This is a genomic window from Pseudomonas sp. UTLPPB19802 (genome assembly GCF_059730225.1).
In genome coordinates this window covers 6,775,001-6,830,415 of the sequence record NZ_AP048545.1, presented here as the reverse complement: position 1 = coordinate 6,830,415, position 55,415 = coordinate 6,775,001, and the positions used below count along the sequence as shown (strand labels likewise).

50 protein-coding genes, 4 tRNA genes, 5 pseudogenes and 1 riboswitch (2 of these 60 running past the window's edge) are annotated in these 55,415 nt (G+C 61.1%); of the genes and pseudogenes, 36 read left to right on the top strand and 23 right to left on the bottom strand.

Annotated features, from left to right (window positions below):
- Both AC6I6U_RS30100 and AC6I6U_RS30095 read left to right on the top strand, forming a co-directional pair.
- A protein-coding gene (locus AC6I6U_RS30100; protein ID WP_497879572.1) for a gluconokinase crosses the window boundary here: on the top strand, window positions 1–285 show its 3' portion. Its footprint begins 246 nt before the window's first position; the window shows 285 of its 531 coding nt (coding positions 247–531); the start codon falls outside the window, past its left edge; its stop codon occupies window positions 283–285.
- A 99-nt stretch (window positions 286–384) separates the two neighbouring features.
- On the top strand, window positions 385–1,737 hold the full coding sequence (locus AC6I6U_RS30095) for a GntP family permease (protein ID WP_497879571.1): 1,353 nt from the start codon (window positions 385–387) through the stop codon (window positions 1,735–1,737).
- 51 nt (window positions 1,738–1,788) lie between these two features.
- Here AC6I6U_RS30095 and alaC read toward each other — a convergent pair whose 3' ends face one another.
- Window positions 1,789–3,006: an alanine transaminase gene (gene alaC / locus AC6I6U_RS30090; RefSeq protein WP_497879570.1), complete on the bottom strand. Its 1,218-nt coding sequence runs from the start codon at window positions 3,004–3,006 to the stop codon at window positions 1,789–1,791.
- Between the two features lie 162 nt (window positions 3,007–3,168).
- Between alaC and AC6I6U_RS30085 the strand changes: the two genes are divergently transcribed.
- Complete coding sequence (locus tag AC6I6U_RS30085; RefSeq protein ID WP_497879569.1) at window positions 3,169–3,654, top strand: GyrI-like domain-containing protein; 486 nt, start codon at window positions 3,169–3,171, stop codon at window positions 3,652–3,654.
- A 35-nt stretch (window positions 3,655–3,689) separates the two neighbouring features.
- Here the strand turns inward: AC6I6U_RS30085 and AC6I6U_RS30080 are convergent, their stop codons facing one another.
- Entirely contained in the window at window positions 3,690–4,907 is a 1,218-nt protein-coding gene (locus tag AC6I6U_RS30080; protein WP_497879568.1) for an NHL repeat-containing protein, read from the bottom strand.
- Between the two features lie 230 nt (window positions 4,908–5,137).
- Here AC6I6U_RS30080 and AC6I6U_RS30075 point away from each other — a divergent pair.
- Together AC6I6U_RS30075 and AC6I6U_RS30070 are read left to right on the top strand one after the other, a co-directional pair.
- Window positions 5,138–5,304, top strand: a pseudogene (locus AC6I6U_RS30075) (YciI family protein); the annotation flags it as partial.
- 65 nt (window positions 5,305–5,369) lie between these two features.
- Window positions 5,370–5,861, top strand: a complete 492-nt coding sequence (locus AC6I6U_RS30070; RefSeq protein WP_497879567.1) for an SRPBCC family protein — start codon at window positions 5,370–5,372, stop codon at window positions 5,859–5,861.
- Between the two features lie 113 nt (window positions 5,862–5,974).
- On the opposite strand, the gene AC6I6U_RS30065 is transcribed toward AC6I6U_RS30070, so the two are convergent.
- Window positions 5,975–6,829 (bottom strand): LysR family transcriptional regulator, encoded by an 855-nt coding sequence (locus tag AC6I6U_RS30065; RefSeq protein ID WP_497879566.1) that lies wholly within the window; start codon window positions 6,827–6,829, stop codon window positions 5,975–5,977.
- An 89-nt stretch (window positions 6,830–6,918) separates the two neighbouring features.
- On the opposite strand from AC6I6U_RS30065, the gene AC6I6U_RS30060 reads away from it, so the two are divergent.
- Window positions 6,919–7,350, top strand: coding sequence for a multidrug/biocide efflux PACE transporter (locus AC6I6U_RS30060; protein ID WP_497879565.1), 432 nt, complete (start codon window positions 6,919–6,921; stop codon window positions 7,348–7,350).
- A gap of 180 nt (window positions 7,351–7,530) precedes the next feature.
- Here AC6I6U_RS30060 and AC6I6U_RS30055 read toward each other — a convergent pair whose 3' ends face one another.
- The gene (locus AC6I6U_RS30055) at window positions 7,531–9,138 is read right to left on the bottom strand and encodes an inorganic phosphate transporter (RefSeq protein WP_497879564.1); all 1,608 of its coding nucleotides are present in this window, start codon (window positions 9,136–9,138) and stop codon (window positions 7,531–7,533) included.
- Between the two features lie 309 nt (window positions 9,139–9,447).
- Complete coding sequence (locus tag AC6I6U_RS30050; RefSeq protein ID WP_497879563.1) at window positions 9,448–10,470, bottom strand: transporter; 1,023 nt, start codon at window positions 10,468–10,470, stop codon at window positions 9,448–9,450.
- 278 nt (window positions 10,471–10,748) lie between these two features.
- Between AC6I6U_RS30050 and AC6I6U_RS30045 the strand changes: the two genes are divergently transcribed.
- On the top strand, window positions 10,749–12,371 hold the full coding sequence (locus AC6I6U_RS30045; protein WP_497879562.1) for a methyl-accepting chemotaxis protein: 1,623 nt from the start codon (window positions 10,749–10,751) through the stop codon (window positions 12,369–12,371).
- A 120-nt stretch (window positions 12,372–12,491) separates the two neighbouring features.
- Window positions 12,492–12,935 carry a hypothetical protein gene (locus AC6I6U_RS30040; RefSeq protein WP_497879561.1) on the top strand — a complete coding sequence of 148 codons (444 nt, stop codon included), beginning with the start codon at window positions 12,492–12,494 and terminating at the stop codon, window positions 12,933–12,935.
- A gap of 99 nt (window positions 12,936–13,034) precedes the next feature.
- On the opposite strand, the gene AC6I6U_RS30035 is transcribed toward AC6I6U_RS30040, so the two are convergent.
- The gene (locus AC6I6U_RS30035; RefSeq protein ID WP_497879560.1) at window positions 13,035–13,343 is read right to left on the bottom strand and encodes a PepSY domain-containing protein; all 309 of its coding nucleotides are present in this window, start codon (window positions 13,341–13,343) and stop codon (window positions 13,035–13,037) included.
- A 167-nt stretch (window positions 13,344–13,510) separates the two neighbouring features.
- Here AC6I6U_RS30035 and AC6I6U_RS30030 point away from each other — a divergent pair, with 167 nt between their 5' ends.
- Window positions 13,511–14,437 carry a sterol desaturase family protein gene (locus AC6I6U_RS30030; protein WP_497879559.1) on the top strand — a complete coding sequence of 309 codons (927 nt, stop codon included), beginning with the start codon at window positions 13,511–13,513 and terminating at the stop codon, window positions 14,435–14,437.
- Here AC6I6U_RS30030 and AC6I6U_RS30025 read toward each other — a convergent pair.
- Together AC6I6U_RS30025 and AC6I6U_RS30020 are read right to left on the bottom strand one after the other, a co-directional pair.
- Entirely contained in the window at window positions 14,388–15,068 is a 681-nt protein-coding gene (locus AC6I6U_RS30025) for a helix-turn-helix domain-containing protein (protein ID WP_497879558.1), read from the bottom strand. The two genes, AC6I6U_RS30030 and AC6I6U_RS30025, sit on opposite strands and share 50 nt — an antisense overlap.
- A complete protein-coding gene (locus AC6I6U_RS30020; RefSeq protein WP_497879557.1) occupies window positions 15,069–16,193 on the bottom strand; it encodes a glycerophosphodiester phosphodiesterase in 1,125 nt (374 codons plus the stop codon). It abuts the gene before it with no gap.
- Between the two features lie 224 nt (window positions 16,194–16,417).
- Between AC6I6U_RS30020 and AC6I6U_RS30015 the strand changes: the two genes are divergently transcribed.
- The gene (locus AC6I6U_RS30015; protein ID WP_497879556.1) at window positions 16,418–16,744 is read left to right on the top strand and encodes a DUF2025 family protein; all 327 of its coding nucleotides are present in this window, start codon (window positions 16,418–16,420) and stop codon (window positions 16,742–16,744) included.
- An 18-nt stretch (window positions 16,745–16,762) separates the two neighbouring features.
- Here AC6I6U_RS30015 and AC6I6U_RS30010 read toward each other — a convergent pair whose 3' ends face one another.
- The 6 genes and pseudogenes from AC6I6U_RS30010 to AC6I6U_RS29985 form a co-directional block, all read right to left on the bottom strand.
- Window positions 16,763–17,086 (bottom strand): antibiotic biosynthesis monooxygenase family protein, encoded by a 324-nt coding sequence (locus tag AC6I6U_RS30010; RefSeq protein WP_497879555.1) that lies wholly within the window; start codon window positions 17,084–17,086, stop codon window positions 16,763–16,765.
- Window positions 17,083–17,793 (bottom strand): CTP synthase C-terminal region-related (seleno)protein, encoded by a 711-nt coding sequence (locus tag AC6I6U_RS30005; RefSeq protein ID WP_497879554.1) that lies wholly within the window; start codon window positions 17,791–17,793, stop codon window positions 17,083–17,085. The genes AC6I6U_RS30010 and AC6I6U_RS30005 overlap by 4 nt, the downstream gene beginning before the upstream one ends.
- Before the next feature lie 125 nt (window positions 17,794–17,918).
- Window positions 17,919–18,353, bottom strand: a pseudogene (locus AC6I6U_RS30000) (methyl-accepting chemotaxis protein); the annotation flags it as partial.
- A 117-nt stretch (window positions 18,354–18,470) separates the two neighbouring features.
- Window positions 18,471–19,235: pseudogene (locus AC6I6U_RS29995) on the bottom strand (PAS domain-containing protein); the annotation flags it as partial.
- 175 nt (window positions 19,236–19,410) lie between these two features.
- Complete coding sequence (locus tag AC6I6U_RS29990; RefSeq protein WP_497883136.1) at window positions 19,411–20,493, bottom strand: diguanylate cyclase; 1,083 nt, start codon at window positions 20,491–20,493, stop codon at window positions 19,411–19,413.
- Between the two features lie 169 nt (window positions 20,494–20,662).
- Window positions 20,663–21,277 (bottom strand): TetR/AcrR family transcriptional regulator, encoded by a 615-nt coding sequence (locus AC6I6U_RS29985; RefSeq protein WP_497879553.1) that lies wholly within the window; start codon window positions 21,275–21,277, stop codon window positions 20,663–20,665.
- Between the two features lie 196 nt (window positions 21,278–21,473).
- Here AC6I6U_RS29985 and AC6I6U_RS29980 point away from each other — a divergent pair, with 196 nt between their 5' ends.
- Window positions 21,474–22,523: an MBL fold metallo-hydrolase gene (locus tag AC6I6U_RS29980; RefSeq protein ID WP_497879552.1), complete on the top strand. Its 1,050-nt coding sequence runs from the start codon at window positions 21,474–21,476 to the stop codon at window positions 22,521–22,523.
- A 34-nt stretch (window positions 22,524–22,557) separates the two neighbouring features.
- Here the strand turns inward: AC6I6U_RS29980 and AC6I6U_RS29975 are convergent, their stop codons facing one another.
- From AC6I6U_RS29975 to AC6I6U_RS29965, 3 genes are all read right to left on the bottom strand, one after another.
- Complete coding sequence (locus AC6I6U_RS29975; protein ID WP_497879551.1) at window positions 22,558–22,887, bottom strand: helix-turn-helix domain-containing protein; 330 nt, start codon at window positions 22,885–22,887, stop codon at window positions 22,558–22,560.
- 285 nt (window positions 22,888–23,172) lie between these two features.
- Window positions 23,173–24,420 (bottom strand): ribonucleotide-diphosphate reductase subunit beta, encoded by a 1,248-nt coding sequence (locus tag AC6I6U_RS29970; protein WP_497879550.1) that lies wholly within the window; start codon window positions 24,418–24,420, stop codon window positions 23,173–23,175.
- A 492-nt stretch (window positions 24,421–24,912) separates the two neighbouring features.
- Entirely contained in the window at window positions 24,913–25,176 is a 264-nt protein-coding gene (locus tag AC6I6U_RS29965) for a DUF2790 domain-containing protein (protein ID WP_497879549.1), read from the bottom strand.
- Window positions 25,177–25,578: 402 nt separating this feature from the next.
- On the opposite strand from AC6I6U_RS29965, the gene acs reads away from it, so the two are divergent.
- From acs to astE, 14 genes are all read left to right on the top strand, one after another.
- On the top strand, window positions 25,579–27,534 hold the full coding sequence (gene acs / locus AC6I6U_RS29960; protein ID WP_497879548.1) for an acetate--CoA ligase: 1,956 nt from the start codon (window positions 25,579–25,581) through the stop codon (window positions 27,532–27,534).
- Window positions 27,535–28,108: 574 nt separating this feature from the next.
- Window positions 28,109–28,885: an ABC transporter substrate-binding protein gene (locus tag AC6I6U_RS29955; protein ID WP_497879547.1), complete on the top strand. Its 777-nt coding sequence runs from the start codon at window positions 28,109–28,111 to the stop codon at window positions 28,883–28,885.
- 88 nt (window positions 28,886–28,973) lie between these two features.
- Complete coding sequence (locus AC6I6U_RS29950) at window positions 28,974–29,663, top strand: ABC transporter permease (protein ID WP_017902899.1); 690 nt, start codon at window positions 28,974–28,976, stop codon at window positions 29,661–29,663.
- Complete coding sequence (locus AC6I6U_RS29945) at window positions 29,660–30,358, top strand: ABC transporter permease (RefSeq protein WP_497879546.1); 699 nt, start codon at window positions 29,660–29,662, stop codon at window positions 30,356–30,358. Before AC6I6U_RS29950 ends, AC6I6U_RS29945 begins: the two co-directional genes overlap by 4 nt.
- Before the next feature lies 1 nt (window position 30,359).
- On the top strand, window positions 30,360–31,472 hold the full coding sequence (locus AC6I6U_RS29940; RefSeq protein ID WP_497879545.1) for a succinylglutamate desuccinylase/aspartoacylase family protein: 1,113 nt from the start codon (window positions 30,360–30,362) through the stop codon (window positions 31,470–31,472).
- 28 nt (window positions 31,473–31,500) lie between these two features.
- On the top strand, window positions 31,501–32,265 hold the full coding sequence (locus AC6I6U_RS29935; protein ID WP_497879544.1) for an ABC transporter ATP-binding protein: 765 nt from the start codon (window positions 31,501–31,503) through the stop codon (window positions 32,263–32,265).
- Window positions 32,266–32,389: 124 nt separating this feature from the next.
- Window positions 32,390–33,382, top strand: coding sequence for a transcriptional regulator ArgR (gene argR / locus AC6I6U_RS29930; RefSeq protein WP_497879543.1), 993 nt, complete (start codon window positions 32,390–32,392; stop codon window positions 33,380–33,382).
- A gap of 326 nt (window positions 33,383–33,708) precedes the next feature.
- Window positions 33,709–34,929 (top strand): aspartate aminotransferase family protein, encoded by a 1,221-nt coding sequence (locus tag AC6I6U_RS29925; protein WP_497879542.1) that lies wholly within the window; start codon window positions 33,709–33,711, stop codon window positions 34,927–34,929.
- 137 nt (window positions 34,930–35,066) lie between these two features.
- Window positions 35,067–36,083: an arginine/ornithine succinyltransferase subunit alpha gene (gene aruF / locus AC6I6U_RS29920; protein WP_497879541.1), complete on the top strand. Its 1,017-nt coding sequence runs from the start codon at window positions 35,067–35,069 to the stop codon at window positions 36,081–36,083.
- Window positions 36,084–36,155: 72 nt separating this feature from the next.
- Window positions 36,156–37,181 carry an arginine N-succinyltransferase gene (gene astA / locus AC6I6U_RS29915; RefSeq protein WP_497879540.1) on the top strand — a complete coding sequence of 342 codons (1,026 nt, stop codon included), beginning with the start codon at window positions 36,156–36,158 and terminating at the stop codon, window positions 37,179–37,181.
- The gene (astD, locus tag AC6I6U_RS29910) at window positions 37,178–38,644 is read left to right on the top strand and encodes a succinylglutamate-semialdehyde dehydrogenase (RefSeq protein ID WP_497883135.1); all 1,467 of its coding nucleotides are present in this window, start codon (window positions 37,178–37,180) and stop codon (window positions 38,642–38,644) included. The genes astA and astD overlap by 4 nt, the downstream gene beginning before the upstream one ends.
- Before the next feature lie 179 nt (window positions 38,645–38,823).
- Window positions 38,824–40,170, top strand: coding sequence for an N-succinylarginine dihydrolase (gene astB / locus AC6I6U_RS29905; RefSeq protein WP_497879539.1), 1,347 nt, complete (start codon window positions 38,824–38,826; stop codon window positions 40,168–40,170).
- 65 nt (window positions 40,171–40,235) lie between these two features.
- On the top strand, window positions 40,236–40,526 hold the full coding sequence (locus AC6I6U_RS29900) for a hypothetical protein (RefSeq protein ID WP_010445475.1): 291 nt from the start codon (window positions 40,236–40,238) through the stop codon (window positions 40,524–40,526).
- Window positions 40,527–40,543: 17 nt separating this feature from the next.
- Window positions 40,544–41,551: a succinylglutamate desuccinylase gene (astE, locus tag AC6I6U_RS29895; protein WP_497879538.1), complete on the top strand. Its 1,008-nt coding sequence runs from the start codon at window positions 40,544–40,546 to the stop codon at window positions 41,549–41,551.
- An 18-nt stretch (window positions 41,552–41,569) separates the two neighbouring features.
- Here astE and AC6I6U_RS29890 read toward each other — a convergent pair whose 3' ends face one another.
- Window positions 41,570–43,018 (bottom strand): M91 family zinc metallopeptidase, encoded by a 1,449-nt coding sequence (locus AC6I6U_RS29890; RefSeq protein WP_497879537.1) that lies wholly within the window; start codon window positions 43,016–43,018, stop codon window positions 41,570–41,572.
- 151 nt (window positions 43,019–43,169) lie between these two features.
- Window positions 43,170–43,661 carry a 6,7-dimethyl-8-ribityllumazine synthase gene (locus AC6I6U_RS29885; protein WP_497879536.1) on the bottom strand — a complete coding sequence of 164 codons (492 nt, stop codon included), beginning with the start codon at window positions 43,659–43,661 and terminating at the stop codon, window positions 43,170–43,172.
- Window positions 43,662–43,794: 133 nt separating this feature from the next.
- Window positions 43,795–43,964: riboswitch (FMN riboswitch) on the bottom strand.
- Window positions 43,965–44,229: 265 nt separating this feature from the next.
- Between AC6I6U_RS29885 and AC6I6U_RS29880 the strand changes: the two are divergent.
- The 7 genes and pseudogenes from AC6I6U_RS29880 to AC6I6U_RS29850 all read left to right on the top strand — a co-directional run.
- A pseudogene (locus AC6I6U_RS29880) lies at window positions 44,230–44,376 on the top strand (low-specificity L-threonine aldolase); the annotation flags it as partial.
- A 147-nt stretch (window positions 44,377–44,523) separates the two neighbouring features.
- Window positions 44,524–47,148: an alanine--tRNA ligase gene (gene alaS, locus AC6I6U_RS29875; RefSeq protein WP_497879535.1), complete on the top strand. Its 2,625-nt coding sequence runs from the start codon at window positions 44,524–44,526 to the stop codon at window positions 47,146–47,148.
- 257 nt (window positions 47,149–47,405) lie between these two features.
- Window positions 47,406–48,644, top strand: a complete 1,239-nt coding sequence (locus AC6I6U_RS29870; RefSeq protein WP_497879534.1) for an aspartate kinase — start codon at window positions 47,406–47,408, stop codon at window positions 48,642–48,644.
- Between the two features lie 191 nt (window positions 48,645–48,835).
- Complete coding sequence (gene csrA, locus AC6I6U_RS29865; RefSeq protein ID WP_002554426.1) at window positions 48,836–49,024, top strand: carbon storage regulator CsrA; 189 nt, start codon at window positions 48,836–48,838, stop codon at window positions 49,022–49,024.
- 62 nt (window positions 49,025–49,086) lie between these two features.
- Window positions 49,087–49,177: transfer RNA gene (locus tag AC6I6U_RS29860), tRNA-Ser, on the top strand.
- 107 nt (window positions 49,178–49,284) lie between these two features.
- A tRNA-Arg gene (locus AC6I6U_RS29855) sits at window positions 49,285–49,361 on the top strand.
- 72 nt (window positions 49,362–49,433) lie between these two features.
- A tRNA-Arg gene (locus AC6I6U_RS29850) sits at window positions 49,434–49,510 on the top strand.
- Window positions 49,511–49,550: 40 nt separating this feature from the next.
- Here the strand turns inward: AC6I6U_RS29850 and bamE are convergent.
- Both bamE and AC6I6U_RS29840 read right to left on the bottom strand, forming a co-directional pair.
- On the bottom strand, window positions 49,551–49,781 hold the full coding sequence (gene bamE, locus AC6I6U_RS29845) for an outer membrane protein assembly factor BamE domain-containing protein (protein WP_497883165.1): 231 nt from the start codon (window positions 49,779–49,781) through the stop codon (window positions 49,551–49,553).
- Window positions 49,782–49,835: 54 nt separating this feature from the next.
- Window positions 49,836–50,030 (bottom strand): annotated as a pseudogene (locus AC6I6U_RS29840) (DUF4124 domain-containing protein); the annotation flags it as partial.
- Between the two features lie 317 nt (window positions 50,031–50,347).
- On the opposite strand from AC6I6U_RS29840, the gene mgtE reads away from it, so the two are divergent.
- Window positions 50,348–51,790: a magnesium transporter gene (mgtE, locus tag AC6I6U_RS29835; protein ID WP_497879533.1), complete on the top strand. Its 1,443-nt coding sequence runs from the start codon at window positions 50,348–50,350 to the stop codon at window positions 51,788–51,790.
- Window positions 51,791–51,916: 126 nt separating this feature from the next.
- Here mgtE and AC6I6U_RS29830 read toward each other — a convergent pair whose 3' ends face one another.
- A complete protein-coding gene (locus AC6I6U_RS29830; RefSeq protein WP_010452248.1) occupies window positions 51,917–52,243 on the bottom strand; it encodes an Arc family DNA-binding protein in 327 nt (108 codons plus the stop codon).
- A 597-nt stretch (window positions 52,244–52,840) separates the two neighbouring features.
- On the opposite strand from AC6I6U_RS29830, the gene AC6I6U_RS29825 reads away from it, so the two are divergent.
- Window positions 52,841–52,917, top strand: a tRNA-Arg gene (locus AC6I6U_RS29825).
- Window positions 52,918–52,919: 2 nt separating this feature from the next.
- Here the strand turns inward: AC6I6U_RS29825 and AC6I6U_RS29820 are convergent.
- Window positions 52,920–53,495: a hypothetical protein gene (locus tag AC6I6U_RS29820; protein ID WP_497879532.1), complete on the bottom strand. Its 576-nt coding sequence runs from the start codon at window positions 53,493–53,495 to the stop codon at window positions 52,920–52,922.
- An 88-nt stretch (window positions 53,496–53,583) separates the two neighbouring features.
- Between AC6I6U_RS29820 and AC6I6U_RS29815 the strand changes: the two genes are divergently transcribed.
- Both AC6I6U_RS29815 and AC6I6U_RS29810 read left to right on the top strand, forming a co-directional pair.
- Window positions 53,584–54,504: an AraC family transcriptional regulator gene (locus tag AC6I6U_RS29815; protein ID WP_497879531.1), complete on the top strand. Its 921-nt coding sequence runs from the start codon at window positions 53,584–53,586 to the stop codon at window positions 54,502–54,504.
- A 64-nt stretch (window positions 54,505–54,568) separates the two neighbouring features.
- A protein-coding gene (locus AC6I6U_RS29810) for a methyltransferase regulatory domain-containing protein (protein WP_497879530.1) crosses the window boundary here: on the top strand, window positions 54,569–55,415 show its 5' portion. It continues 698 nt past the right edge of the window; only the first 847 of its 1,545 coding nucleotides appear in the window; the start codon lies at window positions 54,569–54,571; its stop codon lies off the right edge, out of view.

Sequence of the window (55,415 nt, the reverse complement as noted above, 5' to 3'; positions counted from 1 at the left end):
ACCTGTTCGGCGCTGAAACTGCGCTATCGCGAACGCCTGCGCAGCGCCGTGCCAGGCCTGGGTTTCATCTTCCTCGAACTGACCCCGACGGTTGCCGCCGAGCGGGTCAACCATCGTCCCGGCCATTTCATGCCCGGCACCCTGATCGACAGCCAGTTCGCCGCCCTCGAATCGCCGGTGGGCGAGCCACGGACCCTGGCGCTCGATGCGACCCGTGAGGTCGAGCAACTGGCGCAGTCGGCCAATCGCTGGTGGCGGGACAACGGCCTGGAACGAATCGCCTGATCCCAGGCCAAAAAAGTATCGAGCGGAAAAGATAGCGCTGTCCCCAAGGCTATTGAACATTCACGAATAACGATAAGAACAACAACCAGGAGACGCCTCATGTTTGGACTGTCCCACGAGACCTACCTGCTGCTGGATGCGGTGGTCACCATCATCGGGCTGATCGTGCTGATCACCCGTTTCAAGATCCACCCCTTCATTGCCCTGATCATTGCCTCGGCCTTCCTCGGCCTGACCTCGGGCATGCCCGCGGACAAGATCATCAAGGCCTTCCAGGACGGCTTCGGCGGGGTGCTGGGGTTCGTCGGCATCATCCTGGCGCTGGGGACCATGCTCGGCAAGATGATGTCCGATTCGGGCGGCGCCGATCAGATTGCCCAGACCCTGATTCGCGCCTTCGGCAAGGAGCGGGTGCAGTGGGCGATGATGTGCGCGGCGTTCCTGGTGGGGATTCCGCTGTTCTTCGAGATCGGCTTCGTGCTGCTGATCCCTCTGGTGTTCATCGTCGCCCGGCGGACCGGCGTGTCGCTGATCAAGATCGGCATCCCGCTGCTGGCCGGCCTGTCCGCGGTGCATGGCCTGGTGCCGCCGCATCCGGGGCCGCTGCTGGCGATCGGCGTGTACAACGCCGACATCGGCAAGACCATTTTCTACGGGCTGATCGTCGCCCTGCCGACCGCGATCGTCGCCGGTCCGATCTTCGGTACCTTCATCGCCCGGCACATTCCCGGCAATCCGTCGCAGGAACTGGTTGACCAACTGGCCCGCGAGCCTGACGCCAGCACGCTGCCCAGCTTCAGCGTGACCCTGGTCACCGTGCTGTTGCCCGTGTTCCTGATGCTGCTCAAGACCTTTGCCGACATCGCCCTGCCGGACGGACATTTCTTCCGCATCTGGATGGACATGATCGGCCACCCGATCAGTGCCTTGCTGCTGGCCCTGCTGTTGGCGCTGTATACCTTCGGCAAGCGCCAGGGCATGGACTCCAAGCGTGTCCTCAAACTGTTGGACGCGAGCCTGGCGCCGACCGCAGCGATCATCCTGATCATCGGTGCCGGCGGTGGCTTCAAGCAGATGCTGGTGACCAGCGGCGTGGGCGACGTGATCGGCCATATCGCGGTGAATGCGCAGATCTCGCCGATCCTGCTGGCGTGGCTGGTGGCGGCGGTGATTCGCGTGGCGACGGGTTCGGCGACGGTGGCGACCATTACCGGTGCCGGGATCGTGATGCCGGTGGTGGATCTGATCCCGGGCGTCAACCGTGAGTTGTTGGTGCTGGCGACGGGGGCGGGCTCGTTGATCCTGTCTCACGTCAACGATGCGGGGTTCTGGCTGGTCAAGCAGTACTTCAACATGACCGTGACCGAAACCTTCAAGACCTGGACGGCGATGGAGACCATCCTGTCGGTGGTGGGCCTGGTGTTTATCCTGCTGCTGTCGCTGGTGGTCTGAGGGTGCAGGAGCCGGCTCCCACAAGCAAGCCGGCTCCTGCAAGAGGGCGGATCAGCCCTCGGCTTTCTTCACCAGGCCATCGGCGCGGAACATCGTACGAATCCCGCGTACGGCCTGACGGATACGGTCCTGGTTCTCGATCAGGGCGAACCGTACATGGTCGTCGCCGTATTCACCGAAGCCGACACCCGGCGAGACGCAGACCTTGGCCTCGGCCAGCAGCTTCTTGGCGAACTCCAGCGAACCCAGGTGCGCATAGGCCTCGGGGATCTTCGCCCAGACATACATCGAGGCCTTGGGGTTCTCGACCATCCAGCCCAGCTCATGCAGGCCCTTGACCAGCACATTGCGACGTTGCCGGTACTGCTCGGCGATATCCCGCACGCATTGCTGGTCACCTTCGAGGGCGGCGATGGCCGCCACCTGCAGCGGGGTGAAGGTGCCGTAGTCGTGGTAGCTCTTGATTCGCGCCAGGGCGCTGACCAGCTCGGGGTTGCCGACCATGAAGCCGATGCGCCAGCCGGCCATGTTGTAGCTCTTGGACAGGGTGAAGAATTCCACCGCGATGTCCTTGGCGCCCGGCACCTGCATGATCGACGGGGCTTTCCAGCCGTCGTAGACGATGTCGGCGTAGGCCAGGTCGTGGATTACCAATACGTCGTACTGCTTGGCCAGGGCGATCACCCGTTCGAAGAAGTCCAGCTCGACGCACTGCGCGGTGGGGTTCGACGGGAAACCGAGAATCATCATCTTCGGCTTCGGAATCGAGCCACGAATGGCCCGTTCCAGTTCGGCGAAGAAGTCTACACCCGGCACCAGCGGTACCGAACGCACCTGGGCGCCGGCAATCACGGCACCGTAGATGTGGATCGGATAGCTGGGGTTGGGCACCAGTACCGTGTCGCCCTGGTCGAGGGTAGCGAGCATCAGGTGCGCCAGGCCCTCTTTCGAACCGATGGTGACGATGGCTTCGCTTTCCGGATCGATCTCGACGTCGTAGCGGTCCTTGTACCAGTGGGAAATTGCCCGGCGCAGGCGTGGAATGCCCTTGGAGGTGGAGTAGCCGTGGGTATCTTCGCGCTGGGCGACGGTCACTAGTTTCTCGACGATATGCGGCGGAGTCGCGCCGTCGGGGTTACCCATGCTCAAGTCGATGATGTCCTCGCCACGGCGGCGGGCGGCCATCTTCAGCTCGGCAGTGATATTGAATACGTACGGGGGGAGTCGATCGATGCGCGCAAAGCGGCGCGGCGAACCTTGGTCTGCCATGGAGGCCTCTGATGACGTAAGCGCCCGGAACCGTCCGAGCGACGTTGGCCACTGCGGTGGCCTGCGCCGCAGAAGATAATGGTGCTGATGGCGCTCTGTCCAGAATCTTTTTTACTTCTATACTGCGACGCGGATTCTTTTCTCTGACGGAGATCTGTCCCCATGGATGACACCTCGCGCCATGTATTGGCAGCACCACGCTTCGAACACGGCCACTTTCAATTGATCGCCGGCCTGGGTGGGCGCTTCACCGCGGACACCTCGGCAACCATCCCGGATTTATGGGATGCCTTCGTGCCGCATATCGGAAACGTACCGGGCCAGTTGGGTGAAGAGACGTACGGTATCTGCTGCAACCCAGACGGCCAGGGCGGCTTCGAGTACATCGCCGGGGTTGCGATCAGCAAGCTCGACGACCTGCCTGAACTCTATCGTTGGGTGGAGGTGCAGCCCCAGCACTATGCGGTGTTCGAGCATCAGGGCTCACTGGATACGCTCAAGCGGACCTTCGAAGCGATCTGGAAGGAATGGCTGCCCAGCTCCGGCCACACGGCTGCCAATGCGCCAGAGTTCGAGCGCTACAGTGCCGATTTCAACCCGCAGCGAGGCACGGGCAAGGTCGAGATCTGGTTGCCGATCCAGCGTTGAACCGTGGGCACCCCAAGGGTGCCCACGGTGCGGCTTCAGCGGCCGTGACAGCGAATGACTGCCGAGTGGCTGGCGTAGCGCCCGGAGATCAGGATCTTGCCGTCCGGCTGCAGTTCCAGATGGGAAAAGTAGCTGGTGTCCCCAGGGATGCGATTGACGCGGCTGATGCCCTTGTCGCCGAATTCCCGGTCGACTTCGCCATTGCCCAGGTGGCGCATCAGCCAGGTCTGTGCGCCGTTGTCGATATGACCCACGCTGATGATCGCGCCATCCTCCTGGACGAGCGTCGCCAGGCACGCGCCAAGGCCAGGGAAGGCGAGCGGACTGCCGGCGTTGAACTCGGGGTCGAGCTGGCCATCATCGGTACTGCGCATCAGCAGGGCGACGTCATTCGAGAGGTTCGCCGAGCCTGTCGCCACGATCTTCTGGTCCTGCTGCACCGCAACGGCAAGAAACGTCGAGTTGCCCTCGGTGATCGACTCCAGTTCCAGGTACCCCGCGTTACCGAAGGTGGTGTCCGGTAGTCCGGTGCTGCCATAACGCATCAGGGCTGCGCGGCGACCGCGCCTGCCGGCGATGACCAGCTTGCCGTCCGCCTGGAGCGCGAGTGCTTCGAAGGCGATGCCGGGCTCGCGTGCCGTAACGACGCCACAGGTGCCGAAGTCGGGGTCGAACTGGCCACTGCGATCCAGGCGCACGATGACATCTCTCTCTGGCTCGCCCGGGGCGGGATTTTTCAGCAGCATGAGGATATGGCCGTCCGCCTGCACGGCGAGCCGATGTCCGCGTCCGGTCCATGGGGCTCGGTAGGGCAGCCTGATTTCGCCATTGTCGCCAAAGGCCATGTCCCGTTCCCCCGTCGCCGAAATACGTGTGCAAAAGGCTTGTTCACTGCCGCGCAAGTTGCCCAGTAACAACAGATTCTGTTCGTGGTCCAGTATACTGTTGATCCCTGTACGATTCGGTCCATGGAAGGCTGAAACAAAGTGATTGTAATAAAAGCCTTCGGCGAAGAAATCGGCCAGCATTATATCGGCCGCCTCGGCTTCATGAACGCCGACAAACAAGTGTCGACCGTTTCCTTGCAAGAGCGAAGAACCCACGAAACCAGGCCCAGCTTCCGAGAAGATGACCATGCCGTCCCCGTATTCGCCGAACTCCAGGTCCAGTGTGCCGGGTTGGCGCGAGAGGTCGGGAGCATGGGTCGAGGGGATGGATGGGGTGCTGTTGGACGTTCTGCTTTTGATATCCATTTATCATTGAATCCTTTCAAATTGTTAATTATTCAATCTGCGATTTTTATCCGGTATGAGATCGCAGGACTATTTAATGGCTGAAAGGAAAGTTTGCCTAGCATTCAAGTTTTACCGCTGATGAGCAACTGATTTCATATATGTGGCCATGCTCGATGTTCAGGCAGGAAATGACTGTCTTACTTGTGCGGGAAAGTTCTCTATGGACGGCGCGAGAGGTATTTTTCATACGCTTTTCGATTAACGACGGCTCGCTTGCCGAAACCAGGGAGCAGTTGCCGGGTTCTACCTGATGGAGGCGCGGGATCTGGACGAGGCGTTGCAGAACGCCGCAAATATTCCGGCGGCCCGCGTCGGCAGTGTTGAAGTCCGCCCGGTTCGGGAGTTGAATCTCTGATACACCGTGTCGGCACCGAGCCCGCTACGATGTCCCATAACAATAAAAGATAACGGAGCCCTGCCATGAGTAACCTGCCACTTCAGCCGGTGAGCGCAGAATACGAGCTGTCCATCAGCCGCTTGCTGGAGGCGCCCCGCAACCAGGTGTTCCGGGCCTGGACCGAACCCGACTTGCTCGCCCGCTGGTGGGGACCCCATGGGATGACCACGCCGGTCTGTGAAATGCAGTTGTGGGTCGGCGGGCTGTTTCGCACCGTCATGCGGGCGCCGGATGGTAGCGAATACCCCTATCAGGGCGTATTCCTGGAGATCGCCGCACCCGAGCGGATCGTTTTCACCGACGCGTTCGCCCCCGGCTGGACACCGACCGGCAAACCCTTCATGACCGCGCGGATCACGCTGCAGGAAGTGCCGGGCGGCACCCTCTACACTGCCAGTGCGATGCATTGGAGCGCGGCCGAGCGCGACAGCCACGAGCAGATGGGCTTTCATCAGGGCTGGGGTGAAAGCCTCGACCGGCTGGCCCTGCTGCTCGAGCAGGGGCTGCCGGATTGACCGATATTGCCGAGGACTGCGGCTGGGTCGAGCGGGCGCTGCAAGTGACGCGACAGAAGCCGGAGCAGCGCTTCATTCGTGAGTGCTTGGAGGCGTTGGAAGGGTAGCTCCTGTCACTCCAGCATCTTCTCCAGCAGCCAACTGCCCGCCGGCCCCGGAGGATACAGGCGCGACCAGAGGGCATCGACCGCCACCGGTCTTGGCCAGCCCCGTACCTGCAATTGCACCAGCGAGCCCCCGGCAAAACGTTCCACCAGCCAGCGTGGCAACGGCGCCCAGCCCACCCCGCGCTGGGCCATTTCCAGCAGCATCAGGTAACTCGACGCCGACCAGACCTGCCCTTGGGCAGGATTTTCGTAAGGCTTGACGATGGATGCCAGGCGTAATTCGCGATGTTGCTGCAACGCCGTCTGGTCGACCCTTGCCCGGCTGGCCAATGGATGGTCGCGATGGACGAACACAGCGAGCTCGGTGCGCTCATCGACGGTGGCGCTGCTCAGGTCCGGCGGGTAGCTGTCCTGCCTTTCGGCGAAGGCCACCTGGGCCCGGCCCTGTTGCACCAGTTCCACCAGGTCGGCGCACTCGGCAATCAGGCACTCCAGTTCAAGGTCCGGATAACGCTCGGCAAATCCGCTGAGGGCCGCTTCGAAACGATCCGACTGATAGGTGTCGGAGATCACCACGGTCAGCTTCGGTTCCAGCCCCTGGGCTAACTGGCTGGCGGCCATTTCCAGGCGATTGCTGGCGGCGAGGATATCCTCGGCCTTGCGTAGCATCACGTGGCCGGCAGCGGTCAGGCCGGGCTTGCGGGTGCTGCGATCGAACAGCTCGAAACCCAGGTCGATCTCCAGGCCGGCAATGGCTGCGCTGATGGTTGACTGGCTCTTGCCCAGTTTGCGCGCGGCGGCGGAAAAGGAGCCGAGGGTGGCGGCCTGGACAAAGGCCTGGAGAACTTCGTTGGAAGCCATGAACTATCGCCTTGATCGATGGTAATCGACTTTTAGTATCTGGTTGAGTGGCGATAATCACAAGCCTCGACATTCCGCAGGAGCCCGCCATGAGCATCAGCAAGTCTTTTACCGAACGTGTTTTCCAGGCCATCGGCTTCGAGTTTTTTGCCGTGGTGCTCTGCACTCCGCTGTTTGCCTGGGTGATGAGCAAGCCGCTGCTGGACATGGGCGTGGTCACGGTAGCCAACTGCTTCATTGCCCTGGGTTGGAACGTGCTGTTCAACGGCCTGTTCGACCGGCTGCGCGAGCGCCTGGCCCTGGCGCAGAATGGCTGGACCCGGTTGTTGCACGCGCTGTTGTTCGAGGGCGGGCTGATCGTGGTCAGCGTACCGCTGGTGGCATGGTGGCTGGATCTGAGCCTGCTGTCGGCGCTGTTGCTGGATATCGGCGTGCTGCTGTTTTTCCTGCCGTACACCTACCTCTACCACTGGGGCTATGATCTGCTGCGCGAGCGCTTGCTGCAACGGCGCATGGCTTGAGGCGTTCAGCAGGCAGAATGGAGCCAGGCCGCTGGGTGCGTCGCTGCTGGATGCCAGGTAACCAACGGTGACGTGTGTGCATGGACTGGCTGGTGCAGGTGCTGCACGACGCCAATGACGACGTGAAATGACGAGCCCCACCGTGAGGGTGGGGTTCGTGGGCATTGCTCAAGGGTGGGTTCAGAACAGCTTGGTGAACAGCCAGTACAGGCTGCCCGACAGCAGGATCGCTGCCGGCAGGGTCAACACCCAGGCCATCGCCAGGTTGCGGATGGTCTTCATCTGCAGGCCGCCACCGTTGGCGACCATGGTCCCGGCCACGCCTGAAGACAGCACATGGGTGGTCGATACCGGCAGGCCGTACATGTCGGCCGCGCCGATGGTCACCATGGCGACCATTTCCGCCGAGGCGCCCTGGGCGTAGGTCAGGTGGCTCTTGCCGATCTTCTCGCCGACGGTGACCACGATCCGCTTCCAGCCGACCATGGTGCCGAGGCCGAGGGCGATGGCCACGGCGATTTTCACCCACAGCGGGATGAAGCGCGTGGCGCCGTCGATCTGCTGCTTGAACAGTTGCAGCTTGCCCTGGGTGTCGGCGTCGAAGTTGCCGACCTTGTTCTTGTCCATCAGGCGGATGGCTTCGGAACTCAGGTACATGTCGTTGCGCACGTTGCCCATGGCCTCGGCCGGCACCTTGGCCAGCGAGCCATAGCCCTTCACTTCGTCACCGATCTGGCCGGCCAGGGCCGCAAGGGACGGGACCAGCGCCGGGTTGGCCTGCTGGGTGCGGATGTATTCGGTGAGCACCGGGCGCGGATCGGCCGGCGCCGGCTGCGGTGCCGCCTTGACCAGCGCGGCCTGGGTGACCTCGGCGACGGCGGCGAATTGCAGGGCCTGTTCAGCCGGCATGGTGCGGTTCAGCGCGTAGGCCATCGGCAGGGTGCCGACCAGGATCAGCATGATCAGGCCCATGCCTTTCTGCCCATCGTTGGAACCGTGGGCAAAGGATACGCCGGTGCAGGTCAGGATCAGCAGGCCACGAATCCACCACGGTGGCGGCTCGTTGCCCTTGGGCGCCTTGTACAGCGCGCGGTTTTTCACGAACAGGCGCAGCGCTACCAGCAGCAGGGCGGCCAGGGCGAAACCGATGAGCGGGGACAACAGCAGGGCGTAGCCGATCTTGGTCACCTGGCTCCAGTCCACGCCGCTGGTACCGTCGCGGCCGTGCATCAGGGCGTTGGCCACGCCGACACCGATGATCGAACCGATCAGGGTGTGCGACGACGAGGCCGGCAGGCCCAGCCACCAGGTGCCGAGGTTCCACAGGATGGCGGCGATCAGCAGGGCGAAGATCATCGCGAAGCCGGAGGACGATCCGACCTGCAGGATCAGCTCCACCGGCAGCAGGGCGATGATGCCGAAGGCCACTGCGCCGCTGGACAGCAGCACGCCGAGGAAGTTGAAGCAGCCGGACCAGACCACGGCGAAGTGCGGCGGCAGCGAGTGGGTGTAGATCACGGTGGCCACGGCGTTGGCGGTGTCGTGGAAGCCGTTGACGAATTCGAAGCCCAGGGCGATCAGCAGGGCGACACCGAGTAGCAGGAAGGGTGTCCAGGTGGTGACGACGGTGCCGAACTCGTGCATGTCGTGCACGAGGCTGTAGGCGGTGAACAACAGGCCGACGGCCAGCAGCGCGAAGAAGATCACGGCGGTAAAGACGCGAGGTTTGCTTTCCAGCTGCGGCCTGCCGTCGGCGGCGGACGCAGCGGTCAATGAGGGGGTAGCCATGCCTGAAATCCTGTTTGGGAACGGGTATCGGCCATGATCATTGCTAAATGTTACAGAGAAGCTGCCACAGATCAGTACCCGGAGATTTTGCCGTGCCGCTGGTCTGCCTGATTGGGTGGTGGTGGTGGTGGTGGTGAAGGCCAGTGTGGCGAGCGGGCTTGCCCGCGCTGGGCCGCGAGGCGGCCCCAGGCCCGGATGACTCGGTGTCCCTGAAATAACGCGGCGTGTGGTTTTACGGCTGCCTGGCAGCCGAGCGCGGCGGTGCGGCGTTCCGACAAGCCCGCTCGCCACAGCGTTTATCCGGCCATTTTAATAATCCTGCCGTTTACGAAACGCCCAGCGGCCCGCCAGCAAGGTGAAGGTCGCCACCAGCGCCACCAGTATCCAGAAACCCTCCGGGTCGCCGGCCAGCGGAATGCCGCCAACGTTCATGCCGAAGAAGCCGGCGATGATGTTGATCGGCAGGGCCAGCACCGTGACCACCGTCAGGGTGAACAGGGTCCGGTTGGTCTGTTCGTTGACGTTGGCGGCGATCTCTTCCTGCAGCAGCTTGATCCGCTCGCCGAGGGCTTCGAGGTCGCTGAGGATCAGCGAGAACTCTTCGGTGGACTTGCGCAGTTCCTTGACGTCTTCCTTCTGCAGCCACTGTGGCGGGCGATTGAGCAACCGCAGCAGCGAGCCCGGCTCCAGTGCCAGCAGCCGTTGCAGGCGCACCAGCACCCGACGCATGGCGCCCAGTTCCGCGCGGTTGTTGCTCACGCGCAGGGACAGCAACTGGTCTTCGATCTGGTCGACGCTGAGGGTAGTCTTGCGCACGATCTGGGTCAGTACTTCACCCTGGTCGCGCAGCAGGTGCACCAGCAATTCCAGTGGTGAGCGGAAGCGTTCGCCGGCCTTGACCGAGGAACGCAGTTTATCGACCGAATGCAGGGGTTGCAGGCGGGCGCTGATCAGCAGTTTGCTGCGGGCACAGACCCACAGGGTGGAGACATCCGAGGAGGTCATGTTGCCCAGGTTGAACACCACGTCGTTGACCACCGCCAGCAAGGCGTTGTCGACATGTTCGATACGGGTCGAGCGAGAGCCTTCGTGCAGGGCTTCGAAGAATTCGTCGGGCAGCGACAGGTGGGTCTTCATCCAGCGTTCGCAGGCCGCATGGGCCAGGTTCAGGTGCAGCCAGAGAAAATCCTCGGGATCTTCGGGCTGTTGCAGGCATTTCAGGGCGGTGGCGGAATCGATTTCCTCCCCGCGCTCACCGGCACGAAAGCGAAAACCGTAAAGCAGGCCGAACAGGTCCGGATCGCGGTGACTTTGGTCAAGGCTGTGATTCATGGAGGCTCGCTGAAATGAAGCGCCCGAAACATTCTTTTACAGGTTCGCTTGAGCCGCATCATCTCAAGGCTTTTTGACAGTTTTGTTACGGGTTGATGGGCGATTTCAGCAACGATGACCGGTGGTCGGGTTGCCTCAAGCCGCGCGCTGGCTTGCCGATGGCAGGGGTGTAAGCTGCTGCGCTTTTTTGGCCACAAGCCATGATGTCGCTGACAGGGATGTTTCGACTGCTCGCACTCCTGACCGGAGTGCCCAATCCCTGTTCAGAGATGCCGACAATGCTGCAAAAATCCTTGAGAGCCCAGACCCTCGCACTACTGAGCGGAAGCCTGTTGGCGATGTTGCTGATTGCCTTGACCTGCTTCCAGTTCCTTTCCAACGGTGTCCATGGCTATCGGGAGCTGATTGAAGGTCCGTTGCGCGCTTCGCAGTTGGTGGATGAAGCCAACCTGCGTTTCAAGGAGCAGGTGCAGGAGTGGAAGAACGTCCTGCTGCGCGGCAAGCAACCCCAGGACATGAACCAGTACTGGCGCCAGTTCGAGGATCGCCAGCGTGACGTGCAGGATATCCTCGGCCGCCTGGCGGCCCAGCCAGGGATCGACAGCAGCCTGAAGTCCCAGGTCGAAAGACTGCGCGACGAGCATCGCCAGCTCGGCCTGGCCTACCAGAAGGGCCGTGATGCCTACGTTGCCGCGGGCGGTGATCCGAGCGCCGGCGACCAGGCGGTCAAGGGTGTGGACCGCGCCGCCAGCGAGCAGATGAGTGTGCTGGTCAGCCAGTTGCGCAAGGCCAGCGATGCGCAATCGAGCGCCATCAGCGAGGCGGCCGCGCGCACCGTTTGGATCGGCCTGGTGGTGATGCTGGTGTCCGGGCTGCTGATCGCGCTGCTGAGCCTGTGGCTGGTCAACCGCAACCTGGTCGAGCCGATCAGCCGTCTGATCGATTACGTGGCCCAACTGAGCCACGGCAAATTCGCCGAGCGCGTGGCCAGCGATCGTCAGGATGAGTTGGGGCGCCTGGCCACTGCGGCCAATACCCTGAGAGATTTTCTCGCCGATACGTTCAATCGCCTCAAGCTCAGCACCTCGAACCTGGACAGTGCCAGTGGCGAGCTGAATGCCATTGCCGCACTGATGGCCGCCGGCACCCATGAACAATTTGAACGAACCGACCAGGTTGCCACGGCGATGACCGAGATGTCCGCCACGGCCCAGGAAGTTGCCCGTCACGCCGCAGCTGCGGCTGGTGCCGCCGACGAGGCCGATCGCTCGGCGCAGCAGGGCGAACAGGTGATGCAGTCGACTATCCAGACCATCACCCGCATGCGTACCGAAATCACCACTACCGCTACGGTCATTCGCCAGTTGGAAAGCGACAGTGGGCGGATCGGCAAGGTACTCGAGGTGATCCGCGGGATCGCCGAGCAGACCAACCTGCTGGCGCTCAATGCCGCGATCGAAGCAGCCCGGGCGGGTGAAGCCGGACGTGGTTTTGCGGTGGTCGCCGATGAGGTGCGCAGCCTGGCGCAACGTACCGCAGCGTCGATCCTGGAGATCAACCAGATCATCCAGTCGGTGCAGACCGGTGCGGTGGATGCGGCCCAGGCCATCGAGGGCGGCCAGGCCCGCAGTGATGAAAGTGTCGAGCAGGTGACCGAGGCGGGCGCGATGCTCGAACGCATCACCGCCGCGGTGGAAGCCATTCGCGATATGAACCGGCAGATCGCCACGGCTGCCGAGGAGCAGACGTCGGTTGCCGAGGACATCTCCCGCAACCTCACCGAGATCACTGCGATTGCCAGCACCAACCAGGACAACGTCAAGCGCACCGAAGCAGCCAGCAGCAACCTGCACGGCCTGTCGGGGCAATTGAACGAGGTCACCGCCAGGCTGGGCGCCTGATTGGCAAAGGGGTTTCGTGACTGTGTATCGAGATGCTGACCAACGGGATACAGGATAGGTCTCAAGCCGGCCTGCGTTATGTCGATGATGGGGTATCACTACCTCGATAGGACGTTTCCCATGGTCAGCATCACCTCGGTCAGCATCACCCCAAGCCTGTCCACCAGCACCGCCACCAAGTCGGCGAGCAGTGACGACACCACGACCACCGGTAGCGTCGCCGCTACCGCCACGGACACCACCAAGGCTGGCGGTACCCAGGCCGCGGCCGGTGGTGGCGCGGCGGGCAGCAGCGACAGTTCCAGTTCGGAATCCGATACCGTCAAGGAACTGCGCAAGCAACTGGCCGAACTGCAGAAGCAATTGCAGGAACAGGAGCAGCAGTTGCAGAAGGCCCAGGCCAGCAACGACAGCGACGAGGCCAAGGCGACTGCAGTGGCGACCGCCTCGGCCCAGGTGGCGACGATTTCCGCCTCGATCCAGACCGTTACCGCCGCCCTGACCCAGGCGCTGCAGGAGTCTGGCAGCAGCACTTCGGGCGGTACCGTCAACACCACCGCCTGAGTGCCTGGGGGGCGCTACTGCGCCTTTCTTGACGGCTGGCTGAAACGAACAAGCCGCACGTTCCTTGTGGGACGTGCGGCTTGTGGTTTGGCAGGGCGATCAGTTGTCGCGTTTTTCCTGCAGGACGGCGGCGCTCTTGGCGTCGAGCTTGACTTCCCATTTCACGCCGTCGGCGGCCTTGAGTTCGACTTCATAGACATACCCCCCACTGGCGGCATGGTCCAGCTCGGTGTCGGTGATGGTCGCCCCGGGGTACTTGGCCAGCGCCGCCTGGTTGAGCTTGTCGAAGTCGGCGATCGTGCCGGATTTCAGCAGGCCGGGAATATGGTCCGGACGCACATCGGCCGAAGCGAAGCCGGCAGCGAGTGTCAGGGCGGAAGCGGTCAGGAGGGTGGCGAAAGCTTTCATCTGGGTGGTTCCTTGTCTGGATGATTTCAGTGGGGTCAGCCTAAGTGTTGCGACTTAATTCATCCTTAAATTGACCCTTGCATGTCCTGACTGGCGATTGCGCCGTTTGTTCAATCCCGGTTCGTACAGGCCTTTCATGCTGGCGGCTTCTTAACGAGGAGCGTCTCATGAAGCGTGTGTCCAGCGGGTTGTATGCGCCGGTTTTCTGGTTTGGGTTTCTTGGTGCCGGGCTGGCATTGGCCGAGCGGGCCTGGTGTCTGCCGCTGCTGTTCCTGCTGGCGGTCCTGGTGTCTTTTCTTGCCGAGTGGTGGCTGCCCTACGAGCCAGCCTGGAACCGAGCGCGGGGAGACCGTCTGCGGGACATCGTCCACGGCCTGGTCAATGAAAGTCTCGCTGCCCTGGGGCTGCTGGTGTTGCCGGTGCTGGTCGGCTGGTTGCCGTTCGAACTGCTCTGGCCCCAGGCCTTGCCCTTGTGGTTGCAACTGCTACTGGCGATCGTGATCGCCGATGTGGGCATCACCCTGGCCCACTACGCCAGTCATCGCTCGCCAGCACTGTGGCGGCTGCATGCGGTGCATCACAGTGTGCAGCGGATGTATGGCTTCAACGGCTTGCTCAAGCATCCGCTGCACCAGGCGGTGGAGGCGCTGGCGGGCCTGCTGCCGTTGTGGTTGCTGGGTATTCCTGCGGATGTTGCGGCCTTGCTGGGGTTTGCCATTGCCATCCAGTTGCTGCTGCAGCACTCCAACGTGGATATGCGTCTTGGGCCGTTGCGCCTGGTTTTCGCCTGGGCCCCGGTGCATCGTTTTCACCATATGAAGTACGGCCGCGCCGGGGATGTGAATTTCGGGCTGTTCTTTACCGCGTGGGACCATCTGCTGGGGACTGCCTTCCACACCGAGGCGTACCGGATCGGCGAGGCGGACCTCGGGATCGGCAACCGGCCGGACTTTCCCGTGGGGTATGTGCGGCAATTGCTGGACCCGTTTCTACCCGTCGAGACCTCAGACCCTGCACCGACGCCGGTGCAATTGTTGCGCCGGATCAATCCAGCAGGCGCACTTGAATCCGCCCCAGGGCATGAGCGGCACTGACGCCGAAGAGCTTTTTCATCGAGCGGGAGAAGTGCGCCGAATCGGCGAATCCCGCGTCGTGGGCCGCTACCGTCAGGCTGCTACCCGCCAGTATCTGGTTCAGCGCCAGGCGCAGGCGGCGCCACAGCACCAGGCGCCGAATCGGCAGGCCGACGCGGCTGGCGAACAACCGCTCCAATTGGCTCAGGGACAGGTTGGCGTCGCGGGCCAGGGCAGCGGCCGAAACCTTGCCATCCAGCGACTGCTCCAAGGCTGCCAGGGCACGGGTGATACGCGGATCGTCGAGGGTGCGGCGGGGACAGTGACGAAGGGCGTCGTCGAGAGCCGGCAACGACCATTCGACGTTGCCCAGGGCCTGTTCGAGCTGATCCAGATCCAGGGTCAGCGGTTCGGCATAGATGGAGAGCACCCGACCCGATGTCTTGACGATGGCGTGGCTGCGCTGGGCTCCGATCAGCAACTGCCTGGCAGTGATCGCCTGGCCTTCGAGCCAGACGGTGACCGGCGCCTCGGGCGCCAGCATCACCTGGTGGGCATAGTGGCCATGGGGCGCGGTCGGCCCCAGCCCTCCCTCGATCAGGGCGTAGTCACGTCCCAGCCAAAGGACGCCGCTCCACTCGCTGGCCTTCACTCAGTAACCGTTGGCCTCGAGGATCTGCGGCACGGTTTTCGGCGACGCGCGCTTGAAGTACTTGAGCAACTCGGAGGCGCGGTTGGTGAAGATGCCATCGACGCCGGCGTCCATCACCTTCTTGAAGTCTACCGGTTCGTCGACGGTATAGACGTGGACCAGCAGGCCCTTGTCGTGGGTCAGCTGGTTCATCCACGGCTTGACCAGGTCCGAATAGCTCTGGTCGCCGCCGTGGGTCAGTTCGGCCGACGGACCGGTGCCAATGGCGCCGTGTTCCTTGGCGAAGTCGACCCACTTGATGAACTCGGCCTTGTCCTTCGGTTCCTGCTTGGCGTAGTAGGCGGCCTTGGTCTTCTCGCCGGAGTCGGCGAAGCTGACGTTCGACTTGGGCTCGATGCTGCCTTCGCCGACCCACAGCAGGAGGATCTTCGGCGTGTCCGGCATTTCCTTTTGCAGCAGTTCCAGGCTGCTCTTTTCGAAGGTCTGCAGGATCACCCGGCCCGCGCTCTGGCCAACCTGCGGCCGCTCCTTGGATTGGACCTTGTCCGGGCCGAGCAGGCCGCGTTCCTGCAGCTTGTTCTTGAGGTCATGCTCGATACCGGGGAACTGCTTGGGTTCCTTGGTTTCGATGTACAGGCCTGGGCGATGCCTGGGGTTGGCCTGGGCGATGTCGATGATCTGGTCCAGGCTGAGGATTTTCAGGCCGACATAGGCCGGCCGCGCGCGCTCGGGGTAGGCTTTGTTGAACCAGCTGCCGGCATCCAGGGTTTGCAGTTCGGCCCAGGTGAACTCGTTGGCCGGGCTGTCCTTGCGCTCGGGAAACTTGCTGGCGACGTCGGTGGTGCGCGACAGGTTGTTGTCGTGCAGGGCGAAGATCACTCCGTCCTTGCTGCGCTGCAGGTCCATTTCCAGGTAGTCGGCGCCCAACTCGCGGGCCAGGGTATAGGACGCTGCGGTGGATTCGGGAGCATCGTAGGAGGCGCCACGGTGGGCGATCACCGCCGGGTGGGGAATCGACGCCTTGGCGGCGAGTTCGGCCGGGGCGGTGCTGGCCTGTGCGGTGTCCAGCCCCATGGCCAGCAGCAGGCTCATGAGCAGGGCGCTTTTCTTGAAGGTGACAGGCATTTCGAATTCCTTTCGTGCAGGGTAAAGGCCCCTTTTAACAACTGAATGCTTCAAGTGCTATCGCGAAATGGTTGCAAATGCGGGATGTGTCGTTTTTTCGACACAAACAGGACGGATTTTGCAGTAGGCTTGAATGGCAGTTTCCCCGGCAGAGGGAAACGCGCTGTCCCCTTGTGTGTAAACCATCGACCCATGGGCCTTCGGGCTCTCCAGTGAGGTTTACCATGCGCATCACTTCTGAACTCATCTGTCAGGCCGCCGACCAGCTCAAGGGTTTTGTCGGCTTGAATCGCAAGACCGGCCAGTACATCGTGCGTTTCAGCGAAGACTCCTTCGGCATGGATGTGGCCGACGACGGGATCATTCCGGCCAGTGAATTCGTCTGGCTGCCAGCCGGGCAGGAGGCCATGTGCCTGGCACGGGAACGGATCCAGCTGCTGCTGGACCAGAATATCGACGAGCGGATCAATATCTCCGAGCCGCTGCGGGTGTACATGCGGCGGGTGGAGATTCCGCAGATCGCCGCGTTGCGCCAGGTGGTACCGGGCTGACGCAGCGCACCTGTCGGCTCAACGATCGAAGCGATAGGACCGCTCGACCTTGCACACACGGGTATGGCACGCCTCGTACCAGGTCGAGCGGCCTCGCTCGCGAATCTCACTGTGCTCGGCATGCTGTTTCCAGGCGAGGATTGCCGCTTCGTCCTGCCAGTACGAAACCGTGATGCCCAGCCCGTCATCCCCGCGTGCCGATTCGACGCCGAGGAAGCCTGGCTGGTCGCGGGCCAGTTCCAGCATGCGCTGGGCGGCCTCGGCATAGCCCAGGTCGCCTTCGGTGCGCAGGGAGGTGAAGATCACCGCGTAGTAGGGCGGTTGGGGTGTGGCGGCAATCATGACTGTACTCCGGCGCAGGCCACGAGGAACGCGCTGACCAGCGGCGGTACGTTGCCTTGCAGAGCGGCGCGTTCCGGCTGGAAGAGCGTGGCGACAAAAAACGGATGATTCACGAGTTCAATGGCTCGCAGTTCACCCAGGCTGTCGTGGCCGCCTGCCTGCAAGTCACCATCGAGCAGGGCGGCCTCGAAGGCCGGGTTGATGCCATAGCGGCAGTGATAACCCTCGTGGGTCTGCTGGCCTGCGTAGGCGCTGGCGATACGTGAACCCTCGACCAGGCGGATGCCGTCACTGGCTTCCACCAGGGCGCAGCTCAACGGCGAGATGACCGCGCGCGGCGAGTCCGGCGCCTCTTCGCCGTGCTCCGCGTCGTCCCAACCGAGCACATGGCGGGCATATTCGAGAAGTGCATACTGGAAACCGGCACAGGTACCGAGATAGGGGCGTCGCTGTTCACGGGCGTGGCGAATGGCGTGCAATGCGCCAGCAAGGCTGCGATAGGGACTGGCGGGCACGCACCAGATACCGTCGAAAGCGGACAGATCGGTTGCCGCATCGATGCTGTCGGTCGCCAGCCAGTCAGCCTGCACAGGTAGGTCGGCGGCCCTGGCAGCCAGTTGCAGGGCCAGGGGGATGGCCTGGTGGGCGACCACCTGGGGGTTGTGGTCACCGACCAGGGCAATCTTCAGGGCAGGGCGCAGATCCATGGGGTTTTCCTCCGGCGTGACGGTCTTTGCGCCGGACTATAGATCTGCATTCTTGCAAGCAAAATAGGCATTTGCTCAAGTGAACAATGCCGCGCTGCAATCATCCCCTGAAGGGGAGTCTTGGCTCAATGCCCCCTGTCGTTGGCGAACATGCTCACCGCCTGCACGGCATTGCTCGCCCCGTCGCGGATCTGCAGGATCACCGTGCCGGCCTCGTCCGCCAGGCCGACGCCCTTGGACGCCCGGTCGCGGGTGCCGTTCATGCTCTGTATGGCTTGCTGCGTTTCGTTCTGGATCATGCCGATCATGTTGGAGATCTCGGTGGTCGAGCCGCTGGTGCGCGCTGCCAGCAGGCGCACCTCGTCGGCCACCACGGCGAAACCGCGGCCCTGTTCGCCAGCCCGGGCGGCCTCGATCGCGGCATTGAGGGCCAGCAGGTTGGTCTGGTCGGCGATGCCACGAATGGTGTTGACGATGGCGGTGATCTGCTCCGAACGCTCGCCCAGCTTGGCGATCAGGGTCGATGAGCCTTCGATGTTGGAGGCGATCTCGCGCATTTCGGTAGCGGCCTGCTGGATCACCTCGGTGCCTTGTTCGGCGACCTTACGGGTCTCCACCGAGATGTGATAGGCCTGGCTCGCGCTCATGGCGTCCTGGGTGTGTTTTTCTTCGCGCCGGGTCACGTCCGAGGCGAACTTGACCACTTTGCACAGTTTGCCGCTGGCGTCGTAGACCGGGTTGTAGCTGGCCTCCAGCCAGACGCTCTGGCCGCGTTTGGTCACGCGTTCGAACTGGCCGCTGAAGAACTCACCCTGGTTCAGCCGGCGCCAGAAATCCTGGTAGTCGCTGCTCCCGACAGTGGCCGGGGTGCAGAAGATCCGGTGGCTCTTGCCCTGGATTTCGGCCTGGCTGTAGCCCATCAGGTTGAGGAAGTTCTGGTTGGCGCAGATCACCGTGCCATCGGGATTGAACTCAATGGCGGCCATGGCCCGGTCTATGGCCTGCAGTTTGCCGTTGGCCTCACTTTCCTGCTGGATCTTGGCGGTGACGTCCATCGCGTACTTGACGATGCTCACCGCCTTGCCGCTCTCGTCGCGGATCGGATTGTAGCTGGCCTCCAGCCAGACACTCCGCCCGTCGGCGGCGACCCGCTCGAAGGTGCCGGATTCGAACTGCCCGGCCTTGAGGCGTGACCACAGCTGGCTGTATTCGGCGCTACGGGCATAGGTCGGGGAGCAGAACATGCGGTGGGGTTGGCCGACCACCTGGTCCTGGCGGTAGCCCATGGTCTTGAGGAAATTGTCGTTGGCCCGCAGGACCGTACCGTCAAGGTCGAACTCGATGACGGCCATGGAGCGATCGATGGCGGCAAGCAGATGGGCTTGTTGGTCAATGGTTTGCTGCAGGTCGTGCAAGGCTTTCTTATGATTGGCAAAAAACATGGCGTGAACTCGGAGAGAGGGGAGGTCTATCCCTTTCGAGGCCCGGCAGCCCCTGGTAGGGACGATGCCGGTGGCCAGCGTTCCATAGATGGCACTTTGCCTTGCATACTTATACAAAATTGACCGAAGTTGTACAAGAATTCGCCGTACGGTTTTTGCGGCAGTCGAGTGGTGGTCAGGCGGAGCTGGCCAGGCACTCGCTGGATGAGGCGACGTTGCCTGCGTCGACGCAGGTGACCTTGTTGCGACCGGAGTTCTTGGCGATGTACAGGGCCTTGTCGGCTTCGTTCAGCCAATCTCCGGCGTCCTTGAAGCTGGCACGGAAGGGGGCCAGGCCGATGCTCAGGGTCACACGCAGTTCCGGTATTTCCTCACTGCGGAAATTGCTGAAAACCTGGCGCAGGCGTTCCATGATCTCCCGGGCCTGTTCCAGCGACATGTCTGGCAGGATGACGCAGAACTCGTCACCGCCATAGCGCCCGGCCAGGTCGTTTTGGCGCAGGTTGGCCTTCAGGTCGCGGCTCAACTGGCGCAGTACGCTGTCGCCGATCAGATGGCCGTAGCTGTCGTTGATGGTCTTGAAATGGTCGATGTCGATCAGCGCGATCGCCGCCTGGTACTGCGTCTGCCGGCATTTGTGAAACTTGATCTGCAGCAGGTCCTTCCAGGTGCCGTGATTGAGCAGCCCGGTCAGGCTGTCGGTACGGCTCAGGGCGCTCAGGGCCCGCTTGTGATCGGCGAGCTTGATTGCCACCTTGAAGCTGCCCATGCCGATGACCACTGGGTAAAGGATCATCACGGGTAGGCAGGCATAGATCTGTATCTGGGTGGTCACCGCGTTGAGCGCCGGAGTGAAGATCAGCCAGGAGATGAGGATGCCCAGCAGTTGGGCGAGCAAACCCTTGAGCATCAGCCGCGGGCCACCGGCAGCGACATTGTGCATGGTCATCAGTGCGAGCATGTTGACGGTGACCAGCGGGTTGAACTGGATGGTCGCTGCCCAGAAACCGCCCATCAACGAATCGACCAGGATATTGCGCCGTTCCGCCTGATAGGGGTAGTTGGAACCCCGTGCGACCCGGTATGCCAGGTGGGGCCAGATCAGGGCATTGAGCACCAGCAGGCCCCAGATCCATACCGGCAGCGACAAGGGGGCGAGTGCAGCGATGATGCTTAGAGAGCCGACGCCGACGCCTACCATGCGGGGCAAGTAGATGCGTCTGGCAAACGATTGCCCTTTGCCTCGATGGATTTCCATAGGTTTCTGAGTCACTTATTTCTTTATTGAACACAGGCGATGTGTTCTACACGGAACGGCTGTTCGTCGGATAAGCAGGATGAATATTGTCGAGGATTACGTAAAGAATAATCAGTGTCCTTCCGGGCCATTTCCAGGATTTGGAAGGTGATTTGATCATTTGTGTCGGCTACTTGGCTATTTCGTAGCCGGAAAGGAACAAATCCAGCGCCGATTCCAGGACGCGTGTCTGCTCCGGGGCATCCAGCGGTGGTTGCCCGAGGGTGATTTGCGGCCAGAAGGCGAAGGCCTTGAGCAAGCCGTAGATCTGGTGGGTGGCGAACTCGGGATCGACCGCCTTGAATTTGCCATCGGCCTGGGCATCGCGGATCCACTGCTTGAAGCCGTGCTCCTGGTTGGCCAGGCGCGAGACCATATCCTGGGCTCGTTCGGGCGCATGGATAGTGGCGGCGATTGCCACCCGCGCCAGGTCGAGGAAGTTGCTATCGTTGAACAGGCGCATCTTGCGTGCGAGCAGTTCGCGCAATTGTTCGCGCAGGGAGCGTTGCGCGTGGTAGGTCAGGTCTTCCTGAGCAGCGCTGCTGGCCCACAGGCGATTGAGAATTTCGGCGAACAGGTCTTCCTTGCTCTGGAAGTGGTTGTACACCGTTCGCTTGGATACCTCGGCCTTGGCCGCGATCCGGTCCATGCTGGTTACCTCGAAACCGTCGGCGCGAAAGGCTGCAATAGCGGCGTGGATGATGGCTTCGCGTTTACGGTCGGTGAGGCGCAGGGGGGCGGTCATGGGCAGGCTTCAGCAGGTTAAGAAAAGTTACACTCGGCAGTTTACTTGCCGAGTGCTTTGGCGCAAGCTAGAAACTACACTGTGTAGTGTAGTTCATTTCTGCAACATCATCCGATCAAGGTTCGCCCGAGGCGGCCAGCGATCATCCAGCACCTGAGCGTGGGAACTCCTTCGGGTTCCTGGGAGTCACCCTGTCATGGCCATTCGTTCGCGCACTTTCGATAAACCCTCGTCCTTGAAAGAGCAGGGCGCTTTTCGCAACCTGGCGCCAACACCCCATGGTGGCCTGGGCAAGACCCTGGGCATCTTCTGGCGAATGACCTTCCAGAAACCGCGCAACACCCGTCCGGCGGGCAGCGTGCCGGTTCAGGCACTGACGCGCGAGCAACTGCTCGCGGCTCCTGATTTCAGCGTATTCCGTCTGGGTCACTCAACCTTGTTGCTCAAGCTGCAGGGCAAGTTCTGGCTGACCGACCCGGTGTTCTCCGAGCGGGCGTCACCCGTGCAATGGGCTGGGCCGAAGCGCTTTCACCAGCCGCCCATCAGCCTGGAAGAATTGCCACCGATCGAGGCGGTGATCCTTTCCCACAATCACTACGATCACTTGGACCACCAGGCGGTGCTGGCGCTGGCTGACAAGACCAGGCACTTTCTGGCCCCCCTGGGGGTTGGCGACCAGTTGGTCAAGTGGGGGATCGCCCCGGAGAAAGTGCAACAGCTGGATTGGTGGGAGGAGACGGCCGTCGATGGCATACGTTTCGCCGCCACGCCGTCGCAGCATTTTTCCGGGCGGACGCTGTTCGACAACAACCAGACCCTGTGGGCGTCCTGGGTGATGATTGCCGGCGATGTGCGAATCTTCTTCAGTGGTGACAGCGGCTACTTCGACGGCTTCAAGCAGATCGGCGAACATTATGGTCCGTTCGACCTGACCCTGATGGAAACCGGTGCCTATAACGTCGACTGGCCTCATGTGCACATGCAGCCTGAACAGAGCCTGCAAGCGCACCTGGACCTCAAGGGACGTTGGCTGTTGCCGATTCATAACGGTACGTTCGACCTGTCGTTCCATGCCTGGTACGAACCGTTCGAGCGTATTCTGGCGCTGGCCTGGGATAGCAACGTGTCCATCACCACCCCGGCCATCGGTGAAGCCTTCAACCTGATGCAGCCTCACCGTGGGCGTGCCTGGTGGTTGGAAGTGGAGCAGGCCTTGGAGAGCGAATCTGCTCTGAGCCCTCGCTAAACCCTCCAGGGACGGCAGCCTTGATCTGACTCGTTCACTCGATCAGTTCGTAGTCCTGCCGTTCAATCGGGTCGGGTGTAGTCCCCCGGATGTTCATCCCGCGACCGGGGGCGAATCCAGGGAAAAATACCAGGCCTTCGGCTTCGAAACGAAAGGCCAGGGCCAGCCGGGTGACATCCCGCAGAACATCCCCTTTCTCGAAGCGTTGTACGGCTTCAACCGAAACGCCCGACTCCTGGCTCAATCGCTCCCGGCTCCAGCCCAGCATCACCCGGGCCTGCTTGCAGTGCAGCGGGGTGAATTGGTGCAGGACCATACGTTCGACGGTAGTACTCATCACATAATTGGCGGCTTGGCTGGACATGGCGCTCTCCAGGATTGATCGGCTGATTTTAAAATACTGTGTTTTTGTACAGTTGTTTTCGGGCCGGATCAAAGGATTTTTCGGCAATCCGACTATCGGTAGTCGGTTGGGGCGCAGAGGCCTTGGCAGCGTCGTGGTGATTTCGCGAGCTCACAACCTTGCTCGCCCACAAAGGACGAAACCGCCACATCCGCTGGACGCGCAAACGGATATGCACCCAAATCCCATAAAAAAAGCCCTGACCAAGTCAGGGCTTCCAGGGCAGCGATCCAAGCCAGGAACGAATCAGTCCCAGCTCAACGCACCACCGGTCTGGTACTCGATCACACGGGTCTCAAAGAAGTTCTTCTCCTTCTTCAGGTCCATGATCTCGCTCATCCATGGGAACGGGTTGGTCGTCCCTGGATACTCTTCCTTCAGACCGATCTGCGACAGGCGACGGTTGGCGATGAACTTCAGGTAGTCTTCCATCATCGCCGCGTTCATGCCCAGTACGCCGCGAGGCATGGTGTCACGCGCGTATTCGATCTCCAGTTGGGTCCCTTGCAGGATCATCTGGGTCGCTTCTTCCTTCATCTCGGCATCCCACAGGTGCGGGTTCTCGATCTTGATCTGGTTGATCACGTCGATACCGAAGTTCAGGTGCATGGATTCGTCGCGCAGGATGTACTGGAACTGCTCGGCGACGCCGGTCATCTTGTTGCGACGACCCATGGACAGGATCTGGGTGAAGCCGCAGTAGAAGAAGATACCTTCCAGCACGCAGTAGTAGGCGATCAGGTTGCGCAGCAGTTCCTTGTCGGTTTCGACGGTGCCGGTGTTGAACTGCGGGTCGGAGATCGAGCGGGTGTACTTCAGGCCCCAGGTGGCTTTCTTCGCGACCGACGGGATCTCGTGGTACATGTTGAAGATCTCGCCCTCATCCATGGCCAGCGATTCGATGCAGTACTGGTAGGCGTGGGTGTGGATCGCCTCTTCGAAGGCCTGGCGCAGGATGTACTGGCGGCACTCGGGGTTGGTGATCAGGCGGTACACGGCCAGCACCAGGTTGTTCGCCACCAGGGAGTCGGCGGTGGAGAAGAAGCCCAGGTTGCGCATGACGATGCGACGCTCGTCGTCGGTCAGGCCTTCGGGGTTTTTCCACAGGGCGATGTCCGCGGTCATGTTGACCTCTTGCGGCATCCAGTGGTTGGCGCAGCCGTCGAGGTACTTCTGCCAGGCCCAGTCGTACTTGAAAGGCACGAGCTGGTTGAGGTCGGCGCGGCAGTTGATCATGCGCTTCTCATCGACCGCGACACGGGCCGATGCACCTTCGAGTTCAGCCAGGCCTTCGGCGACGTCGAGTGCGTCGAGGGCAGCCTTGGCACGGATGATCGCGGCGGAGTCGCTGGCGGTCACGGCACGGGCTTCGAGGGCGGCGGCGCCGCCGGCGCTGTCCAGGCGATCGAGGGTGGCTTCGCTGGCCTGGCCGGTCTTGCTCTCTTTCTCTACTACTTCGCCGTCTTCTTTGTCGAATTCGTCCCAGCTCAGCATGACGTGTCGTCTCCTGCGTGAGGGCCTGGCGCCCGTGTGAAAACCCTGATGGTCGGTTTTTCACACGACACGGTGGCCGCGGTGGATATAAGGAATCGTTTCTTGCCCTGGCTGTGCAGGCAAACAACGGAAATTTGTACGGGGGCCCTCGAAGGGCGGATGGCGCTGGGGGTGACGCCTGTTCCTGCAGCGATGCCAGCGTGAGAACGCTACCCTGCAAGGGAATGTTGCAAGCCCGTTTTACCGGGACATTATAAGGGCTTTTTGCTGTCAGTGGTGTGACGGATTCTGCCCTTGCCCGTGCTTTTTCGGACATGGCTCGGGTTTGCAGGGCTTTGGCGGCAAAAGATTTTTTTGCTGGGAGGGGGATCGGCGACGAGTGGCATTCGGCCCCGGGTAGGATGCCAGCGTGGAGGCGATTGCGGTGTCGATACACCATTGCCGCAGCCGCAAGAATCGCTTCCTGCGGCAGGCGCTTTTCAATGCGGGCGATCAGCCGTTGGAACAACCATTACCCATTACACGATATTCCATGACATGCCGGGCACCTTGGGAATCTTCATAAACCATACGTGCTGGTACAACTTCGCAAACTTCCGGTATTTCACTCATGGAGATAACTTTGTGAATGTCCGGATGCAGGGAGTAGGTATATTCCTCTACCGGCAGATTCTGGCTGGCTACATCGGTCGCCGCCTCGTCGGCCATGGCTGTGGCGCACAGGCTGCTGAGGACTAAAGCGGCAAAAAGTTTCATCGGTTCACCTATTGACGGTCGTGTGGGGGCACGCGGCCCTTGTGGGACCACGTGTGAAGCTCTGGAAAGTTTGAATTCGAATTAACGGCCTTCGTGGGGGCTGTCGCTGGTTAATTCGTTGCCTTAGTTGGCGAAGTTGATTTTAAGAGTGCGCAAAACATTCATACAGGTCGTCTTTTGATAAAGACTATTGACAAAACCTGTAACAATCGTCGAAAAACGTCCTGTCCCGAGATATTTTCCATGGGCCGGAAAGCGCCACAGGCAGCGTGCTTGAGCCTTGTAGGCAGCAAATCTGACGTTTTGTAGGGCTTTGTTACTACCATCGTCGAATGGTCCACCAGCGTCAGCCCGGCTACAACAGGGCCATAAAACAACAACTATGTCACCGAGGTAAGAAAGATGAGTGCGGCTTCCCTGTACCCCGTTCGCCCTGAGGTTTTGGCCAATACGCTGACCGACGAGGCAACCTACAAGGCGATGTACCAGCAGTCGGTCGTCAACCCTGATGGCTTCTGGCGCGAGCAGGCCCAGCGTCTTGACTGGATCAAGCCTTTCACCACGGTAAAACGGACTTCCTTCGACGACCACCATGTCGATATCAAATGGTTCGCTGATGGCACCCTGAACGTCTCCTACAACTGCCTGGATCGCCACCTGGCCGAGCGCGGTGATCAGGTCGCAATCATCTGGGAGGGTGACGACCCGGCCGAGTCACGCAACATCACCTATCGCGAACTGCACGAGCAGGTCTGCAAGCTCGCCAACGCCCTGCGTGGCCAGGATGTCCATCGCGGCGATGTGGTCACCATCTACATGCCGATGATTCCCGAGGCCGTGGTCGCCATGCTGGCCTGCGCGCGGATCGGCGCGATTCACTCGGTAGTGTTCGGTGGCTTCTCGCCCGAAGCCCTGGCTGGCCGGATCATCGACTGCCGCTCGAAGGTGGTGATCACCGCTGACGAAGGTATTCGTGCCGGCAAGAAGATCCCGCTCAAGGCCAACGTCGACGACGCCCTGACCAACCCGGAAACCAACAGCATCCAGAAGGTCATCGTGTGCAAGCGCACCGGTGGCGACATCAAGTGGAACCAGCATCGCGACATCTGGTTCGAAGACCTGATGAAAGTGGCGGGCAGTGTCTGTGCGCCAAAAGAGATGGGCGCCGAAGAAGCCCTGTTCATCCTTTATACCTCCGGCTCCACCGGCAAGCCAAAGGGTGTGCAGCACACCACCGGCGGCTACCTGTTGTATGCGGCCCTGACCCATGAGCGCGTGTTCGATTACCGTCCGGGCGAGGTCTACTGGTGCACCGCCGACGTCGGCTGGGTCACCGGCCACAGCTACATCGTCTACGGCCCTTTGGCCAATGGCGCGACCACCGTGCTGTTCGAGGGCGTGCCGAACTATCCGGACATCACCCGGGTGGCGAAGATCGTCGACAAGCACAAGGTCAATATTCTCTACACCGCGCCGACCGCGATCCGCGCGATGATGGCCCAGGGTTCGGCAGCGGTCGACGGTGCCGACGGCAGCAGCCTGCGCCTGCTCGGTTCGGTAGGCGAGCCGATCAACCCGGAAGCCTGGGACTGGTACTACAAGAACGTCGGCAAGTCGCGTTGCCCGATCGTCGATACCTGGTGGCAGACCGAGACTGGCGGCAACATGATGAGCCCGCTGCCAGGTGCCCATGCCCTCAAGCCAGGCTCCGCAGCCCGTCCGTTCTTCGGTGTGGTGCCGGCGCTGGTGGACAACCTGGGCAACATCATCGAGGGTGCCGCCGAAGGCAATCTGGTGATTCTCGATTCGTGGCCGGGCCAGGCACGTACCTTGTACGGCGACCATGACCGCTTCGTCGACACCTACTTCAAGACCTTCCGCGGCATGTACTTCACCGGCGACGGTGCCCGTCGCGACGAGGATGGCTACTACTGGATCACCGGCCGCGTCGACGACGTGCTCAACGTTTCCGGTCACCGCATGGGCACTGCCGAGATCGAAAGCGCCATGGTTGCCCACCCGAAAGTCGCCGAGGCGGCCGTGGTGGGGGTGCCGCACGATATCAAGGGGCAGGGCATCTACGTCTATGTCACTCTCAACAGCGGCGAGGAACCGAGTGAAGCGCTGCGCCTGGAACTGAAGAACTGGGTGCGCCGGGAGATCGGGCCGATCGCTTCGCCGGATGTCATCCAGTGGGCGCCGGGCCTGCCCAAGACCCGTTCGGGGAAAATCATGCGGCGTATCCTGCGCAAGATCGCCACGGCGGAATACGACGGGCTGGGTGATATCTCGACCCTGGCCGATCCAGGTGTGGTGCAGCACCTGATCGATACCCACAAGACCATGAACGTCGCCTGAGGCAATCGGGTTTAACGAGCCCCGTCCGGCAGTGAGCCGGGCGGGGCTTTTTCATTCAGGGGCGGGGCTGGCGGACGAATGAGTGAAAAGAGATAAATATCGGTTTTTCCTGTAGGTCATTTCTTGTTGTTACCCAGCCGGCTTCAAGTAACCAAATATGTCACCTGGCGCCCGCTGCCGGGGCATAGGGAAACGCTTTTGCTCATTTTGGGGTGACGATATCGGTCGAAAAGATCGTTGTCGCACACTGCACTTGCCGTAATAGAAGGCTTTGCGAATAATAGGCCCGCAATTTGCAGCATGGATCGGTTGCCCTTCTTTTGCCTGTGCATGAATTTCATGGGCTGTCAATGTGCCGGGTCGGCATTCTCTATGCTTCTGTAATTACTTGTCGCATTGAGGAAATATCGACTTCGGGCCTGTCGTTAGAATGCCGATCACTCGCTGGTCGTTGTGCATGGACCGCTGCCCAACCGGCCCTCGCAGGATGCGGCGCCGTAATCCCTGTTCACCCTTCGCATATTGGGCTCGCGCTCACTCTGCCGTTTTTGCCCTTTACCGATGGAGTCCTAAGATGAAGAAACTCGTGCTTCTTGGCGCCCTGGCACTGTCCGTGCTGTCGCTGCCTACATTCGCCGATGAAAAGCCTCTGAAAATTGGTATCGAAGCGGCCTACCCTCCATTCGCCTCCAAGGCTCCGGACGGCAGCATCGTCGGTTTCGACTACGACATCGGCAACGCCCTGTGCGAAGAGATGAAGGTCAAGTGTGTCTGGGTCGAGCAGGAGTTCGACGGCCTGATCCCGGCGCTGAAGGTCCGCAAGATCGACGCGATCCTGTCGTCGATGTCGATCACCGACGACCGCAAGAAGTCTGTCGACTTCACCAACAAGTACTACAACACCCCGGCCCGCCTGGTCATGAAGGAAGGTACCGTGGTCAGCGACAGCCTGGCCGAACTCAAGGGCAAGAAGATTGGCGTGCAGCGTGGTTCGATCCACAACCGCTTCGCCGAGGAAGTGCTCAAGCCATTGGGTGCCGAGGTCAAGCCTTACGGTTCGCAGAACGAGATCTACCTGGACGTGGAAGCCGGTCGCCTGGACGGTACCGTGGCTGATGCGACCCTGCTGCAGGACGGTTTCCTGAAGACCGACGCCGGCAAGGGCTTTGCCTTCGTGGGCCCGCAGTTCACCGACGTCAAGTACTTCGGTGACGGCGTGGGGATCGCCGTGCGCAAGGGCGACACGGCCGATCTGGACAAGATCAACGCCGCCATCGCCGCGATCCGTGCCAATGGCAAATACAAGCAGATCCAGGACAAGTACTTCGACTTCGATATTTACGGCAAGTAAATCTCGCTAGCTCGTCCGAAATGGCGCAAGCAACAGGATCCCTGAGGTTTGCGCCATTTTTTCATCCCAATTTTCGAGGACCTGAATCATGTTGAAAGGCTACGGGGCTGTCATCCTCGATGGCGCTTGGCTGACGCTTCAGCTCGCCTTGTCGTCCATGGCCCTGGCCATCGTTCTTGGCTTGATCGGGGTGGCGCTGCGCCTTTCGCCGGTGCGCTGGCTGGCCTGGCTCGGTGACCTGTATGCCACCGTGATCCGTGGAATCCCCGACCTGGTACTGATCCTGCTGATCTTTTACGGCGGCCAGGACCTGATCAACCGCGTCGCGCCGTTGCTCGGTTATGACGACTATATCGATCTCAATCCGCTGGCTGCCGGTATCGGTACCCTGGGCTTCATTTTTGGTGCCTACCTGTCGGAAACCTTCCGTGGCGCCTTCATGGCGATCCCCAAGGGGCAGGCGGAGGCCGGCATGGCCTACGGGATGAGCAGTCTGCAGGTGTTCTTTCGGGTGTTGGTACCGCAGATGATCCGCCTGGCGATCCCCGGTTTCACCAACAACTGGCTGGTGTTGACCAAGGCCACTGCACTGATTTCCGTGGTCGGCCTGCAGGACATGATGTTCAAGGCCAAGCAGGCGGCCGATGCCACTCGCGAGCCTTTCACCTTCTTCCTTGCAGTGGCGGCGATGTACCTGGTGATTACCAGTGTCTCGTTGCTGGCATTGCGTCACCTCGAGAAGCGCTATTCGGTAGGCGTAAGGGCGGCTGATCTATGATCTTCGACTACAACGTCGTCTGGGAGGCGATGCCGCTGTACCTCGGCGGCCTGCTGACCACTCTGAAACTGCTGGCCCTGTCGCTGTTCTTCGGCCTGCTGGTGGCCGTGCCACTGGGGCTGATGCGGGTTTCCAAGCAGCCGCTGGTGAATGGCGTGGCGTGGCTCTACACCTACGTGATTCGTGGCACGCCGATGCTGGTGCAGTTGTTCCTGATCTACTACGGGCTGGCGCAGTTCGAGGCGGTGCGCGAGAGTTTCCTCTGGCCCTGGCTGTCCAGTGCGACCTTCTGCGCTTGCCTGGCCTTTGCCGTCAATACCAGCGCCTACACGGCGGAAATCATCGCTGGCAGCCTCAAGGCGACGCCCCATGGCGAAATCGAGGCGGCCAAGGCGGTGGGCATGTCGCGCTACAAGATGTATCGACGCATCCTGCTGCCGTCGGCCCTGCGTCGGGCGCTGCCGCAATACAGCAACGAAGTGATCATGATGCTGCAGACCACCAGTCTGGCCTCCATCGTGACGCTGATCGACATCACTGGCGCCGCCCGGACCGTCAACGCGCAGTATTACCTGCCGTTCGAGGCCTATATCACCGCCGGCGTGTTCTACCTGTGCCTGACCTTCATCCTGGTGCGCCTGTTCAAGTTGGCCGAGCGCCGCTGGCTGAGCTACCTGGCTCCAAGGAAGCATTGAGATGGAACGTATCGATCATTCCCTGCCCTGGAGCAGCCTGGGTACCGAGCGCCGGTTGTCGGTGTTCCGTTTCGGCAGTGGCGAGCGCAAGGCCTATATCCAGGCCAGCCTGCATGCCGACGAACTGCCGGGCATGCGTACCGCCTGGGAATTGAAGAAGCGCCTTGGCGAACTGGAGGCCCGCGGTGCCCTGAAGGGCGTTGTCGAGCTGGTGCCGGTGGCCAACCCGATCGGTCTTGGGCAATTGCTGCAAGGTAATCACCAGGGGCGGTTCGAGTATTCCAGCGGCAGGAACTTCAACCGCGACTTCGTCGAGTTGAGCGAGCCGGTCGCGGCGCTGGTCGACGGGCGCCTGGGAGACGATCCCCACGCCAATGTCCAGTTGATTCGCCAGGCCATGCGCGATGTGCTGGCCGAGTTGCCGCCAGCCGCAAGTCCGTTGCAGGGCATGCAGCGAATCCTGCTTGGCCATGCCTGCGATGCCGATATCGTACTGGACCTGCATTGCGACTGCGAGGCGGCGCTGCACATGTATGCGCTGCCGCAGCACTGGCCGCAATGGCGTTCCCTGGCTGCGCACCTGGGTGTCCGGGTGGCGCTGGTGGCAGAGGACTCCGGCGGTACCTCGTTCGACGAAGCCTGTTCGTTGCCCTGGCTGCGTCTGTCCCGGCGTTTCCCCGAGGCCTCGGTTCCGCTGGCGGGAATGTCCACCACTATCGAGCTGGGCGGCCAGGCCGACACCGGTCGTGACGAGGCGGTGGCCCACGCCGAAGGCATCTTGGCGTTTCTCGCCGAGCAGGGGCTGATCGACGGCGAGTGGCCGACGGCGCAGCACGAGGCCTGCGAGGCGATGCCGTTCGAAGGCACTGAGTTGCTCTATGCGCCCCATGCCGGGGTGGTCAGCTACCTGTGTCCGGTGGGCAGTTGGGTCGAGCCCGGTGAACCGCTGTTCGAAGTGATCGATCCCTTGTCCGACCGTGCCAGCACCGTCTGTGCCGGTACCGCCGGTGTTCTGTTTGCCGTTGAACGGCTGCGCTACGCCCAACCCGCGATCTGGCTGGCCAAGGTGGCGGGGCGCGAGCCCCTGCGCCACGGGCGCCTGCTCAGCGACTGACCTGACTGTTTTTGTGAGAACCGACCGCATGTACAAGCTTGAAGTCCAAGACCTGCATAAACGCTATGGCAGTCACGAGGTGCTCAAGGGCGTTTCCCTGGCTGCCCAGGCCGGCGATGTGATCAGCATCATCGGCTCCAGCGGCTCCGGCAAGAGTACCTTCCTGCGCTGCATCAACCTGCTCGAGCAGCCCCACGCCGGACGCATCCTGCTCAACAACGAAGAGCTCAAGCTCGTCGCCAACAAGGATGGCGCCATGCGGGCGGCCGATCCCAAGCAACTGCAGCGCATGCGTTCGCGGCTGTCGATGGTGTTCCAGCACTTCAACCTGTGGTCTCACATGACCGCGCTGGAAAACATCATCGAGGCGCCTGTACACGTGCTGGGCGTGTCGAAGAAGGAAGCCCTTGAAAAGGCCGAGCACTACCTGAACAAGGTCGGTGTGGCCCATCGCAAGGATGCCTATCCGGGGCATATGTCCGGCGGTGAGCAACAGCGCGTGGCGATTGCCCGGGCGCTGGCGATGGAGCCGGAAGTCATGCTGTTCGACGAGCCGACCTCGGCCCTCGACCCGGAGCTGGTCGGCGACGTGCTGAAGGTCATGCAGGCACTGGCCCAGGAAGGTCGGACCATGGTGGTGGTGACCCACGAAATGGGCTTTGCCCGTGAGGTTTCCAACCAGCTTGTGTTCCTGCATAAGGGCGTGGTGGAAGAACGTGGCAATCCTCGTGAAGTGCTGGTCAATCCGCAGTCCGAGCGCCTGCAGCAATTTCTGTCGGGCAGCCTGAAATAGTCGTCGCTTTTTCTGCTGCCACTGTGCACCAAAATAGGTCATCCTGCGTGCCGTGCGCGACCTGGTCTACTGTGATGAGGTCGCTTTCGGCTTTTAACCCTGTTCTGCTTTCGGATTGCACGCCATGACTGCCCATCGAATTGGTTTCCTGATTTGGCCCAGCACTAAAGCCTTGACGCTGGCGCTGGCGGAGGAGGCCTTGCGTGTCGCTCAACGTGTGCACCCAGAGGTCGTCTACGAACTGGCGTTCCTGCAGGCGGAAGCACCAGGCGAAGAGGCTGCTGCGGCTGGCTGGCAATTGCCGGGGGAGCCCTGGGCCGGCAAGCTCGAAGGTTGTCAGAAGCTGTTCCTGCTGGCCGACGAGCCGCCTGCGGTGCTGGCGCCAGCATTGGGAAGCGCACTCAAGCAACTGGTGCGTACCGGCTGCATGATCGGCGGATTGTCTGCTGGTGTTTACCCGCTCGCCCAATTGGGCCTGCTCGATGGCTATCGGGCGGCGGTGCACTGGCGCTGGCAGGATGATTTTGCCGAGCGTTTCCCCAAGGTGATTGCCACCAGTCACCTGTTCGATTGGGATCGCGATCGTCTGACCGCTTGTGGCGGGATGTCGGTACTCGACCTGCTGCTGGCGGTGCTGGCTCGCGACCACGGCGCGGAGTTGGCCGGCGCGGTGTCCGAGGAGCTGGTGGTGGAGCGTATTCGCGAAGGCGGTGAGCGCCAGCGTATTCCGCTGCAGAACCGCCTCGGCTCCAGCCATCCTAAGCTGACCCAGGCGGTGCTGCTGATGGAGGCCAATATCGAGGAGCCGCTGACCACCGACGAAATTGCCCAGCATGTCTGTGTCTCCCGGCGGCAGTTGGAACGGATCTTCAAGCAGTATCTCAACCGTGTGCCGAGCCAGTACTACCTGGAATTGCGTCTGAACAAGGCCCGGCAGATGCTGATGCAGACCAGCAAGTCGATCATCCAGATCGGCCTGTCCTGCGGTTTCTCCTCGGGGCCGCACTTCTCCAGCGCCTACCGCAACTTCTTTGGCGCCACGCCACGTGAAGATCGCAACCAGCGACGCAGCAGCAGTCCGTTCGAGTTGTCTTCGGTGCCTGCCGAGCGCGGCTGACCTGGGCTATCGGCATCGCTGTCCCGGCGCTTGCCAGCCTGCTGGCCGGATGGGTTTTCCATCCGGATTCCCGGCATTTTCCTAAAAATCATGCAGCGGCGCTCGTTAGTCGAAAATCTCATCGTCGCGACTCTGCATGAAAAGCCTCTCACCGTTTAAACTGCGCCTTTGCGATGCTATTTGTCGCATTGCCGACAACCCCGGCAAAACCCGGTTTGGCGCTATAAGAAGTTGTCGCTTCGCGGCAAGGCCAGACCGGAATCTGTCCTTACAATCCCCCCATCGCTCGCCAGTTTCAGGCAGGCGTTCCTCTCCAGGAGACTCCGATGTCCGTTGAGCAAGCTCCGGTGCAACGCGCCGATTTCGACCAGGTAATGGTTCCCAACTACGCGCCTGCGGCTTTTATTCCCGTGCGTGGTGCCGGTTCCCGGGTCTGGGACCAATCCGGTCGCGAGCTGATCGATTTTGCCGGCGGGATCGCGGTGAACGTACTTGGCCATTCCCACCCGGCGCTGGTCGGTGCGCTGACCGAACAGGCCAACACCTTGTGGCATGTGTCCAATGTCTTCACCAACGAGCCGGCCCTGCGCCTGGCCAAGAAACTGGTGGACGCGACCTTTGCCGAGCGCGTGTTCTTCTGCAACTCCGGCGCCGAAGCCAACGAGGCCGCCTTCAAGCTGGCCCGTCGCGTGGCGTTCGACCGTTTCGGCGAGGAAAAATACGAGATCATCGCGGCGCTCAACAGCTTCCACGGCCGCACCCTGTTCACCGTGAACGTTGGTGGCCAGTCGAAATACTCCGATGGCTTCGGTCCGAAGATCACCGGCATCACCCATGTGCCGTACAACGACCTGGAGGCACTGAAGGCTGCTGTCTCGGACAAGACCTGCGCCGTGGTCCTGGAACCTATCCAGGGCGAGGGCGGCGTACTGCCGGCCGAACTGGCCTACCTGCAGGGCGCCCGCGAGCTGTGCGACCAGCACAATGCGCTGCTGGTGTTCGACGAAGTGCAGAGCGGCATGGGCCGTACCGGCAAGCTGTTCGCGTACATGCACTACGGCGTGACCCCGGACATCCTCACCAGCGCCAAGAGCCTGGGCGGCGGTTTCCCGATTGCCGCGATGCTTACCACCGAAGCGCTGGCCAAGCACCTGGTGGTCGGGACCCATGGCACCACCTACGGCGGTAACCCGCTGGCGTGCGCGGTCGGTAACGCGGTACTCGATGTGATCAATACCCCCGAGGTGTTGGCCGGTGTCGATGCCAAGCATGCCGCCTTCAAGGCCCGCCTGGAGCAGATCGGCGCCAGGTACGGCCTGTTCAGCCAAGTGCGCGGCATGGGCCTGCTGCTTGGCTGTGTACTGGCCGACGCCTGGAAAGGCAAGGCCAAGGATGTGTTCAACGCCGCCGAGCAGGAGAACCTGATGATCCTGCAGGCCGGTCCGGACGTGGTGCGTTTCGCGCCAAGCCTGGTGGTCGAGGATGCCGACATCCAGGAAGGCCTGGACCGTTTCGAGCGCGCCGTCGCCAAGCTGACACAGGCTTGATCGGCTGAGGGGCTGTACCTCCGTCGTCGCGCCGATCGGCCGATGACGGACAGATTATTCCTGTGCCGGGCATGCCCGGCATTTTTTTCCCTGTGTCGGCGATGTCGCCGGCCTGTTTTCAATTAAGGAGTGACACCATGCTGGTGATGCGCCCCGCGCAAATGGCTGACCTGGACGAGGTGCGGCGCCTGGCCGCCGACAGCCCCATCGGTGTCACTTCCCTGCCGGATGACGAGGATCGGCTGCGTGACAAGATCGCCGCCAGCGAAGCGTCGTTTGCGGCCGAGGTCAGCTTCAACGGCGAGGAAAGCTATTTCTTCGTGCTTGAGGATACCGACACCGGCAAGCTCGCGGGCTGCTCGGCGATCGTCGCCTCGGCCGGCTACTCGGAGCCTTTCTACAGCTTCCGCAACGAGACCTTCGTGCACGCTTCCCGCGAGTTGAAGATCCACAACAAGATCCACGTGCTCTCGCAGTGCCATGACCTGACCGGCAACAGCCTGCTGACCAGTTTCTACGTGGTGCCGGAACTGGTGGGGTCGGCCTGGTCGGAACTCAACTCACGGGGGCGCCTGTTGTTCGTGGCCAGTCATCCGGAGCGCTTCGCCGATTCGGTGGTGACCGAGATCGTCGGCTATAGCGACGAGCATGGCGACTCGCCGTTCTGGGACGCTATCGGTCGCAACTTCTTCGATCTGAACTACGCCGAGGCCGAGCGCCTCTGCGGCCTCAAGAGCCGGACCTTTCTCGCCGAACTGATGCCGCATTACCCGATCTACGTGCCACTGCTGCCGGACGAGGCCCAGGAAGCCATGGGCCAGGTACACCCGCGGGCGCAGATCACCTTCGACATCCTGATGCGCGAAGGTTTCGAGACCGATCACTACATCGACATCTTCGACGGTGGCCCGACCCTGCATGCGCGGGTCAGCGGCATCCGCTCGATCGCCCAGAGCCGAGTGGTGCCAGTGAAGATTGGCGATACCGGCAATGCCGGCCGCGAGTACCTGGTCTCCAACGGCCAGCTCCAGGACTACCGCGCGGTGCTGCTGGAGCTCGATTACGCACCTGGCAAGCCAGTGACCCTGGACCAGGAGGCGGCCGAAGCCCTGGGTGTCGGCGAAGGCGGCAGTGTGCGCCTGGTGGCGGTCTGACGCCGGTATCGAAAGCAGCCCTACAGCGAGTTTCGCGGGTGCCGCCAAGTGGCGCCCGTCCGAGGAGATAGCATGATCGTTCGTCCCGTACGCAGCAGCGACTTACCCGCTCTGATCGACCTGGCCCGCAGCACCGGCACCGGCCTGACCACCTTGCCGGCCAACGAGGCGCGTTTGGCCCATCGGGTCGGTTGGGCGGAAAAAACCTTCCGTGGCGAAGCCGGGCGTGGCGATGCGGACTACCTGTTCGTACTTGAGGACGACAACGGCCGGGTGGTGGGTATCTCGGCGATCGCCGGTGCCGTCGGCTTGCGCGAGCCCTGGTACAACTTCCGGGTCGGCCTGACCGTCAGTGCCTCCCAGGAACTGAATATCTACCGCGAGATCCCGACGCTGTTCCTGGCCAACGACCTGACCGGCAACTCCGAGCTATGCTCGCTGTTCCTGCATGCCGACTACCGCAGCGGTCTCAACGGGCGGATGCTGGCCAAGGCGCGGATGCTGTTCATCGCCGAGTTCCCGCAGCTGTTCGGCCAGAAGATCATTGCCGAAATGCGTGGCATGTCCGACGAGGACGGGCGCTCGCCATTCTGGGAAAGCCTGGGGCGGCACTTTTTCAAGATGGAATTCAGCCAGGCCGACTACCTGACCGGCGTCGGCAACAAGGCGTTCATTGCCGAACTGATGCCGAAGTTCCCGTTGTACACCTGCTTCCTTTCCGAAGGCGCACGGGCGGTGATCGGCAAGGTGCACACCGATACCGAGCCGGCCCTGTCGATGCTCAGGAGCGAAGGTTTCAGCTACCAGGGTTATGTCGATATCTTCGACGCCGGCCCGGCGGTGGAATGCGAGACCAGCAAGATCCGCGCCGTGCGCGACAGCCAGGCGCTGGTGCTGGCCATCGGTACACCAGGCGACGATGCCACGCCGTTCCTGATCCACAACCGCCAGTGCGATGACTGCCGGATCACGGCCGCTCCCGCGCGATTCGCGGCGGGAACCCTGGTGGTCGATCCGCTGACTGCGAAACGTCTTCAATTGAGCGCGGGTGATTCGGTCCGCGCGGTTCCGCTGTCTGCTTCCCGGGAGTCGAAATAATGAGCACGCTTTACATCGCAGGCCAATGGCATGCAGGCCAGGGCGAGGCTTTTGAATCGTTGAACCCGGTGACCCAGCAGGTGCTGTGGAGCGGCAACGGCGCCAGTGTGGCGCAGGTCGAGCAGGCCGTGCAGGCGGCTCGCGAGGCTTTCCCGGCCTGGGCACAGCGCAGCTTGGACGAGCGTATCGTGGTGCTCGAAGCCTTTGCCGCCAGCCTGAAAGGCCGTGCCGACGAACTGGCCCGCTGCATCGGTGAAGAAACCGGCAAGCCACTGTGGGAAGCGGCCACCGAAGTGACCAGCATGGTCAACAAGATCGCCATTTCGATCCAGAGCTACCGTGAGCGTACCGGCGAGAAGAGTGGTCCGCTGGGTGATGCCAGCGCTGTGTTGCGCCACAAGCCCCATGGCGTGGTGGCGGTGTTCGGCCCCTACAACTTCCCTGGACACCTGCCCAATGGGCATATCGTCCCGGCGTTACTGGCCGGTAACAGCGTGCTGTTCAAACCGAGCGAGCTGACGCCGAAAGTTGCCGAGCTGACGGTCAAGTGCTGGATCGAGGCCGGGTTGCCGGCCGGAGTGCTGAACCTGCTGCAGGGCGCCCGGGAAACCGGCATCGCCCTGGCGGGCAACCCGGGCATTGACGGCCTGTTTTTCACCGGGTCGAGCCGTACCGGCAATCATCTGCACCAGCAGTTCGCCGGTCGCCCGGACAAGATTCTCGCCCTGGAAATGGGCGGCAACAACCCACTGGTGGTGGACCAGGTCGCCGACCTGGATGCGGCGGTCTATACCATCATCCAGTCGGCGTTCATCTCCGCCGGCCAGCGCTGCACCTGTGCCCGTCGCCTGTTGGTACCGGAAGGGACCTGGGGCGACCAGTTGCTGGCGCGCCTGGTCGAGGTCAGCGGGAATATCGAGGTCGGTGCGTTCGACCAGCAGCCGGCGCCGTTCATGGGTTCGGTAATTTCCCTGGCAGCGGCGCGAGCATTGATGGAGGCCCAGGCGAGCCTGCTGGCCAACGGTGCCGTGGCATTGCTGCCGATGACCCAGCCCCAGGCCGGTGCGGCCCTGCTGACGCCGGGGATCATCGATGTGACGGCAGTGGCCGGGCGTTCGGATGAAGAATTCTTCGGACCATTGCTGCAGGTGATTCGCTACACCGGTTTCGACGCAGCGATCGCCGAGGCGAACAACACCCAATTCGGCCTGGCGGCGGGCCTGCTTTCCGACTCCGAGGCGCGTTACCGGCAGTTCTGGCTGCAGAGCCGGGCGGGGATCGTCAACTGGAACAAGCAACTGACCGGCGCCGCGAGCAGTGCGCCGTTCGGCGGGGTAGGGGCCTCGGGCAACCATCGCGCCAGTGCCTATTACGCGGCGGACTACTGTGCGTATCCAGTCGCTTCTCTGGAGACGCCGAACCTGGTAGTGCCTGCGAGCCTGACGCCGGGTGTGAAACTCTGAATCGTGTGGGGCCTGCGGGTCCCATTCACGGGCAAGCCCGGCTCCTACAGGGGCCGAGTCAACCTTAGGTTGAACACTGATCTGTAGGAGCAGGGCTTGCCCGCGAATGACCACACCGCGGTCGCCATCCACCGCATTACCTGATGTCTATAACAACAGCTTTTCCTGGAGCCTCGCCGATGAAATCCTTTGAAGTCAATTTTGACGGTCTTGTAGGCCCGACCCACAACTACGGCGGCCTGTCCTACGGCAATGTTGCCTCCCAAAGCAACAGCCAGCAGGCGTCCAATCCCAAGGAAGCGGCGCTGCAGGGCTTGGCGAAGATGAAGGCGTTGATGGAGATGGGCTTCGTCCAAGGCGTACTCGCGCCCCAGGAGCGCCCGGATGTCGCTGCGCTGCGTCGCCTTGGTTTCGCTGGCAGCGATGCCCAGGTGATCGAACAGGCGGCGAAACAGGCCATGCCGCTGCTGGTCGCCAGTTGCTCGGCATCGAGCATGTGGGTGGCCAATGCCGGCACCGTCAGCCCGAGTGCCGACACCGCCGATGGCCGTGTGCATTTCACCGCAGCCAACCTGAACTGCAAGTACCATCGCAGCATCGAGCATCCGACCACCAGCCGTGTGTTGGGCGCGATGTTCGCCGATGACCGCTACTTCGCTCATCACGCCGCCCTGCCTGCCGTCGCCCAGTTCGGCGACGAGGGCGCGGCGAACCACACGCGTTTCTGCCGTGAGTACGGTGATGCCGGCGTCGAGTTCTTCGTGTTCGGTCGCAGTGCGTTCGACACCCGCTACCCGGCCCCGCAGAAATACCCGGCGCGCCAGACCCTCGAAGCCTCGCAGGCGGTCGCCCGCCTGCACGGCCTGAGCGATGACGGTGTGGTCTACGCCCAGCAGAACCCGGCGGTGATCGACCAGGGTGTGTTTCACAACGATGTGATCGCGGTGGGTAACGGCGAGGTGCTGTTCTATCACGAGGACGCGTTCCTCGACACTGAGCGGGTTCTTGCCGAACTGCGGGACAAGCTGGCCAAGCGTGGCGGCAACTTCCAGGCGATCTGCGTGCCACGTGCCCAGGTGACGGTGGATGACGCGGTGCGTTCCTATCTGTTCAACAGCCAACTGCTCAGCCGCGCCGATGGCAGCATGATGCTGATCGTGCCGGAGGAGTGCCGCAAGAACGAGCGTGTCTGGCACTACCTGCAGAGCCTGACCGCGTCCGCCGGGCGGATTCGCGAGGTGAAGGTCTTCGATCTCAAGCAGAGCATGCAAAATGGCGGTGGCCCCGCGTGCCTGCGCCTGCGTGTGGCGCTGAATGAATCGGAACTGGCGGCGGTCAACCCAGGGGTTATCATGACCGCGCCGTTGTACGATACGCTGACCCAATGGGTCGAAAGGCACTACCGCGATGCCCTGCGCGAAAGCGACCTGGCTGACCCGCAGTTGTTGCTCGAGTGCCGGACGGCGCTGGATGAACTGACGCAAATCCTTAAACTGGGCTCGGTTTATCCATTCCAGATCAATTGAAAACCGGGGCCCTGCCTTCCATGGAAGGTCGGGGCCGTGGTCTTTCCCCAGATGAGAGCATGAACATGAGCGATTCCCCCCTGCAGCTGATTCTTGAAGACACTGATGGCACTCAACTGCAAACCTCCTGCACGCGTTTTGCCGTGATCTGGCAGGGCAAGGAGGTGTGGATCCAGCAGGACGGTCGTGGCCAGTTGCTGATCGGTGTGGATGTCGAGGAAGACGATGCCGAGTATGCCAACCTGCTGCTGCGCCCATTGGCGACTAATCTTGTAAGCCTGCAACTGGAAATGGAACCGGCCGACGTCGGCGACGACGATCACGTGCACGGTCCCGACTGCAATCACGATCACTGATCAAGGAACACCGCGCTATGCTCGCCCTCGGCAAACTGCTTGAACTGACCCTCGCCGGTCGTGAACCGGCGGAGAAGACTCAACTGACGGTCGAAGGCGTGCGGATGCGCTGGCTGAGCGAGGGCGCACTGGAAGTGCGGCCTCCCCAAGGGCGGGACAACGGGCTGGATCTGTTGCTCTCCGCCGGCATCCATGGCAACGAGACAGCGCCGATCGAATTGCTCGATCGCCTGTTGCATGACATTGCGCGCGGCGACCTCAAGCCGCGGGCCCGTATCCTGTTCCTGTTCGGCAACCCCGAGGCGATGCGTCACGGCGAGCGTTATATCGAGCAGGATATCAACCGGCTGTTCAACGGCCGTCATGAGCAGAGCAGCGGCAACGAAGCGTTGCGCGCCTGCGAGCTGGAACGGCTGGCCGCGAGTTTTTTCAGCGTGGCCGATCGCAGCCGCCTGCACTACGACCTGCATACTGCGATTCGTGGGTCGAAGATCGAGCAGTTCGCACTCTATCCCTTCAAGGAAGGCCGTGCGCACTCACGCCACGAATTGGCGCGCCTGCAGGCCAGTGGTATCACCGCGGTGCTGCTGCAGAACAAGCCTTCCATCGTCTTCAGCAGCTACACCTATGACAAGCTCGGTGCCGAGGCTTTCACCCTGGAGCTGGGCAAGGCCCGACCGTTCGGGCAAAACCAGGGCGTGGATGTGTCGCGTCTGGAGTTGCGCCTCAAGCAGATCATCGAAGGCGACGAACCGGTCACCGGGCAGGCGCTTGACGGCCTGCAACTGTTCAGCGTGGCACGCGAAGTCATCAAGCACAGCGATGCCTTCCTGCTGCACCTGCCGGCGGATATCGAGAACTTCTCGCCCTTGCCCAAGGGTTACCTGCTGGCCGAGGACCTGGCGGGCAGCCGCTGGGTGGTGGAGGAGGACGATGCGCGGATCATTTTTCCCAACCCGAAGGTGAAAAACGGCCTGCGGGCGGGGATCCTGGTGGTGCCCAGCGCGAGCGAAGAGTTGGCCTGACCCCGCCTGGGCGTGTATTCAACCCTCACGGTACTGTTTGCGTGGGGGGATGCCCAACTCCCTGCGCAAGCCGTTCTCGCTGAAGGCCTCGGGGTTGCTGGTCAAGGAGGTGGGCTGGCCAGGGAAACGGAAGGGCGGCGCCTCGACGTCCAGTCCAACAGCCTGGAGTTCGGCATTGGGTATCATGTGGCGAGGCTTGTCGCCCTCGATACCATCGGGGCTCGCGTCAGGAAACATCGTTCCGGTTACGAAATTGTAGGCATGGCACAGCTCGTGATACAGATGCACGATGCTGGTGACTTCACCCTTGAGAAACGAGGGGTCGTAGTAGACCCGGCAGCCTTCGGTCGCTACCCCGGCCTGGCCGTTTTCGATAAAGGGATAATCCTCTTCCGAGCGATTCGGGAAGGTCATGCCGTTTTCCTCCTCGGTCAGTTCCCTGACCACCACGGGAATTCCGCTTTTTTGTCTGGCTTGTTCCAGGGCATCCAGCAGCTGTCGACCCTTTTCGGAGCCCAGGAGCAACCTCAGGTCGTCGTTCACCCTTTCCTTGAACGATGCGGAGCCCTCTGCGACCACGCCGCAGCGGTCCAGGCTCTGGGCCGCGATGATGATGCCGCGAGGGTCGATGTCGGGCGGCGGAACCGGTCTGCTGGCGGAGTAGGCATTGAATAGCGTGTCATCCGGCTTCAGGTTGTCGACGGTATCGTGGCCTGTCCCCGTGTAGACGGTGGTGCGATCGGGGCCGCAAATGATGTGGTCGTCACCATCGGAGCCGCTGAGCACACTGTGGCCGGCACCGCCCTGCAACACGTCGTCGTCCTGGCCACCCTCGAGGAAACAGGGGCCTTCTCCTCCCAGCAGGATGTCACGGCCTTGCGCGCCGTAGGCGGTGATGGCGCCGCTGCCCAGGGCCCTGACGAGATCGTCACCGGCCCCGGCCTCGATATAGCTGGCGCCGCGGCGGGTGAAAATACGGTCGTTGCCGTCACCGGCGTTGACCTTGGTGAAGCCACCGCCGCTGACCACGAGGTCGTTTCCCTGCGCCGAGTCGATGAAGACCGTGGTCTCCACGGCATCTTCCACACGGATGTCGTCATCGCCTGCCTGGGTGCGCAGGACGATCACCTGGCTGTCCGAAGCCAGGTTCAGGTGATACCGGTGGTCGTTGATATCGAGGATCAGGTGATCGCGCTGGTAGAGGTGGATGCGATCATCGCGACGGTCGGTGTTGAAGACCAGGTGATCGATAGGGCCGCGGTAGGTGTCCGATACCTGCAGTCGATGGCGTTCGACCACGACATTGGCGTCCTGATGAAGTGAGTACACCAGCAGGACTCTTTGATCGCCCGGGTACTGCTGCAGAAAGCGGGTGCTGGGCGGGTGGGGCTCGGTGCCGCCGTCGATCCGGTATTCGTGCTCGGGCAGGACGGCCTGGATGGGGCTCGGGTTGGGGAAAACGCTCATGGTGCCTCCTTGGACATTGGGTCTCGATCGCTGCGATGGCGCGCGATAGTCGAGCCCACTTAACCCGGAAAGGACGGCGGGTAGAGCGTAGATAGTTATGCGGGGTGGCGGTGAGTGACCTGCCGGCACGCACCGGCAGGTCGAGGCGGCTTCAGACCGCCAGTTTCTGCGCTGCCGGACGTGGCAGTGCGCGCAGTTTGCTCAGGGTGTCGGCGCAGGTTTTTGCCGCTTCCTGGCCCTTGTGCACGAAGTGATCGAAGAAGAACTTCTGATGTTCCTCACCGGCGTGGAAGTGATGAGGCGTCAGGACCACCGAGAACACGGGGACCTCGGTGTCCAGTTGGACCTGCATCAGGCCATCGATCACCGCAGTGGCGACGAAGTCGTGGCGATAGATCCCGCCGTCGACCACCAGCCCCGCCGCGACGACGCCGGCATAACGACCGGACTTGGCCAGCAACTTGGCATGCAGGGGGATTTCGAAGGCGCCGCCGACCTCGAAGAAGTCGATATCGCTTTCCTGATAGCCGAGCTTGGCAATTTCGCTGACGAAACCATGGCGGGCTTGGTCGACAATATCCTTGTGCCAGCAAGCCTGGATGAAGGCGATGCGCTGGTTGTGGTGGATAGTGGTGGTTTGCATCTGTTCTGACTCCTGTTTGTTTGAAAAACAGGGCGTTATGAATCGAATGGGATTCAAGGGTACGTTCAGGTCGGCAGTGCGTTGCTGTCGGGCAAGCGCACGGCGATCCCGGGTAACGGCCCTTGGGTGCCAATCCCGTTCTCTCTTCATCCGGACTGTGACCGTCGGCCCCGGAATCACACCGGGTCTGCTGACCTTGGCGATGGATCGGCCTGGCCGTCCGTTTCGTCAAGCGCTCGCGGGCTAGGTGCATTGCGCGCCATTACCGCCGGTGGGGAATTGCACCCCGCCCTGAGAACGTCGCCACCAGTCATTTCTGGCAGCGGCGATTTTTTACCATATATTTCCAAGGTGTGCATGGAGGGCGTTGCGATAATAACCATCGAATTTTTCTCGTACGCTTCGGCATTTGCCATCGTGGCGCTTGATTATCGGCGCTCACGACCGCAGTAATGGCGTTCGAACGGGATGTTCCCGATGCCACTCCTTCATGACGAGGCCTGCTTCATGACTGTCATCGATCTTCGCAGCGACACGGTTACCCAACCCAGCGCGGGCATGGCGGATGCGCTCCTGGGCGCTCAAGACCTTTGCCGGCGAGCGCGGTGTGCGCCTGAGTGCTGCGCCACGTTTGCGGATGGTGACGCACATGGATGTCGATCGAGCACAAATCGAGCAGGTGGTCGCGGTATTGGCCGAATTTAACCGCCAATGAGCCTGCAGGCCGTCCAATTGACGGTTTCTATCGTATAAACACACTGTACCCTGGGCTCAGGGCCGATATAATGCGGCCCTTTGCAAGTCGCAAATCCATTCAGACGTGATGCACTTGCCTCCGGCTGCAGACTCCGTGGAAGAACCTATGAAAAGCGCAGAAATCCGTGAAGCCTTCCTTCGCTTCTTCGAAGAGCAGGGCCACACCCGTGTCGCCTCGAGCTCTTTGATCCCGGGCAACGACCCGACCCTGTTGTTTACCAACGCGGGGATGAACCAATTCAAGGATTGTTTCCTGGGGCAGGAAAAACGCGCCTATACCCGCGCGGTCAGCAGCCAGAAGTGCGTTCGCGCCGGCGGCAAGCACAACGATCTGGAAAACGTCGGCTACACCGCTCGTCACCATACCTTTTTCGAAATGCTGGGTAACTTCAGCTTCGGAGACTATTTCAAGCGCGATGCCATCACCTTCGCCTGGACCTTCCTGACCTCCGACAAGTGGCTGAACCTGCCGAAGGAGAAGCTTTGGGTCACGGTCTATGCCAGCGATGACGAAGCCTACGATATCTGGACCAAGGAAGTCGGCGTGCCGGCCGAGCGCATGGTTCGTATCGGCGACAACAAGGGCGCGCCCTACGCTTCCGACAACTTCTGGACCATGGGCGACACCGGCCCGTGCGGTCCTTGCACCGAGATTTTCTACGATCACGGCGCCGACATCTGGGGCGGCCCACCCGGTTCTCCGGAGGAAGACGGCGACCGCTACATCGAGATCTGGAACAACGTGTTCATGCAGTTCAACCGCACCGCTGATGGCGTGCTGCACCCGCTGCCAGCACCGTCGGTGGACACCGGCATGGGCCTGGAGCGGATCAGCGCGGTGCTGCAGCACGTTCACTCCAACTACGAGATCGACCTGTTCCAGAGCCTGCTGAGCGCTTCGGCCCAGGCCATCGGTTGCGCCAACGACAATCAGGCCTCGCTGAAAGTGGTCGCCGACCACATCCGTTCCTGCGGCTTCCTGATCGCCGATGGCGTGCTGCCGTCCAACGAAGGTCGTGGCTATGTGCTGCGCCGGATCATTCGTCGCGCCTGCCGTCATGGCAACAAGCTGGGCGCCAAGGGCAGCTTCTTCTACCAGATCGTCGCCGCGCTGGTGGCCGAGATGGGCGAAGCCTTCCCCGAGCTGAAATCCCAGCAGGCGCACATCGAGCGCGTGCTCAAGGCTGAGGAAGAACAGTTTGCCAAGACCCTGGAGCAGGGCCTGAAGATCCTCGAGCAGGACCTGGCCGAGCTCAAGGGTTCCATCGTCCCGGGCGACGTGGTGTTCAAGCTCTACGACACCTATGGTTTCCCGATGGACCTGACCGGCGACATCGCCCGCGAACGCAACCTTACTCTCGACGAAGCCGGTTTCGAGCGCGAGATGGAAGCCCAGCGCGAGCGTGCCCGTTCCGCCAGCTCCTTCGGCATGGACTACAACAGCCTGGTCAAGGTCGATGTGGCCACCGAGTTCACCGGCTACAGCGCCACCAGCGGGTCGGCGAAAGTTGTCGCGCTCTATAAAGAAGGGCAGTCGGTCGACGTCTTGAATGAAGGGGAAGAGGGCGTCGTGGTCCTGGACCAGACGCCGTTCTACGCCGAGTCGGGCGGCCAGGTGGGTGATTGCGGTTACCTCAAGGCGGCTGCCGGCCGTTTCGATGTGCGCGATACCACCAAGACTGGCGGTGCTTTCCTGCACCACGGCGTGCTGGCCCAGGGCAGCCTGCTGGTGGGTGCCCAGGTCGAAACCCAGGTCGCTGCCGAAGTACGCCACGCCACCTCGCTGAACCACTCGGCCACCCACCTGCTGCACGCTGCGCTGCGCCAGGTGCTGGGCGACCACGTTCAGCAGAAAGGCTCGCTGGTCGACAGCCAGCGCCTGCGCTTCGACTTCAGTCACTTCGAAGCGATCAAACCGGAGCAGATCAAGGCCCTGGAAGATATCGTCAACGCCGAGATCCGCAAGAACTCGGCGGTGGAAACCGAAGAAACCGACATCGACACCGCCAAGAAAAAAGGCGCGATGGCGCTGTTCGGCGAGAAATACGGGGACAGCGTACGTGTGTTGAGCATGGGCGGTGACTTCTCCGTCGAGCTGTGCGGTGGCATTCATGCCAACCGCACCGGCGACATCAGCCTGCTGAAGATCATCAGTGAAGGCGGCGTGGCGTCGGGTGTGCGGCGTATCGAGGCGGTGACTGGTGCTGCGGCGCTGGCCTACCTGAATGCCGCTGAAGAACAACTCAAGGAAGCCGCGAACCTGATCAAGGGCAATCGCGACAACCTGATCGACAAGCTGTCGGCTGTGCTGGAGCGCAATCGCCTGCTGGAAAAACAACTCGAGCAATTGCAGGCCAAGGCCGCGAGCGCTGCGGGTGACGACCTGTCGGCCCAGGCCCAGGACGTCAAGGGTGTGAAAGTGCTGGCCGCACGCCTGGACGGCCAGGATGGCAAGGCCCTGCTGGCACTGGTCGATCAGCTGAAAAACAAACTCGGCCGCGCAGTGATCCTGCTCGGCAGTGTCCATGAGGATAAGGTCGTGCTGGTTGCTGGCGTGACCAAGGACCTGACCGGCCAACTCAAAGCCGGTGATCTGATGAAACAAGCCGCTGCGGCGGTGGGTGGCAAGGGCGGTGGTCGTCCCGACATGGCGCAGGGTGGCGGTACCGACGCCTCGGCGCTGGACGCCGCACTGGCCCTGACCGCGCCATTCGTCGAGCAGGGCGTTTAAGGCTTCGCGCCAATGCCTATCGTCTAGTGGCCTGTACGGTTAATTCGAAGACTCAAATTCGGGTCCAGGGGTTTGCCAGGCAAGGCGCCATGACGAGTCGTAGCAGGGCTACGGCGAGGAATGGCAACGCCGTCTGGCGAAGTCATGGGCTCGGAGTTGAGTAGGCGAATTAGCCACACAGGCCACTAGTGATAGGCAGCGAGGCTGTGGTTTGAATGATTAATGGGCGCCCCTTTACGGGCTGAGGCGGCTTAGAAATGGCTTTGATCGTACAGAAATTTGGAGGCACCTCAGTCGGCACTGTCGAGAGAATCGAGCAGGTCGCCGACAAGGTTAAGAAATTCCGCGAAGCCGGCGATGACCTGGTGGTTGTGCTGTCTGCGATGAGCGGCGAAACCAATCGCCTGATCGATCTGGCCAAACAAATCAGTGGCGAGAACCAGCCGGTTCCCCGCGAACTGGATGTGATCGTTTCCACCGGTGAGCAGGTGACTATCGCGTTGCTGGCCATGGCGCTGATGAAGCGTGGTGTGCCAGCGGTGTCGTACACCGGCAACCAGGTGCGGATCCTGACCGATAGCGCACACACCAAGGCCCGCATCCTGCAGATCGACGATCAGAAGATTCGTGGTGATCTGAAGGAAGGCCGTGTGGTGGTTGTCGCCGGTTTCCAGGGTGTTGACGAGAACGGCAATATCACCACCCTTGGTCGTGGCGGTTCCGACACCACCGGCGTGGCGCTGGCAGCGGCCCTGAAGGCCGACGAGTGCCAAATCTACACCGACGTCGATGGCGTCTACACCACTGACCCGCGTGTCGTGGCGACGGCCCAGCGCCTGGACAAGATCACCTTCGAAGAAATGCTGGAAATGGCCAGCCTCGGCTCCAAGGTCCTGCAGATCCGTGCAGTCGAGTTCGCCGGCAAGTACAACGTTCCGCTGCGCGTTCTGCACAGCTTTAAGGAGGGTCCGGGTACCCTCATTACCATTGATGAAGAGGAATCCATGGAACAGCCGATCATTTCCGGCATCGCCTTCAACCGCGATGAAGCCAAGCTGACCATCCGTGGCGTGCCCGATACTCCGGGCGTGGCCTTCAAGATTCTCGGCCCGATCAGTGCCGCCAACATTGAAGTCGACATGATCGTGCAGAACGTTTCGCACGATAACACCACCGACTTCACCTTCACCGTACACCGCAACGACTACCAGTCGGCGCAGAACGTGCTGGAGAACACCGCGCGCGAAATCGGCGCGCGGGAAGTGATTGGCGACACCAAGATTGCCAAGGTCTCGATCGTCGGTGTCGGCATGCGTTCCCACGCGGGTGTTGCCAGCCGCATGTTCGAAGCGCTGGCCAAGGAAAGCATCAATATCCAGATGATCTCCACTTCCGAAATCAAGGTGTCGGTCGTGATCGAGGAGAAGTACCTGGAGCTGGCCGTACGTGCGCTGCACACGGCGTTTGAGCTGGACGCGGCCCGCCAGGGCGAGTAACAGCGTTACCTCAAAGGGCGCGGTTGAACCGCGCCCTTTGTATTTTTTGATAAGTGTGGGCAGGTGCTGTTCTTTTGCCCGCTCTCGTCAATACTTAGGGACGTAGGGCTATGGCTATCTTGCGTGTAGGCCGAAGCCCTTTTTTTTGCAGACTGTGTTGTCCCTGAACTGAAATGCGTGAGGAGATAGGTATGTTGATTCTGACTCGTCGGTGCGCAGAAAGCCTGATCATTGGTGATGGCGAAATCACTGTGACCGTGCTCGGCGTCAAAGGAAATCAAGTGCGTATTGGTGTCAACGCCCCCAAGGAAGTGGCCGTCCACCGTGAGGAAATCTACCTGCGGATCAAGAAAGAGAAGGACGAAGAACCAAGCCATTAATTTTTCTCGTTTTTTTTGTTTGCAAACGGGGAGAAAGCTGGTTAATATACGCCCCGTGTTGCGGAGAGCTGGCCGAGTGGCCGAAGGCGCTCCCCTGCTAAGGGAGTACACCTCAAAAGGGTGTCGGGGGTTCGAATCCCCCGTTCTCCGCCATTATTTGTTTAGTGCGTTACGATCTGGCTTTTTCGGTAAGTTGTTGAAATTACTAGAAAAAGTGCTTTACAAAAAGATTTAACGACCTATAATGCGCGGCAACAAATGCACTCGTAGCTCAGCTGGATAGAGTACTCGGCTACGAACCGAGCGGTCACAGGTTCGAATCCTGTCGAGTGCACCATTTAAGCGTCATCGGTAGCAATACAGGTAACGTGGCTTCAACCAGTTGTGGTCTGGTCTAAAAGCACAAAATGCACTCGTAGCTCAGCTGGATAGAGTACTCGGCTACGAACCGAGCGGTCACAGGTTCGAATCCTGTCGAGTGCACCATACAACAAGAAGCCCGCACACATTGCGGGCTTTTTGCTATCTAGCGTTTGACACATCCTCTCTCATCGAACTGCACCAGGCTGCTGCGACCGTTCTTCGGGTTGTAGTGATAGCGCATGGTGCTGTTGCTCGTACTGATTCTGTCCGGCTTGCCCAGGGCGCTTTCCACTTCCAGTCGGTTCATGCCGGGGCGTACCTGTTTCTGAAGGATGGCCTGGCGCCGCGAACGCCCATCGAGCAGGTTGCCACACCCATCGTCATGTTCACCCACTACGATCAGCTCCCTGGGGGGAGAGGCGCGCTCGCGAGCTGCGGCTGGTTGTTGCGTTGGACGGATCTTGTTGCCGGATTTTGGAGTGTTCACTCGCTGTATTTGCAGGTTGCTGTCGTATGGACAGCCCAGTGTAGTGAACGTGATATGGCCGTTGCTGTCTTCGCAGCGCTGGACCGCGGCGGCTATTGCGCCGGGGGGTGGGCATAGTACGAGAGGGATCAGCAGGCAGTAGGTTCTGGGTGGCATCGGCAGTCCTCCATGACGGTCGTTATCCAAGACTAGTCGCGGACTTTTGCAGCAGGCGTGTGTTTTCTTTTCGGGATGCGTCGTCGAATTGAAAAGCTGCTGAAGAATGTCCGGCTTTCTCGCAAGCGCTTGTTCTTGCCAAGATTTTTGCCGTTAAAGCGTCTAAGGCAGTGTATGATTGCCCCCGTCAGCCCCGCCGGGGCTTGTGGAAAACCTCCATGGACTTACCCAGTAGTTACTCAGTATCCCGCTTTGCCAATCAAGAATTGACTGATTGATCCTTCCGGCGTGTCCACTGCTGGGAGTGGAGTTCGCCTATGACCGAAATCGAAGTAAAAAAATCTCAAGAAAGCCTGCAGGACCGCCTGGCTCAAGTCGTTGAGCTGCTGCATCGTCAGCGGGTGGTCGAAGACCTGACTCACCGTCAGGAAGGTCATCACCAGGATCGGGTGGAAAACCTGGTTCACCGGCAGAATCTCGTCGAGCTGCAGCGCAAGCTCGATGATCTGCACTCCGCCGACGTTGCCCATATTCTTGAAGCTTTGCCCCTGGACGATCGCCTGACGGTCTGGCAGTTGGTCAAGGCCGAGCGCGATGGCGACATTCTGCTCGAAGTGTCCGACTCCGTGCGTGAAACGCTGATCGCCGACATGGACGATCACGAACTCCTGGCCGCGGCCAAGGAGATGGATGCCGACGAGCTTGCCGACCTGGCGCCCGAATTGCCACGGGATGTCGTGCACGAGCTGATGGAGGCTCTCGACGGCCAGCAGCGTGAGCGCGTTCGCTCCGCGCTGTCCTACGACGAGGAGCAGGTCGGTGCACTGATGGACTTCGAGATGGTCACCATCCGTGAAGACGTCAGCCTGGAAGTGGTATTGCGCTATTTGCGTCGGCTCAAGGACTTGCCGGGGCACACCGACAAGCTGTTTGTCGTGGATTATGACGGCGTGCTCAAGGGTGTGTTGCCGATCAAGCGGTTGCTGGTCAACGACCCGGATAAACAGGTCGCCGATGTCATGGCCAGTGATCCGGTCAGTTTCCATCCGGATGAGGACGCCTATGACGCGGCCCAGGCCTTCGAGCGATATGACCTGATCTCCGCCCCTGTGGTCGACAAGAACGGCAAGCTGATCGGCCGCCTGACCATTGACGAGATGGTCGACCTGATTCGTGAGGAAAGCGAGAGCGAAGTCCTCAACATGGCGGGTCTGCGTGAAGAGGAGGACATCTTCGCGTCAGTCTGGCGATCCTTGCGTAACCGGTGGGCGTGGCTGGCGATCAACCTCATCACCGCCTTTATCGCCTCGCGGGTGATCGGGCTCTTCGAAGGTTCCATCGAGAAACTGGTGGCTCTGGCTGCATTGATGCCTATCGTTGCGGGGATCGGCGGTAACTCCGGCAACCAGACGATTACCATGATCGTGCGGGCCATGGCGCTGGATCAGGTCAGTACCGGCAATACCTCGCGCCTGATGCGCAAGGAGCTGGCAGTGGCGCTGCTCAACGGCCTGATATGGGGTGGGGTGATAGGCGTCGTTGCCTATGTGCTTTATAGCAGTTGGTCGTTGGGTGTGGTCATGACGGCTGCAATGACCTTGAACCTGCTGCTGGCGGCCTTGATGGGAGTACTGATCCCTATGACTCTGGTGCGCCTGGGGCGTGATCCGGCGATGGGATCCAGCGTCATGATCACTGCGGTGACCGATAGTGGTGGTTTCTTCATCTTTCTCGGGCTGGCGACGGTGTTCCTGCTCTGAGTCTCCAGGCGCAGTCTTCGGGCTGCGCCTTTGCTTTTCCCCTTCCATCTCCTCTTCTGTACTTCCCTCCCGAATTTCACGCAAAAAAAAGCCAGCACGAGGCTGGCTTGAGCTTGCGGGGATGAATCAGTTGGCGTCTGCAGCCATTTCAGCGTCGTGTGCGATCAGCGACACCAGGGCGTTCTGTTGACGATGAGACAGTTGACGGAAGCGCTGGAGCAGTTCGCGTTCATGCAGGGACAGTTCTGGGCTGTCCAGACGCATGCTGAGCTCGTCGCCCAAGGCGCCTTCCTGAATAAGACTCTGCTCCAGGCGCGCGATGATCTCGGAGTTCATGCTGCGATGATGGTTACGGGCCACGTCGGCGATGCGTTCCCGCATTCCATCGGGCAGACGCACGACGAATTTGTCAGCTGTACGGCTGGAATAAATTGCCTGTTTCAATGGGCGCATAGTTTTAAACCGGTTAGTTCAGGGGAGCGGTTCTCGGAATTGGCCGCAGGATGTCAGTAGGACAGCATGCTTTGCCAAATGTTCAACCTGAATTGAGATGAGGCCCGCATCATGCCTCAAATTTGCCAGATCATTGGCGTCAATTCTGTGACAAATATTGAACTGGATAAAGGCGATATGCCAGCACCAATTATCAGAAATGCGCACTGGTTTGAAAGTTTTTGCCGGTGCGCTGCTCTGATCGGCCATCCCAAGCCCGTCTGGAGGCGATTAGCCGTCCTTCCGCATATGCTACGCGGTGATCTGGCCTTTTGCCTCTATTGTTGAAGCATAGTGGCAAATAGCTGATTTTCTAGTGGACGAACGGTGTGATCCGGGGCGCAAATGGGTTTTCCGACCGGCGAGCGGCGTTGGGGCGCGCAAGGCTGCCCCTGATATTCGGGGCAGGGAGGGCTGGGGGGGGAAGGTGTATCTTTGCCTGGCATGCTGCGCCAAAGGTGCCTATTGCTAAAAAGCCCATGGACGACATGACAAACGGTGGCGTGCCCGTTAACATGCACGCCGTCCTTCGTGCCACCTGTCTTGGTGGCACTCGTTGTCTCAGTAGCTCAATTGGATAGAGCATCCCCCTCCTAAGGGGAAGGTTGGCAGTTCGAACCTGCCCTGGGACACCATCTCAATCAAGCCTCGCTGTTTTCACACCCTGCTCTTGTGCAACGCTTCTCGGCACGGCCTGCGTGAACTGCCCACCCTTCCTGCACAGGTAAATCATCTGGGCACTCAACCCCATGATCAGCAGCACGGCGATGGCGCCCTGCGCGGCCAGTAGTACCGGAGAGTTCAGGTCGGTAACGAAAGGATGCCCGTCGGGCACTCGGCGCAAGGTTTCGGAGACGGTGGGTACCATCAGGAGAAATGCGGTCAGGCTCAGGAAGATGGTTTCCAGATACGTCCGGGCCCGTCCCAGCCAAGTGATGTTTCCCACACCATAACCGGCCAGCAGCAGGGCGATCGTGAGGACGCCTATGATCTTGCTGACAGGTTGATGGGCGACCAGGAATACGGTCAAGCCGCCGATCAGCATCGACGCAAGATAGATCAATCCAGGCGTGGAACGAGGAACGATACGGCCGTGGCGGATGAACATATAGGTTGCCAGTGGGATGGCTGGCAGGCTGCCAACGGTATGTATCCAGCCGAGGGTGGAAATTCCGAACATTTGATTTTTCCCGCATGATTGGATGATGTGCATGAACGGCTGCCGCTGGAGAACGTCGTTTCGTCTGCTTCAGCGCGTTATGATTCGGAAGTCAGCTTAATGAGGGCGTGGTCGGCCAGACATGATGAATCCCCTGGAAAACTTGATCATTCATCCGCAAATGCAGTTGGAAGGGATTGCCAGGGGCGATCTACTGTCCCAGGTGCTGGCGCAGATTCGTCTGACAGGGGATCGGGTCTATTCGTCCATGCTGGCGAGTGGACAATGCCTCGAACTCGATGAGAGGAGCGCTCACATTTGCGTGCTGCAAACCGGAGCGTTGCAGCTGGAGGCTGCCGATCAGCCATCCCTGACCCTGGAGCAGGGGGATCTCATTCTTCTCCCTCACGATCCTGCGGGGATACGGCTCATGGCTCGCCAGGGGCCAGTGACCGTGCAGATCTGCCGATTCTGGTTCGATGCGAGCAGTTTCCAGGCCATGCTGTTTGCCCTGCCTCGATTGATTCATATTCATAAAGCCGAAGCCCTGGACTGGGCTGAGGGCATCCTGCATTTCATGTTGCTCGAAGCCAACGATACGCAGCCGGGTGGTGCGCTGATGGTCTCGCGTCTTATTGACCTCATCGTCATCCGCATACTGCGAACATGGGTTCGACAGAGCGCCGCATCAGGCTGGCTAGGCGGGTTGGCAGACGCGCGCATTGCTCGTGCGCTGAAAGCTATCCATGAAACGCCAGGGCAGCAATGGCGCATTGATGCCCTGGCGGAAATTGCTGGCATGTCGCGTTCCAGTTTCTGCGAGCGGTTCAATACATTGGTTGGACGTTCGCCGCTGCGTTATCAGAATGAATGGCGGTTGACGTTGGCGAAAACGATGTTGTTGAAACATGGCAGCCGAATCGGTGAAGTCGGCTTCGCGATTGGTTATGAATCGGAGGCTGCGTTCAGTCGAGCCTACAAGGCCTTTTTTGGCCGCTCGCCCCGGGAGGATAGCGTTCGATCGGGCCAGGGAGTGCCTATCCCTGATGGTTTCCGCTTGTGATGTGCAGCGACTACCTCTTATATAGAGGGAGTTTTCTGCTCGATAACCAGGAAGGAAGCAAGTCATGAGTGAGGCGTGGAACGAAGGTTATTTCACTGATGAGGGATACACCTACAGCTATTCCCGGGAGATCAACCCGGTTTTCCAGCGCTACTGCCTGTTGTTGCGTGGTTTTGCAACCCTGGAAAGCGCTAATGCCTACCACTGTGAGCTTGGTTTTGGTCAGGGTGTCTCGGTCAACATTCATGCGGCAGCCAATCCGGGGCACTATGTCGGTACCGACTTCCATCCGGGGCAGGCTGCCCACGCCAATACGTTGGCAGTGGCCAGTGGCAGCAATGCCCAACTGTATGACGACAGCTTTGAGCAATTACTGGCTCGTAACGACCTGCCGCAATTCGACAGCATCAGCTTGCACGGGATCTGGACCTGGGTCAGTCGCGATAACCAGAAGTTGATCGTTGAGTTCGTCCGGCGGCATCTCAAGCCAGGCGGTTTGCTGTATGTCAGCTACAACTGTTTTCCGGGGTGGTCGCCTTCGGCGCCGCTGCGCCAGTTGTTCAGTCTCCACAACCGGTTTGCCTCCAATGCCTCGATGGCTCCGGCTGAGCGTATAGATGCAGCGCTGCAGTTCTCAGAGGCGTTGTTGGCGGCAAACCCCCTGTATGCCGATACGGCTCCGGGCGTTGGTGCCAAACTGCAGAGCATCAAGGGGCAGAATCGTCAGTATGTTGCCCATGAGTATTTCAATCGGGACTGGAACTGCATGTACTTCACCGATGTGGTGGATGCCCTTTCTGCGGCCAAACTCGATTATGCCGCGACGGCCGTACCGTTGGACTCGGTCGATCCACTCAATCTGACGGGCGAGGGCATGGATTTCCTCGAGGGGATCGATCAGCCTGTCATGC

What these genes read in the sequence shown, in the direction of transcription:
- AC6I6U_RS30095 (WP_497879571.1), top strand. Translation starts at nt 385, where the DNA reads ATGTTTGGACTGTCCCACGAGACCTACCTGCTGCTGGATGCGGTGGTC.
- alaC (WP_497879570.1), bottom strand. Translation starts at nt 3,006, where the DNA reads ATGGCAGACCAAGGTTCGCCGCGCCGCTTTGCGCGCATCGATCGACTC.
- AC6I6U_RS30085 (WP_497879569.1), top strand. Translation starts at nt 3,169, where the DNA reads ATGGATGACACCTCGCGCCATGTATTGGCAGCACCACGCTTCGAACAC.
- AC6I6U_RS30080 (WP_497879568.1), bottom strand. Translation starts at nt 4,907, where the DNA reads ATGGATATCAAAAGCAGAACGTCCAACAGCACCCCATCCATCCCCTCG.
- AC6I6U_RS30070 (WP_497879567.1), top strand. Translation starts at nt 5,370, where the DNA reads ATGAGTAACCTGCCACTTCAGCCGGTGAGCGCAGAATACGAGCTGTCC.
- AC6I6U_RS30065 (WP_497879566.1), bottom strand. Translation starts at nt 6,829, where the DNA reads ATGGCTTCCAACGAAGTTCTCCAGGCCTTTGTCCAGGCCGCCACCCTC.
- AC6I6U_RS30060 (WP_497879565.1), top strand. Translation starts at nt 6,919, where the DNA reads ATGAGCATCAGCAAGTCTTTTACCGAACGTGTTTTCCAGGCCATCGGC.
- AC6I6U_RS30055 (WP_497879564.1), bottom strand. Translation starts at nt 9,138, where the DNA reads ATGGCTACCCCCTCATTGACCGCTGCGTCCGCCGCCGACGGCAGGCCG.
- AC6I6U_RS30050 (WP_497879563.1), bottom strand. Translation starts at nt 10,470, where the DNA reads ATGAATCACAGCCTTGACCAAAGTCACCGCGATCCGGACCTGTTCGGC.
- AC6I6U_RS30045 (WP_497879562.1), top strand. Translation starts at nt 10,749, where the DNA reads ATGCTGCAAAAATCCTTGAGAGCCCAGACCCTCGCACTACTGAGCGGA.
- AC6I6U_RS30040 (WP_497879561.1), top strand. Translation starts at nt 12,492, where the DNA reads ATGGTCAGCATCACCTCGGTCAGCATCACCCCAAGCCTGTCCACCAGC.
- AC6I6U_RS30035 (WP_497879560.1), bottom strand. Translation starts at nt 13,343, where the DNA reads ATGAAAGCTTTCGCCACCCTCCTGACCGCTTCCGCCCTGACACTCGCT.
- AC6I6U_RS30030 (WP_497879559.1), top strand. Translation starts at nt 13,511, where the DNA reads ATGAAGCGTGTGTCCAGCGGGTTGTATGCGCCGGTTTTCTGGTTTGGG.
- AC6I6U_RS30020 (WP_497879557.1), bottom strand. Translation starts at nt 16,193, where the DNA reads ATGCCTGTCACCTTCAAGAAAAGCGCCCTGCTCATGAGCCTGCTGCTG.
- AC6I6U_RS30015 (WP_497879556.1), top strand. Translation starts at nt 16,418, where the DNA reads ATGCGCATCACTTCTGAACTCATCTGTCAGGCCGCCGACCAGCTCAAG.
- AC6I6U_RS30010 (WP_497879555.1), bottom strand. Translation starts at nt 17,086, where the DNA reads ATGATTGCCGCCACACCCCAACCGCCCTACTACGCGGTGATCTTCACC.
- AC6I6U_RS30005 (WP_497879554.1), bottom strand. Translation starts at nt 17,793, where the DNA reads ATGGATCTGCGCCCTGCCCTGAAGATTGCCCTGGTCGGTGACCACAAC.
- AC6I6U_RS29990 (WP_497883136.1), bottom strand. Translation starts at nt 20,493, where the DNA reads ATGGAAATCCATCGAGGCAAAGGGCAATCGTTTGCCAGACGCATCTAC.
- AC6I6U_RS29985 (WP_497879553.1), bottom strand. Translation starts at nt 21,277, where the DNA reads ATGACCGCCCCCCTGCGCCTCACCGACCGTAAACGCGAAGCCATCATC.
- AC6I6U_RS29980 (WP_497879552.1), top strand. Translation starts at nt 21,474, where the DNA reads ATGGCCATTCGTTCGCGCACTTTCGATAAACCCTCGTCCTTGAAAGAG.
- AC6I6U_RS29975 (WP_497879551.1), bottom strand. Translation starts at nt 22,887, where the DNA reads ATGTCCAGCCAAGCCGCCAATTATGTGATGAGTACTACCGTCGAACGT.
- AC6I6U_RS29970 (WP_497879550.1), bottom strand. Translation starts at nt 24,420, where the DNA reads ATGCTGAGCTGGGACGAATTCGACAAAGAAGACGGCGAAGTAGTAGAG.
- AC6I6U_RS29965 (WP_497879549.1), bottom strand. Translation starts at nt 25,176, where the DNA reads ATGAAACTTTTTGCCGCTTTAGTCCTCAGCAGCCTGTGCGCCACAGCC.
- acs (WP_497879548.1), top strand. Translation starts at nt 25,579, where the DNA reads ATGAGTGCGGCTTCCCTGTACCCCGTTCGCCCTGAGGTTTTGGCCAAT.
- AC6I6U_RS29955 (WP_497879547.1), top strand. Translation starts at nt 28,109, where the DNA reads ATGAAGAAACTCGTGCTTCTTGGCGCCCTGGCACTGTCCGTGCTGTCG.
- AC6I6U_RS29950 (WP_017902899.1), top strand. Translation starts at nt 28,974, where the DNA reads ATGTTGAAAGGCTACGGGGCTGTCATCCTCGATGGCGCTTGGCTGACG.
- AC6I6U_RS29945 (WP_497879546.1), top strand. Translation starts at nt 29,660, where the DNA reads ATGATCTTCGACTACAACGTCGTCTGGGAGGCGATGCCGCTGTACCTC.
- AC6I6U_RS29940 (WP_497879545.1), top strand. Translation starts at nt 30,360, where the DNA reads ATGGAACGTATCGATCATTCCCTGCCCTGGAGCAGCCTGGGTACCGAG.
- AC6I6U_RS29935 (WP_497879544.1), top strand. Translation starts at nt 31,501, where the DNA reads ATGTACAAGCTTGAAGTCCAAGACCTGCATAAACGCTATGGCAGTCAC.
- argR (WP_497879543.1), top strand. Translation starts at nt 32,390, where the DNA reads ATGACTGCCCATCGAATTGGTTTCCTGATTTGGCCCAGCACTAAAGCC.
- AC6I6U_RS29925 (WP_497879542.1), top strand. Translation starts at nt 33,709, where the DNA reads ATGTCCGTTGAGCAAGCTCCGGTGCAACGCGCCGATTTCGACCAGGTA.
- aruF (WP_497879541.1), top strand. Translation starts at nt 35,067, where the DNA reads ATGCTGGTGATGCGCCCCGCGCAAATGGCTGACCTGGACGAGGTGCGG.
- astA (WP_497879540.1), top strand. Translation starts at nt 36,156, where the DNA reads ATGATCGTTCGTCCCGTACGCAGCAGCGACTTACCCGCTCTGATCGAC.
- astB (WP_497879539.1), top strand. Translation starts at nt 38,824, where the DNA reads ATGAAATCCTTTGAAGTCAATTTTGACGGTCTTGTAGGCCCGACCCAC.
- AC6I6U_RS29900 (WP_010445475.1), top strand. Translation starts at nt 40,236, where the DNA reads ATGAGCGATTCCCCCCTGCAGCTGATTCTTGAAGACACTGATGGCACT.
- astE (WP_497879538.1), top strand. Translation starts at nt 40,544, where the DNA reads ATGCTCGCCCTCGGCAAACTGCTTGAACTGACCCTCGCCGGTCGTGAA.
- AC6I6U_RS29890 (WP_497879537.1), bottom strand. Translation starts at nt 43,018, where the DNA reads ATGAGCGTTTTCCCCAACCCGAGCCCCATCCAGGCCGTCCTGCCCGAG.
- AC6I6U_RS29885 (WP_497879536.1), bottom strand. Translation starts at nt 43,661, where the DNA reads ATGCAAACCACCACTATCCACCACAACCAGCGCATCGCCTTCATCCAG.
- alaS (WP_497879535.1), top strand. Translation starts at nt 44,524, where the DNA reads ATGAAAAGCGCAGAAATCCGTGAAGCCTTCCTTCGCTTCTTCGAAGAG.
- AC6I6U_RS29870 (WP_497879534.1), top strand. Translation starts at nt 47,406, where the DNA reads ATGGCTTTGATCGTACAGAAATTTGGAGGCACCTCAGTCGGCACTGTC.
- csrA (WP_002554426.1), top strand. Translation starts at nt 48,836, where the DNA reads ATGTTGATTCTGACTCGTCGGTGCGCAGAAAGCCTGATCATTGGTGAT.
- mgtE (WP_497879533.1), top strand. Translation starts at nt 50,348, where the DNA reads ATGACCGAAATCGAAGTAAAAAAATCTCAAGAAAGCCTGCAGGACCGC.
- AC6I6U_RS29830 (WP_010452248.1), bottom strand. Translation starts at nt 52,243, where the DNA reads ATGCGCCCATTGAAACAGGCAATTTATTCCAGCCGTACAGCTGACAAA.
- AC6I6U_RS29820 (WP_497879532.1), bottom strand. Translation starts at nt 53,495, where the DNA reads ATGCACATCATCCAATCATGCGGGAAAAATCAAATGTTCGGAATTTCC.
- AC6I6U_RS29815 (WP_497879531.1), top strand. Translation starts at nt 53,584, where the DNA reads ATGATGAATCCCCTGGAAAACTTGATCATTCATCCGCAAATGCAGTTG.